At 66.7% G+C, this 41,343-nt stretch carries 37 protein-coding genes (1 of these 37 cut by a window edge); 16 read left to right on the top strand and 21 right to left on the bottom strand.

What is annotated here, in order from left to right; translation table 11 throughout:
• Window positions 1-161: 161 nt before the first annotated feature.
• Window positions 162-323, bottom strand: coding sequence for a hypothetical protein (locus tag EJO66_RS32600; RefSeq protein ID WP_164547865.1), 162 nt, complete (start codon window positions 321-323; stop codon window positions 162-164).
• Between the two features lie 281 nt (window positions 324-604).
• On the opposite strand from EJO66_RS32600, the gene EJO66_RS20220 reads away from it, so the two are divergent.
• Entirely contained in the window at window positions 605-1,831 is a 1,227-nt protein-coding gene (locus EJO66_RS20220; protein ID WP_125965901.1) for a glycosyl hydrolase family 28-related protein, read from the top strand.
• Between the two features lie 99 nt (window positions 1,832-1,930).
• Here the strand turns inward: EJO66_RS20220 and EJO66_RS20215 are convergent, their stop codons facing one another.
• Window positions 1,931-2,380, bottom strand: a complete 450-nt coding sequence (locus tag EJO66_RS20215; RefSeq protein WP_164547864.1) for a hypothetical protein — start codon at window positions 2,378-2,380, stop codon at window positions 1,931-1,933.
• A 148-nt stretch (window positions 2,381-2,528) separates the two neighbouring features.
• On the opposite strand from EJO66_RS20215, the gene EJO66_RS33375 reads away from it, so the two are divergent.
• The gene (locus EJO66_RS33375) at window positions 2,529-2,885 is read left to right on the top strand and encodes an SOS response-associated peptidase family protein (RefSeq protein ID WP_420856697.1); all 357 of its coding nucleotides are present in this window, start codon (window positions 2,529-2,531) and stop codon (window positions 2,883-2,885) included.
• Between the two features lie 329 nt (window positions 2,886-3,214).
• Here EJO66_RS33375 and EJO66_RS20200 read toward each other — a convergent pair whose 3' ends face one another.
• The 4 genes from EJO66_RS20200 to EJO66_RS20185 form a co-directional block, all read right to left on the bottom strand.
• On the bottom strand, window positions 3,215-3,517 hold the full coding sequence (locus EJO66_RS20200; RefSeq protein WP_206168866.1) for a hypothetical protein: 303 nt from the start codon (window positions 3,515-3,517) through the stop codon (window positions 3,215-3,217).
• Window positions 3,518-3,519: 2 nt separating this feature from the next.
• Window positions 3,520-3,699, bottom strand: coding sequence for a hypothetical protein (locus tag EJO66_RS20195; protein ID WP_125965898.1), 180 nt, complete (start codon window positions 3,697-3,699; stop codon window positions 3,520-3,522).
• A 111-nt stretch (window positions 3,700-3,810) separates the two neighbouring features.
• Complete coding sequence (locus EJO66_RS20190; protein WP_125965897.1) at window positions 3,811-4,980, bottom strand: hypothetical protein; 1,170 nt, start codon at window positions 4,978-4,980, stop codon at window positions 3,811-3,813.
• A gap of 284 nt (window positions 4,981-5,264) precedes the next feature.
• A complete protein-coding gene (locus EJO66_RS20185) occupies window positions 5,265-5,996 on the bottom strand; it encodes an HNH endonuclease signature motif containing protein (RefSeq protein ID WP_125965896.1) in 732 nt (243 codons plus the stop codon).
• 462 nt (window positions 5,997-6,458) lie between these two features.
• Between EJO66_RS20185 and EJO66_RS20180 the strand changes: the two genes are divergently transcribed.
• The gene (locus EJO66_RS20180) at window positions 6,459-7,745 is read left to right on the top strand and encodes a methyl-accepting chemotaxis protein (protein ID WP_125965895.1); all 1,287 of its coding nucleotides are present in this window, start codon (window positions 6,459-6,461) and stop codon (window positions 7,743-7,745) included.
• A gap of 36 nt (window positions 7,746-7,781) precedes the next feature.
• Here the strand turns inward: EJO66_RS20180 and EJO66_RS20175 are convergent, their stop codons facing one another.
• Entirely contained in the window at window positions 7,782-8,273 is a 492-nt protein-coding gene (locus EJO66_RS20175; protein ID WP_124959871.1) for an SRPBCC family protein, read from the bottom strand.
• Between the two features lie 224 nt (window positions 8,274-8,497).
• Between EJO66_RS20175 and EJO66_RS20170 the strand changes: the two genes are divergently transcribed.
• Both EJO66_RS20170 and EJO66_RS20165 read left to right on the top strand, forming a co-directional pair.
• Window positions 8,498-9,214: a dienelactone hydrolase family protein gene (locus EJO66_RS20170; protein WP_125965894.1), complete on the top strand. Its 717-nt coding sequence runs from the start codon at window positions 8,498-8,500 to the stop codon at window positions 9,212-9,214.
• A complete protein-coding gene (locus EJO66_RS20165; RefSeq protein ID WP_124959869.1) occupies window positions 9,211-9,594 on the top strand; it encodes a DUF427 domain-containing protein in 384 nt (127 codons plus the stop codon). The genes EJO66_RS20170 and EJO66_RS20165 overlap by 4 nt, the downstream gene beginning before the upstream one ends.
• Here EJO66_RS20165 and EJO66_RS33370 read toward each other — a convergent pair.
• A complete protein-coding gene (locus EJO66_RS33370; protein ID WP_399281419.1) occupies window positions 9,549-9,908 on the bottom strand; it encodes a hypothetical protein in 360 nt (119 codons plus the stop codon). The two genes, EJO66_RS20165 and EJO66_RS33370, sit on opposite strands and share 46 nt — an antisense overlap.
• A gap of 95 nt (window positions 9,909-10,003) precedes the next feature.
• On the opposite strand from EJO66_RS33370, the gene EJO66_RS33365 reads away from it, so the two are divergent.
• Window positions 10,004-10,537, top strand: a complete 534-nt coding sequence (locus EJO66_RS33365) for a mechanosensitive ion channel family protein (RefSeq protein WP_420856696.1) — start codon at window positions 10,004-10,006, stop codon at window positions 10,535-10,537.
• Here EJO66_RS33365 and EJO66_RS20155 read toward each other — a convergent pair.
• Entirely contained in the window at window positions 10,525-11,937 is a 1,413-nt protein-coding gene (locus EJO66_RS20155) for a hypothetical protein (protein WP_125965893.1), read from the bottom strand. The two genes, EJO66_RS33365 and EJO66_RS20155, sit on opposite strands and share 13 nt — an antisense overlap.
• A 271-nt stretch (window positions 11,938-12,208) precedes the next feature.
• Here EJO66_RS20155 and EJO66_RS20150 point away from each other — a divergent pair, with 271 nt between their 5' ends.
• A complete protein-coding gene (locus EJO66_RS20150) occupies window positions 12,209-14,344 on the top strand; it encodes a LamG-like jellyroll fold domain-containing protein (protein ID WP_125965892.1) in 2,136 nt (711 codons plus the stop codon).
• Window positions 14,345-14,377: 33 nt separating this feature from the next.
• Here EJO66_RS20150 and EJO66_RS20145 read toward each other — a convergent pair whose 3' ends face one another.
• The 3 genes from EJO66_RS20145 to EJO66_RS20135 all read right to left on the bottom strand — a co-directional run bounded on the left by EJO66_RS20145 (window position 14,378) and on the right by EJO66_RS20135 (window position 18,150).
• On the bottom strand, window positions 14,378-15,484 hold the full coding sequence (locus tag EJO66_RS20145) for an SMP-30/gluconolactonase/LRE family protein (protein WP_125965891.1): 1,107 nt from the start codon (window positions 15,482-15,484) through the stop codon (window positions 14,378-14,380).
• A gap of 176 nt (window positions 15,485-15,660) precedes the next feature.
• Complete coding sequence (locus tag EJO66_RS20140; RefSeq protein WP_223262317.1) at window positions 15,661-15,879, bottom strand: hypothetical protein; 219 nt, start codon at window positions 15,877-15,879, stop codon at window positions 15,661-15,663.
• Window positions 15,880-15,963: 84 nt separating this feature from the next.
• Window positions 15,964-18,150 carry a copper-transporting P-type ATPase gene (locus EJO66_RS20135; RefSeq protein ID WP_206168865.1) on the bottom strand — a complete coding sequence of 729 codons (2,187 nt, stop codon included), beginning with the start codon at window positions 18,148-18,150 and terminating at the stop codon, window positions 15,964-15,966.
• 191 nt (window positions 18,151-18,341) lie between these two features.
• Here EJO66_RS20135 and EJO66_RS20130 point away from each other — a divergent pair, with 191 nt between their 5' ends.
• Window positions 18,342-19,094: a carbonic anhydrase gene (locus tag EJO66_RS20130; RefSeq protein WP_164547863.1), complete on the top strand. Its 753-nt coding sequence runs from the start codon at window positions 18,342-18,344 to the stop codon at window positions 19,092-19,094.
• Between the two features lie 25 nt (window positions 19,095-19,119).
• On the opposite strand, the gene EJO66_RS20125 is transcribed toward EJO66_RS20130, so the two are convergent.
• Together EJO66_RS20125 and EJO66_RS20120 are read right to left on the bottom strand one after the other, a co-directional pair.
• Window positions 19,120-20,646, bottom strand: a complete 1,527-nt coding sequence (locus tag EJO66_RS20125) for an amidase (protein WP_125965890.1) — start codon at window positions 20,644-20,646, stop codon at window positions 19,120-19,122.
• Between the two features lie 15 nt (window positions 20,647-20,661).
• On the bottom strand, window positions 20,662-21,645 hold the full coding sequence (locus tag EJO66_RS20120; RefSeq protein ID WP_124959861.1) for a Bug family tripartite tricarboxylate transporter substrate binding protein: 984 nt from the start codon (window positions 21,643-21,645) through the stop codon (window positions 20,662-20,664).
• A 144-nt stretch (window positions 21,646-21,789) separates the two neighbouring features.
• Between EJO66_RS20120 and EJO66_RS20115 the strand changes: the two genes are divergently transcribed.
• Window positions 21,790-22,704 carry a LysR family transcriptional regulator gene (locus tag EJO66_RS20115; protein ID WP_124959860.1) on the top strand — a complete coding sequence of 305 codons (915 nt, stop codon included), beginning with the start codon at window positions 21,790-21,792 and terminating at the stop codon, window positions 22,702-22,704.
• A 103-nt stretch (window positions 22,705-22,807) separates the two neighbouring features.
• Entirely contained in the window at window positions 22,808-23,188 is a 381-nt protein-coding gene (locus EJO66_RS20110; RefSeq protein WP_125965889.1) for an HU family DNA-binding protein, read from the top strand.
• Between the two features lie 58 nt (window positions 23,189-23,246).
• Here the strand turns inward: EJO66_RS20110 and EJO66_RS20105 are convergent, their stop codons facing one another.
• The gene (locus EJO66_RS20105; RefSeq protein ID WP_124959859.1) at window positions 23,247-24,155 is read right to left on the bottom strand and encodes a LysR family transcriptional regulator; all 909 of its coding nucleotides are present in this window, start codon (window positions 24,153-24,155) and stop codon (window positions 23,247-23,249) included.
• Window positions 24,156-24,320: 165 nt separating this feature from the next.
• On the opposite strand from EJO66_RS20105, the gene EJO66_RS20100 reads away from it, so the two are divergent.
• From EJO66_RS20100 to EJO66_RS20085, 4 genes are all read left to right on the top strand, one after another.
• Window positions 24,321-25,409 (top strand): TRAP transporter substrate-binding protein, encoded by a 1,089-nt coding sequence (locus EJO66_RS20100; RefSeq protein WP_399281418.1) that lies wholly within the window; start codon window positions 24,321-24,323, stop codon window positions 25,407-25,409.
• Entirely contained in the window at window positions 25,406-28,375 is a 2,970-nt protein-coding gene (locus tag EJO66_RS20095; protein ID WP_124959857.1) for a bifunctional diguanylate cyclase/phosphodiesterase, read from the top strand. Before EJO66_RS20100 ends, EJO66_RS20095 begins: the two co-directional genes overlap by 4 nt.
• Window positions 28,376-28,403: 28 nt before the next feature.
• A complete protein-coding gene (locus tag EJO66_RS20090; RefSeq protein WP_125965888.1) occupies window positions 28,404-30,809 on the top strand; it encodes a diguanylate cyclase domain-containing protein in 2,406 nt (801 codons plus the stop codon).
• A gap of 148 nt (window positions 30,810-30,957) precedes the next feature.
• Window positions 30,958-32,883: a PAS domain-containing hybrid sensor histidine kinase/response regulator gene (locus EJO66_RS20085; RefSeq protein ID WP_125965887.1), complete on the top strand. Its 1,926-nt coding sequence runs from the start codon at window positions 30,958-30,960 to the stop codon at window positions 32,881-32,883.
• Window positions 32,884-32,918: 35 nt separating this feature from the next.
• Here EJO66_RS20085 and nadE read toward each other — a convergent pair whose 3' ends face one another.
• From nadE to EJO66_RS20065, 4 genes are read right to left on the bottom strand one after another with little or no spacing between them, the layout of a single operon-like run.
• On the bottom strand, window positions 32,919-33,767 hold the full coding sequence (nadE, locus tag EJO66_RS20080) for an ammonia-dependent NAD(+) synthetase (protein WP_125965886.1): 849 nt from the start codon (window positions 33,765-33,767) through the stop codon (window positions 32,919-32,921).
• A 17-nt stretch (window positions 33,768-33,784) separates the two neighbouring features.
• Window positions 33,785-34,963 carry a phospholipase A gene (locus EJO66_RS20075; protein ID WP_125965885.1) on the bottom strand — a complete coding sequence of 393 codons (1,179 nt, stop codon included), beginning with the start codon at window positions 34,961-34,963 and terminating at the stop codon, window positions 33,785-33,787.
• A complete protein-coding gene (locus EJO66_RS20070; RefSeq protein ID WP_125965884.1) occupies window positions 34,960-35,424 on the bottom strand; it encodes a hypothetical protein in 465 nt (154 codons plus the stop codon). Before EJO66_RS20070 ends, EJO66_RS20075 begins: the two co-directional genes overlap by 4 nt.
• A complete protein-coding gene (locus EJO66_RS20065; protein ID WP_125965883.1) occupies window positions 35,421-37,526 on the bottom strand; it encodes an ATP-dependent helicase in 2,106 nt (701 codons plus the stop codon). Before EJO66_RS20065 ends, EJO66_RS20070 begins: the two co-directional genes overlap by 4 nt.
• A 120-nt stretch (window positions 37,527-37,646) precedes the next feature.
• Here EJO66_RS20065 and EJO66_RS20060 point away from each other — a divergent pair, with 120 nt between their 5' ends.
• Window positions 37,647-38,660 carry an AEC family transporter gene (locus EJO66_RS20060; RefSeq protein WP_124959850.1) on the top strand — a complete coding sequence of 338 codons (1,014 nt, stop codon included), beginning with the start codon at window positions 37,647-37,649 and terminating at the stop codon, window positions 38,658-38,660.
• Between the two features lie 6 nt (window positions 38,661-38,666).
• On the opposite strand, the gene EJO66_RS20055 is transcribed toward EJO66_RS20060, so the two are convergent.
• Complete coding sequence (locus tag EJO66_RS20055) at window positions 38,667-39,335, bottom strand: hypothetical protein (RefSeq protein WP_240648618.1); 669 nt, start codon at window positions 39,333-39,335, stop codon at window positions 38,667-38,669.
• A 233-nt stretch (window positions 39,336-39,568) separates the two neighbouring features.
• On the opposite strand from EJO66_RS20055, the gene EJO66_RS20050 reads away from it, so the two are divergent.
• Window positions 39,569-39,778: a hypothetical protein gene (locus tag EJO66_RS20050; RefSeq protein WP_125965882.1), complete on the top strand. Its 210-nt coding sequence runs from the start codon at window positions 39,569-39,571 to the stop codon at window positions 39,776-39,778.
• A gap of 30 nt (window positions 39,779-39,808) precedes the next feature.
• Here the strand turns inward: EJO66_RS20050 and EJO66_RS20045 are convergent, their stop codons facing one another.
• Window positions 39,809-41,343 carry the 3' portion of a primosomal protein N' gene (locus tag EJO66_RS20045; RefSeq protein WP_125965907.1) on the bottom strand. Its footprint extends 568 nt past the window's final position, so the window shows 1,535 of its 2,103 coding nt (coding positions 569-2,103); its start codon lies beyond the right edge, outside the window; it ends in the stop codon at window positions 39,809-39,811.

Raw genomic sequence — 41,343 nt, 5'->3', positions numbered from 1 at the left:
CGTGTCCTGTCATTCAAGGGGCCAGCTCACCGGCACACTAAAGGCTGGTGCTACTTCGAGTGACTTGGCTAGTTGGACATCCGAATGGATTCGGGCCTATGGCTGCGAGAAATCGAAGCGCCAAGGCCTGATCGACGCCTGGCCTCGCTGATTGTGCAGCACTATGTGATGGCTCGGGTGAGGCCGAACATGCTGAAGATCTTCGCGTCCATTTGAATGCGTAGCCAGTCGGCATCGTGTTCCAGTTTGCCGACTCGGTCCAACTGCTTGCGGTTCGGAGGATTGCCGCAGCCATAGGCGCACTTCATCAGGGCGACGTTCACATCACCACGGGCTTTGAGCGCTCGCCCGTTCGCTTGGTGCCAGCGCGAATACAGCTGTTTCCAGGTCTCGAATGCTTGGGGATCGATTCCACCGCTTTCTCCATCGGCGAAGCGACGTGCTTCGTGATGGAACTCTCGCGCGAAAGACCGCGGGGCGCCACTATCTGAGTTGATAGGGGCACATCCAGCGGAGTGCGCAATGCAAAGTACGCGCCCGAAATCCCTATGCAAATTCCTTTTTCGACTCCTAGAATCGTTTGACTTTTACTAGGAGGAAATTGATGGAGAAATATCTAAGAACTTTTGGAGTACTGACTGCGGTACTGAGTGCTGGTTTTGCCTTTGCCCAGGGCAACACGATCGGCAACGCAATCAATGTGACTACTTTCGGTGTCCAGTGCAATGGCACCGCAGACGATACCGGAGCCATAAATACGGCGCTATCGACGGCTGGAGGCCGAACTCTCGTTTTTCCGGCAGGCGTTTGCCTCTATTCCGGCGGTGGAGTTCTTTCCAACGGAACGACTATTGTGGGAGCCGGAAGGAACGCGACGGTCATCAGAGCCACCACCTCGAACGCGACACTCTTCAATGTTGGTGGCTATGGGGCGGGTATCCGCTCCATCAAATTTAATGCCGCCGTTCCACAAACAGGCGGGAGCTATGTGGTCCTAAGCGGCCCCGAGTCGTTTATCGAGGATTTCTTCATGACCGGGGACTACAACGGTATTTTAATGACGGGCAACGTCGCGAGAATCCGGCATGGACGGTTCCAAGACGGCGCACCTGGTGCGATTCGCATTCGTGCAGAAGGCGGAGACAACAGCCAGTTGATCGATGACGTGTTGATGGGCGCCCAGCAACCGCAGGTGTCCTTTGCTGGCATCCGGGTCCGCAACTCCGCGGCGCTGATCATCAGCAACACCTCGGTCATTCAGCAGGGGACGGGCCTGTTGATCGATCCCTATTCCTCCACCCTCGGCGGAGCCACTGACGCAGGTATGGTGGCGAGCCTTTGGGTACATCACTGCTTTTTTGACAATTCAAGCGGCAGCGGAATCGCGATCAATGCCACAGGGTCGGGAAGCGTAGTGCGTTCGCGCTTCGATAGCGTTTGGGCGGGATCATCCGGATCTGATGGTGTGCGCATCGTCAATAATGGTTCCGGGACGGTTTCTGGCATCCATTTCACCTCTCCCCATTTTCTCTTGAATGCCGGCTCTGGAATCACAACCGGTGGGACAGTGAGTGACGTGTCTATTACCGGTGGCGAGATTGGAGCCAACAGCTTCGGCGCCTATTTCAATCCCGGGCTGACGAGTGTCAGAATTACGGACTCCCGCATCGGAAATGGTGCAGGCGTGGGTGGAAATTCTGGTGCAGGCGTCGTGATCAGCAGCGGCGTTGACTATGTGATCTTGTCCAACAATGATCTGCGCGGGAATGGTTCAGCGATTGCGAACCCGAGCCCAAGTCCCAACCAATTGATCACCAACAATTTCCAATAAGCAGCGGGGGTGTACCGTTGCCGTAGGCAGCCGCAAGGAGTGCAGGCCTCTGATGCATGAGTGCGCACTTACGAGGCGTTGACATTGCCGCGCTGACGACTACTCCACCCCAAGACGCCCAACCGGCACGCGGTGCCAGACCTGCCGGGGCTCCAATACCCTCAACTGGCCGTCGACGTGCTGAGCCTCAAGCTCGATGCCTGAAATCAGGAAGCCCGGCCCCTTGAACGGCACGATGACCGGGTCAACGATCCGCCCGCGGCTGGCCATCTGGGCGGCCCCATGGCTGACGTACAGGCTGACCTCCACTAGGTTGCGCGCTGAGTTGTTCTTGTCCCGGTCGGACTCCAGAATGGTGACGGTGTAGCGCCCGGGTGGATCCCGCTCCGCAGGTTTCAGGCGCAGGCCGTTTCGCATCAGGAAGGTGACTTCGGCGAAGAACATGCCTGTACAAATATACAGTATTTGTACTGCGATGAGCGCATGGAAAACGTGCCCGCAACCCTTTGGATTGCCGCCTGCGCGCACCGGTTGCAGCAGCAGTGGCATACCGTCGATCCACTTGAGTTGGAGGATGTCGCGCGCGATCTGTGGCGCGACGAGCGGCTGCGGACAATGCTTCCCGAGGCAGCTGCAGTCGAGTGGCTGAGGCCAATCACCGAGTGACATCGCGCGGCAGCGCCCCAAGAATGAGCCGATGTGTACTCGCTACATCAGCCCGGAGCAGCGCGAGATCGAGGCCTTCTGGCGAATCGACCGGCGATCCAACCAGCGCAAGGACTGGGAGAATCTGCTGACGGTGTTCCCGCTGTCACTGGCCAGCTTCATTCGGCGAGCCGACGATGTCGAGTACGCGCGCGAGCTCGTGGTGGGGCAGTGGGGAATGAATCCGCCCTGGTCGAAGACGCATGTGCCGATGACGGCGCGCGGCACGCGCCTGAGCACGGTGAACGCGCGCACCGAGGGTATGGAGAAATCGCCGACCTACAAAGATGCCTGGGCCCGCGGCAAGCGCTGCATCATCCCGGCCGCCAGCTTCGACGAGCCGAACTGAGAAACGGGCAAGAACGTCTGGTGGCGCTTCCGGCGCGCCGACGGTGCGCCATGGGGCCTGGCCGGGCTCTGGAACACCTGGATCGACAAAGAGACGGGCGAGGTCTGGGACAACTACACGATGCTGACGCTGAATGCCGACGGCCACCCGCTGATGGGCAGGATGCACAGCCAGATCCGAAACTGCCGGCGGACCAGCAGGACAAGCGAAGCCTGATTCCGCTCGAAGCCCATGACTTCGATCGCTGGCTCACCTGCACGGTCGAAGAGGCGAGGGAGATGCTGAAGGTGCCGCCAGTCGAATTGTTCGACGCCGGACCGCTACAGCCGTCAGTCGAGCTTGGGAAGCTCGAAACCGAATCCGAAACCTGAGGACTTCTCCTTCGGCTTGCGCGGCTCCGTGCGAGGGCCTCGATCGAGATCGGCTGTCAGTTCCTGGAGCGCGAGCAGGCCCTTGGCCATGGCGTCCTTGTATGAGGACTCCCACCGCTCGGCCCGCTTCAGTTCCGACCAGGTCGAGAGGTCGGATGCCGCTTCGATGAGCACCCATTGGAACCAGCCTGGCTCGGGTTCTTCGACGTAGACCGCGATGTGGCGGATTGAGGTCAAGGCTTTCGCGCGCTTCGTGGCCATGCTTATTCCTCGTCTGGCATCTCGAATGCCACAGCGATGCTCGCCAGCTCGGCGACCTTGCGTGGATCGACGGTCACGCCGATGGGCAGCAGGTGGGCGGCCAGCTCATAGATGAAGTCGTAGTCAGCGCAGCCTTCGCACATCTCGTAGTAGGCGCGGGCGAATTCGTTGGTCCAGACCACTTCGTGAGGGGCTTGTCAGGCCTCCACATGGTCGCATGCTATCTCGCAAATAACAAAGCCCCCAGGCTTTGGGCACTGCAGGCTTTGAGCGGTGGTTTCCCGTCCGACGCTTCAATTTCCCAGGTAGTTAAATAGATTTAGGCCGACTGCTTTGTAGCCGGAGTTATCGTCATGAACAACCCCGAAGTATGCTTCGCACGAGGGAAGCTGATTGGCGGGCAAGTTCATGAGGCGCCAGAATAAAATCATTTCCACTCTTGAATTTATCTCACTGTCGAACCCGACAGCAGCATAGTAGGAGTCCCGTTGAGCTATAGCCAAACTTCCTCCGGGGCTCTGCGCAGTGCAGTTAGGCGGAACACGGTCCGCCGCTCCTGTCTCTCCTATAACCAGCTTACCCTTTAGTGTTGATGGGAGGATTTGATCAATGGCAAGAACACGGGTTCTTAGTTTGTTTAGCAAATCCCCATATCCTTGAAACTCAAAATCGTTCCTCACATAAATGTGAGCATTGGGCAATCCGGTCCCGTAGAGCTGATAATAATCTGAGATGTACTGCGCTTGCGGATCGGCGACGCCCGACCCATATCCTGCATACACTCCTACAACCGACGGCATTAGTGTCTGCACGCTTGTGCCGTACAGATTCAAGTACCACTGGATTCCATTTTGCAAGTCAGCGGCTCGCGTAGGCGATGAGTTGGCTGTTGACCCAGAGGTATTTTGAAGTGAGTCAAATTCATTAAATCCTTCGACAAATAGGTGAGTTGTCATCCAAGTTCGGTTTACGCGTGGGCTATTCCACAGAGCTTGAACGAGGTTCCCCATTTCTAGGGCGAGTGAATTTTTTAGCGTAGCCCATTCTTGATCGGACGTCGGCATTGGGGTCCATGCGCTTCCGTTTGGCGACATCCAAGACGGGATGGGTAATCCAAATGTCAGTGTTAACTTTAGGTTGTAGTTCGAGTAAATTGAAATGATGTCAATGACGTCTTCATAGTGATTGGTGGTCGAATTCGGTCGCAGTGCGGCTAGAGGAATGATCTCTCTGAACGCGCCGACATGTCGTTGGCTGGCAAGGTCCAATATTCGACCGTTAATGAGTGCTGCATCTGCTTGGTAGGTGTTTGTAGGGCACTCTGTGCACCAATGCCCTTTGGATTTCATGTATCCAGAAATGAATGGCTCATTGAAGCCGATGCTCCACTTGTCCGCCGCAAGCGACAGAGAGGATATGAATAGGGTGCAGAACAGGAGCGCAAGTTTTAAATAATGGGTCACCGTTTTTCCTCAAGTTTGGCTGAGCGGCATGCTACTGCCATAGGATGGCGACCCGTCAGCGCCCGAGGCGATGCACGCGCCTCCAAGGGTGATCCGGCGACGGCCCGCTCTCCAGTGGGTTGACGACAGCCCCGGGACTGCGCGGTTGCTGGGGCTCGGGTGGAGGCTCCTCCATGAAGGGAAGCTCCAGGTCGCCCTTGATGATGCTTGCGTAGGCGACCTGTGTGCGGATGGCGTTCACCGCGACGGTTGCAACCTCGCAGTACACGCGCACCTTGGCCAGATCAGGTGTCGGGGACGTTCTCAATTCGCGCATCACTTCGAATAGTTCGCCGCGAAGATCGGCCATGTTTTTCACGGTCATATAGAGCTTTTTTAAGATCGCCCAGAAGGCGGATGGTTTCCTGCAGTGCAGGCGGATATGACCGGAGTTCGGTCATGCGGGTAGCGGCCTCGGCGTCAGTGATAAGTTCGAGGTTTCCAAAGGCACAGTTGCCCCGGTCGCCATCTTTGAAGAGCACGCGCGAACCCTTTGGCGGTAGCATGCCGGTGTGCTCTTTCCAAACTAGGTGGTGCTTGCGTATCCAGATCGCTTTGCCGGCGTCGTCGAGGATCTTCACCATCAGGTACGAGTTTTCTCCCTGCCGGCGGACTTCAGCGCCGACCGGAAGCGGTGTGCCGCGCCAGTGGTACTTGCCGCTCAGGCTCACGGCGATGGCCATGTGCTTGACGGCCTGGCGGCTCCGGCCGGTGCGCTGGACGATCTCATCAATCGCGCCGAGCGGATAGAGATCTCGGAGCAGGGTCACCTGTTCCTCGGTCCACCTGTGCTTCGTTGGCTTGCTCATGAAGGGCGAGTATTCCAACGACGAGAAGCCATACCCACGCAGAGATTTCCGGATTGGCGTGAGCCAAAGTGAGCGGCATTCGGGCGCGCCCATGCGCGTGCGCGCGCAGATTACTTCAGCAAAAGCCTCGATGCGCAGGCATTTACAAGAAGGTGACAAAAATGTCACTCGCCTCTCCGCGCTGTGACGCCCATGTCATCGCCATTAACAGTTGGCGTTGTAAAAGCGGGAAAGTTGTGGAGTGAACGTGGGAACAGGCGACTGCGGACCGCCTCCGGGGGACGGGTCATACTGCCTAAATATTCCCTTAACTATTCTCCGACCCGCACAGATGCTGGGTTGTGGGGCGGATTGAAAATCCGCGTGTCGGTGGTTCGATTCCGCCCCAGGCCACCACTCATTACTTCGCAGTCGTCCATAGACGTCCGCGAAAGTTAAAAAGCCCTAAGTAAATCAACTACTTAGGGCTTTTTTCATTCCAGAGCACCTCGCAGCATTCCGTGCCAAGCCGGGCATTCGTGGGCGAACCCCGGGTTTACGCCTGGATCCGCACCCTCAAGTTCCGCCGTGGCACTGCCGATATACCAGGCAACCTGGCCCCCGCGTCGGCGGCCGTCACGGGAAAAGCACATGCGCAATTGGAAGATCAGTGCCCAGCTGGGCGCGGCGTTCGGAATCGTGTTGCTGTTGATGGCGACGGGGCTTGCGATCGGCATCGCGGGCCTTCAGGACGTCGCCGGCAGCGGCGTCGCCCCGGAACTCGCACGGCATATCGCTTCGACGCGCAACCTCATGGCCGGCTTCGGGGTTGCGGCGCTGCTGGCGGGCGCGGGCTGCAGCGTCTGGCTCGCGCGCAGCATCATGCAGCCGCTCGGCGAGGCAATCTTCATCGCGGAGACCGTGGCCTCGGGCGACCTCAGCAAGGAATTCGAGACCGAGCGCGGCGGCGATTTCGGGCGGCTGCTGCGCGGCATGGGCGAGATGGAAGACACGCTGACGGACGTGGTGACGCGCATCAAGGCGTCGACCGATTCGATCGTGGTGGCGTCCGGGCAGATCGCCGCCGGCAACCAGGAGCTGTCCTCGCGCACAGAGGAGCAAGCGAGCTCGCTCGAGCAGACCGCGGCGTCGATGGAAGAGCTCACGAGCACCGTGAAGCAGAACGCCGACAACGCGCGGCAGGCCAACCAGCTCGCGCTCTCGGCCTCCGAAGTGGCGGTCAAGGGCGGCAGCGTGGTGGGGCAGGTGGTCGACACCATGGCGTCGATCAATGCTTCTTCCCGGAAGATCGTCGACATCATCGGCGTGATCGATGGCATCGCGTTCCAGACCAACATCCTGGCGCTCAACGCGGCAGTGGAAGCCGCGCGCGCGGGCGAGCAGGGCCGGGGCTTTGCCGTGGTGGCCTCCGAAGTAAGAAGCCTCGCGCAGCGCTCGGCCGCGGCGGCCAAGGAAATCAAGGGCCTGATCGACGATTCGGTGGGCAAGGTCGACGCGGGCAGCGCGCTCGTCGGCGAGGCCGGCAAGACGATGGAAGAGATCGTGAGCGGCGTCAAGCGCGTGACCGACATCATCGGCGAGATCACGGCGGCGAGCCACGAGCAGGCCCAGGGCATCGAGCAGGTCAACCAGGCGATCGCGCAGATGGACCAGGTGACGCAGCAAAACGCGGCGCTGGTCGAGGAGGCGGCCGCGGCGGCCCAGTCGCTGCAGGAGCAGGCCGGCAGCCTCTCGCAGGTGGTGGCAACCTTCAAGCTCGACGACGAGGAACTCGCCGCGGCACCGCCCAGGCCGGTGTCCGTTCAGGCGCGGCCTGCCGTGCAGCCGGCTCGGCGCGCCATTGCCGCACCGCAGCGCAAGCCGGCGGCGGCCATCGCGGGCACATCCGCTGCCAGCGGAGACTGGGAAACTTTCTAAGCCCGTCGCATCCCGCGCGCGGTCCGCAATGAACTGTCAGGCCTGCTGCCAGCCATCCTTGTGCGCATCCGGGTTCTTGTCCGCGACAAGATTCAATTTGATGCCATGCTCGAGGAACGCCTTGAGCCCCGCAAGCGTCCAGGTGAACCCCTGAGTCGACTCGGCAACGTAGCTGAAGAGTTCGTCTCCGTCACCTGTCCAGCCAGACTCCGTGATGGCGACATAGGTCGTCCCGTCCTCACGTGCGGAAAAATTCCATTCAACCGTCGTGCGGCCGCTGTACCCGTCCCACTCGATCACGATGCGCTTGTCGGGTTCAATGTCTTTCACGAGCACCGACGTGGATGCTCCATACATTTCCCAGTCCCATCTGACTTCATGACCGGTCTCGAGCCGGCCGCTGCTTTTGGTGAACCAGAAGTTGGTTGTCACACGGGGGTCGATGAACGCCCCGAACACCTCTGAGACGGGCCTGCGAATGAGCATCTCCGTCTTTGCGACAGGTGCTTTCGTGATCTCGACTTTCATGGTGACCTCCTTTGCAGGACGCGATGCGGCGCCTGCGAATGGATCTTGGCATTGAGCGCCTCGCACCATGAGGGCTCGGCGGCATTGACCCACCTGCAGCGCAGTTTTCTTTCAATATGCAACGCTCCACTGCACCTACGCGAATGTGAGCATCGCCCTACAGAAGAACCGCTGCAAAAAAATAAGGTGACCGATGGCGAGGCCGAGCACACACAAAGAGCGAAATGCCTCGCGCAAAAGGAAGCCAGGAATTGACCTTCCCATCCCGAACCGTCGAGCGCCGTGCGCTCCGAATTCCCCTGCGCTCTTCCGTGACGCTGGAGGCCGACCTGAGCCTGCCGGCGGCCTCCCGCGGCATCGTGCTGTTTGCGCATGGCAGCGGCAGCAGCCGCTTCAGCCCGCGCAACCGCCAGGTCGCGGAGAGCCTCAACGAGGCGAAGCTGGCCACGCTGCTCGTCGACCTCCTGACCTCCGACGAAGAGGCCATCGACGAGCGCACGCGCGAGCTGCGCTTCGACATCGACATGCTGGCCGACCGGCTCGTCGGCCTGACCGACTGGCTGTGCGACTGCGAGCCCGCCGCGGGCCTGAGGATCGGCTACTTCGGTGCGAGCACCGGCGCGGGTGCTGCGCTGGTGGCGGCGGCGCAGCGGCCCGACGCGGTGCACGCCGTGGTCTCGCGCGGCGGGCGGCCCGACCTGGCCGGGCAGGCGCTCGAGCGCGTGCGCGCGCCCACGCTGCTGATCGTCGGCGGCAACGACGGGCCGGTGATCGACATGAACTGGCAAGCCCTTGCGGCGCTGCGCGGCGAGAAGCGGCTTTCGCTCGTGCCCGGTGCGACGCATCTTTTCGAAGAGCCCGAAGCGCTGGGCACGGTGTCGAAATTGGCGCGCGACTGGTTTCGGGACCATCTCGATCCCTCCAGGAGCACGAAGAAATGAGCAAATCACCAGGACACCAGAAATGGCCCGACCACCAGGTGCGCGAAGAACCGCTTCGCCAGCCGATGGAGGTCGAGGTCGAAGGCGTGGTCGTCGCGAGTTCGGCGGAGGTGATCAAGGTGGTCGAGGACAAGTCGCCGGTGCGCTGCTACTTTCCGCGCACCGACGTCCGCACCGAGAAGCTGAAGCGTTCGCAGACCACGTCCGAATGCCCGTTCAAGGGCACCGCGAGCTATTACAGCCTGAACGTGGGCGAACGGCAGCTCGAGGACGCGGTCTGGTCGTATGAGGATCCGTACGGCGAGCACCAGGCGCTGAAGGGCCGCATGGCTTTCTACGACGACAGACTGCCGGAAATCCATGTCCGCCCGAAGAGCTGACGCGCCACAACGCATGAAGAAGAAGGTTGCCCGCGCATGAACGAAGCACTCGGCGCTCTGGCCGATGCAACGCTGCTGGGGCTGCCGGTGCCCGACCTGGCGGCATCGACGACACGGTGGTCGAAGTGCTGGCCGGCACCAACCGCGCATTCCTGGTGCTGGCCGCGCTGCTCGTCGGCGTGGGCATGCTCGAGCTGCCCGAGCGCTGGAACCAGCGCGTCGGGCAGCTGTGGTTCATTGCGCTCGCGCTGCAGGCGGGCCTGTGGTTCACGCGCGCAATAGGCTTCGGGCTGCGCCGCTACGAGCAGCGCCATTCCTCCGCGAGCATGACGCAGGTCAGCGCATCGGCCACGCTGATGTCGTGGTCGCTGCGCACCGTGCTGTGGGCGGCATTGCGATTGCCCTTGCGATGCAGAACATCCTGGGCGACCTGTTCGCCTCGCTGTCCATCGCCGTCGACAAGCCGTTCGAGGTGGGCGATGCAATCGGCATCGGCGATCTCTTGGGCACGGTGCAGCACATCGGCCTCAAGACCACGCGGCTGCGCAGCCTGAGCGGCGAGCAGATCGTGATCGGCAACACCGACCTGCTCAAGCAGACCGTGAAGAACTATCGCCGCATGGACGAGCGCCGCATCGCCTTCAAGTTTGGCGTGAGCTACCGCAGCACGCCCGAACAGCTGGAAGCCATACCGGGCATCGTGAAGCGGCTGATCGCGTCGCGGCCCTCGCTGCGGCTGGACCGCGTGCACTTCCAGGCCTTCGGCGAAAGCTCGCTCGACTTCGAGGTGGTGTACTTCGTGACCACGCCGGACTACGCGCTCTACATGGACGAGCAGCAGCGCCTGGACGTGGAGTTCGCGATTCCGGCGCGATCCCTGCATGTGCTGTCGCCCGAGGGCCGCCCCGCGGTGGCGAAGGAGCCGGCCACTCAGGAGGAGTAGGAACGCTGCAGGCAATGCGCCAACGACGCCAGCAGGTCGTCCGGATGCAGCATGGCCGCGCGTGCCTTCTGCGCGGTTTCGTACTGGTGCAATGCGGCCTGCAGCCGCGGTGCCGTGGCCAGCGCGTGCCAGACCGGGGCCAGTGCGGCATGCGATGGCGCTTCGCCGCGCGCGAGTTGCTGCGCGAAGGCGAGGCTCGCGGGCTCGGCGAGCAGCACGGCCTTGGTGGCGGCGCCCAGCGGCTGCGGCAAAGCTTCGGGCGGTGCCGAGCAGCAATAGATCACGTGGGGCGGCAACAGGCGGCGGATCGGGCGCATGCCTTGCAGCGATGCACCGGCGATGCGCTGCTCGCCGTCGGCCGACGCGAAGGCGTAGACCGCTTCGGCACGGGCCTGCGCAAGGCGCCGCAGGCCGCGCAGCAGGCGCGGAAAGTCGGACGTGGCCGCGGCGGGCGATGCCTTGGTTTCGGCGAGGAGAACGAGGTCGGCGCCGCCATCCGCTTCGCCGCATGCATCGCCGCGCACGATGGCGGCATCCCATTCTTCCTTGGCCTTGCGCGCTTCTCCCGGAAACCCGCGCGGCGTGCGAAGACCGCGGGCGACGCGGTAGGTGGTGGCTCCCTTGCGATGCCGGTTCAGCATGCCGGCGATCTTGCGGAATGCCTCGACCGCAGCGTGCTCGGCGATCCGGCCCTGCTGCGCCGATGCGCGCCCTTCGGCGGCCGCCGCATCGCTGCCCGCGAGCGGTCCGCGCCGTTCGCACAGCGCCTGGTAGCGCTGCACGCTCTCGAGCCGGAGCAGCTCGCTGCCGCGTGCCAGCCGCTGCAGCGCGGGGCTGGACTGGATCGCTTCCAACGGCGCGCGAAAGTTTCCGGCGCCGGGGAGTTCCTGCGCGAGCAGCCGCCCGATGGCCTGCGCAAGTTCCGTCCATGCGCCCGCTGCTGCAAGGCCGTGCAGCCGGCCCAGCGCGTCGCGCGCGGCGCCGGCTGCCTCGCGCCGCAGCTTGCCGGGGTGCGCGATGGCATCGACCGCCATTCTCAGGGTGCGCCGATCAGCCGCGCGCTGCCGGGACAGCTGCACATGCTCATGCACCTGCGCATCCTGCGCCTGCAGCATCGCGGCCTGGAACGCCGGGTCGCCGCGCTCGGGCGCGAGCGCCTCGCGGATCAACTGCGCCAGCGCGCGGGTGAAAAGCGCCTGGATGCCATCGTGGCCCGGTAGCGCCGCGGGCGATGCTTTCTCGATGCGCGCAGCTTCCATTGCAAAGGCGAGCGTGGCTTCGGTGCCGCCGGCCACGGCCGCCTCGGCATCGGCCGGCAGGGGCGGCAGGCGGTACCTGCGCGGGGCGGTGCGCAAGGCGGCCAGGAGAAGGGCGTCGAGGTGATGCGGCTGCAAATCCATTCGAACGTACTTCAATGCTGAAAGATCGTTGGTTGCCGGGGGGCGGACTTCGCTGGCCACTCTACGTCATCAAGGCGCATGTGGTCGTGGACGTGACATTTCTGAGCGCGTCGATGTTCAGGGTGACACCAATGTCATCCGAGGCGAGGCTTCTCGCGCATCCGCGGCGTTCCGTCGTCCGGGTTCGACCAGGCGGCGCATAGGAAAGGATTCATCCGCGGATCGGGCATGCATGTTGCGGTAACGAGATTTGACAAATCTTGACTTCGACATGCCTCAATCAAACAGCCAGAACAACAGCAACCCCCTGGACCGCCGCGCGTTCTGCGTGAGCGCCATGGGTCTCGCCGCCCTCGGCACCACCGCATGCGGCGGCGGCGGAGGTGGTGGCGGTGTGGCGGGCGGCTTCGGCGCGCTGGGCAATGCGCCGCAGGCGGATGCATCGGCCCCGGCGGCCGCCCCGCCAGCCGCGCCCGATGCGCCAGTCGCGCCCGGCGCGGCGCCTCCCGCACCGCAGGCGCGCAAGTTCGTGCACCCCGGCCTGCTGCACACCGAGGCCGACTTCGAGCGCATGCGCCAGAAGGTTGCGGCCAATGCGCAACCCTGGGTCGCCGGCTGGAACGCGCTCACGTCCAATGGCCGCTCGCAGCTCGGCGCCAAGCCGCGGCCGCTGGCCACGGTGATACGCGGCGGCGACGGGCAGAACTTCGCGCAGATGTACATCGACATCGCGCGCGCCTACCAGCTCGCGCTGCGCTGGAAGGTGTCAGAGGACACGCGCTACGCCGACCTCGCGGTCGTGTTCCTCAATGAGTGGTCGTCCACGCTGACATCGATCGAGGGCAATGCCGATCGCTTCCTGGCGGCGGGCATCTACGGCCAGCAGTTCGCGAACGCGGCCGAGATCATGCGGTCCTATCCGGGGTGGGCGGCCAGCGATTTCGCGCGCTTCCAGAACATGATGCTCACGGTGTTCTACCCGCTCAACCACGACTTCCTCACCAGGCACAACGGTGCGGTGATCACCAACTACTGGGCCAACTGGGACCAGTGCGCCATGGGCTCGATCCTGGCCATCGGCGTCCTGTGCGACCGGCTGGACCTCTACGACGAGGCGATCAGCTACTACAAGGCGGGCCAGGGCAACGGCGCGGGCCTGCAGGCGGTTTATCACGTGCATCCCGGCTACCTCGGCCAGTGGCAGGAGAGCGGCCGCGACCAGGGCCACTGCACGCTGGGCATCGGCCTGGCGGGCGCATTCTGCGAGATGGCCTGGAACCAGGGCGACGACATCTACGGCTACGAGAACAACCGCTTCCTTGCCGGCGCCGAGTACGTGGCCAAGTCCAACCTGCGCGACGGCACCGGCAACTTCTACACCGTGCCCTTTCTCACCAGCGCCAACCGGCAGGGAACGGCGACCGTGCTGTCGACCGGCGGCCTCGGCCACCGGCGCGGCATCTGGGAAAGCGTTCACAACCACTATGCCAACCGCCTGGGCATTGCCACGCCCTACACCGCGCTGCAGGCCGAGCAGATGCGGCCCGAGCTGGACGGCAACAACGGCGACCAGCTCGGCTTCGGAACGCTCACCTACACGCGAGATCCGATCGCGACGCCGGTGCGACCGAGCGGGCTCACCGCGCGCGTGCACGGACCGCAGGTCGAGCTGTCTTGGTGGGGCTGCACCGGCGCGCTGAGCTATTCGGTCAGGCGCGCCACCATGGCGGGCGGCCCGTACGCCACGGTGGCCACGGGCATCAGCGACACGCTGACCTTCACCGACAGCACCGTCGCGCCCGGTGTGGTGTACCACTACGCGGTGGTGGCACTGACCGCGGCCGGCGAAGGCAACCCCTCCGACGAGGCCCGCGCCGCCATCAAGCCCGAACTGCTGCTGCAGCGCGACTTCAGCGAGACGCAGGCGGCCGCCGACTACGCCGAGCTTCCCGTGGGCGTGGTGAAGAACGTGGCCGACTTCACCATCGCCTGCCGGGTGTTCCTGGACGAGATCTCGACCTGGTCGCGCGTCTTCGACTTCGGCTCCGGCGAGCGCCGCTACATGATGCTCACGCCGCGCAGCGACACCGGCAAGGTGCGCTACGCCATCTCGCCGGTCCACGGCTACAACATGCAGATGATCGAAGGCGCGTCGCCGCTGCCGACCGGCCGCTGGGTGCATGTGGCGGTGACCCTGTCCGGCACGCTCGGCACGCTGTACATCGACGGCGTGGCGGCCGGCAGCAATGCGCAGATGAGCTTTGCGCCCTGCGAACTCGGCGAGACGACGCGGAACCTGCTCGGGCGCTCACAGTATCCGAACGATCCGCCGCTGCGCGGGCGCCTTGGCGATTTCCGCATCTACCAGGGCGCGCTGGGTGCCGCGGAGATTGCGGCGCTGGTCTAGGCCCGAGCGCTAGACCGCTAGACCGCTAGACCGCTAGACCGCGCCGTGCGCTTCCACGTAGAGCGCATAGAGTGAATGGCTGCTCGCCATGTAGAGGCGGTTGCGCTTGGGCCCGCCGAACTCGAGATTGGCGCAGCGTTCCGGAAGACGGATGAAACCGATCGGCTTGCCGTCGCGGTTGAAGACCTTCACGCCGTCCATCTCTTCGGATTTTCCGAGCGGCAGGTGGGCCTTCAGGCCGCCGCCGACGTCGGTGGGCTCGGGTGCGAATGCGCCGTTGAAGCCCCATCCGCACCAGAGGTTGCCGTCGCGGTCGACGCGGAATCCGTCGAGCGCGCCGGGGCCGTCCGCGTCGATGAGCTTGGTCTTGTTCGACACGCTGGCGCCATCGGTTGCAACGTCGTAGCTCCAGATGCTGCGGTTGGGCGTGCCCTTCCACTCGACCACGTAGAGTTTCTTCTCGTCCGGCGAGAACGCGAGCCCGTTCGGGTTCACCAGATCGGTGATGACGGCGCTGAGCTTGCCGTCTTTCGCGATGCGGTAGACGTTGGTGGTGGCCTGCTCCGGCGTGGCCTTCGATCCTTCCCACTCGCCGTTGATGCCGAAGGTCGGGTCGGTGAACCACACGCTGTCGTCGGACTTCACGACCACGTCGTTGGGCGCATTGAGCTTCTTGCCCTCGTAGCTGTCGGCCAGCACGGTGATGCGGCCGTTCTTCTCGGTGCGCACCACGCGGCGCGTGACCGAATGCTCGCAGGTGACGAGGCGGCCCTGCCGATCGCGCGTGTTGCCGTTGGCATAGTTGGCGTTCTGCTTGTGCACCGTGAACTTGCCGGTCTTCTCGTCGTACTTCATGAGCCGGTTGTTCGGAATGTCGCTGCACAGCAGGTAGCCGCCTTCCGGAAAGTACACCGGCCCCTCGGCCCAGCGCATGCCGGTGCCCAGTTGCTCGACGGTGCTGCTGTAGATGCGGTACTTGGCAAAGCTCGGGTCCAGGATCAGCACCGAGGGATCGGGGTAGCGCTGGTTGGGCTTGAAGTCGAAGGACTGCGCGCTGGCCAGCCCGGCGAAGGCGGCCAGTCCGGAGCCCGCGGCGTTCTTCAGGAAGCGGCGGCGAGGCTCGAGGGCTTTGTTCTGCATCTGTAGATCTCCTTTTGTCATTGTGGAAAACCGGCAGACGCCAATCTTACGTACCCGCCTCGCGAAGCGAAGACGCGCGGCGCTCGCACGGTGGCGCCGGGCGGCACCATCGTGCAACTGGCCAAGGCCCTCGAGGCCAGCCGTGTGTGAGAGTCCGTGTTCGCTCGGACGCCGTCTCACGCGCCCTGGGCGTGGGGCTGGGCCGGCGCACGTCGGCGGATCTCGCTGTGGAGCGCGCGCTGTCCCGCGGCCAGCGCGGCTTCATAGGTGTCCGCCGGATCGAAGGCGTCGCGAAGCACCTTGGGGTTCGCTCCGTTCGCATCCGTTTCGAGCAGGCGCCAGACAAATGATCCGAGGGCTGGCTCCTCGATGATGAGTTCGATGGGCTGTGTCATCCGTCCAACTTGCATGAACCCGCGCCAAATGTATGTAGGCCGAATTCGAATGCTGCCGGGCCCCGCACCCGATGGGGCGGCGCGTCAGCCGGGCTTGCCGCCCGTGCCCTGCGCTCTCAGCCGCAATGCATTCGTGATGACCGACGCCGAGCTCAGGCTCATCGCCAGCGCCGCGATCATCGGCGACAGCAGCCAGCCCGTGAACGGAAACAGCACGCCCGCGGCCAGCGGCACGCCGAGCGCGTTGTAGACAAACGCGAAGCCCAGGTTCTGCTTCATGTTGGCGATGGTCTTCTCGGAGACGATGCGCGCCTGCGCGATGCCGCGCAGGTCGCCCTTGACCAGCGTGACCTGGGCGCTGTTCATCGCCACGTCGGTGCCGGTGCCCATGGCCACGCCGACGTCGGCCTTGGCGAGCGCGGGCGCATCGTTGATGCCGTCGCCGGCCATCGCGACGATGCGGCCTTCGCGCTGCAGCTTCTCGACCAGCGCCAGCTTGTCGGCCGGCTTGACTTCGCCGTGCACCTCGTCGATGCCCAGCCTGGCGGCCACGGCGCGCGCGGTGGTCAGGCCGTCGCCCGTGGCCATGATCACGCGCATGCCCGACGCCTTGAGCGCCGCGAGCGCTTCCGCGGTGGTGGCCTTGACCGGGTCGGACACGGCCAGCAGGCCGGCGGGCTGCCCGTCGACCGCCAGGAACATCACGCTGGCCCCTTCGGCGCGCAGCGCCTCGGCCTGCGGCCTGAGCGCCTCGACCGGCACGCCCAGCTGATCCATGAGCGCGGTGTTGCCGAGCGCCAGCCGCCGGCCGCCGGCGCTGCCGCTCACGCCGATGCCGCTGGCGGACTCGAACTCGTCGGCCGCGGCGAGCGCAAGCCCGCGCTCGCGCGCCGCATGCACGATGGCATGCGCCAGCGGATGCTCGCTGCCCTGGTCCAGGCTCGCCGCGAGGCGCAGCACCTCGTCCTCGCTGAAGCCGGGCAGGGCCACCGCGCGTTCGAAGCCGGGCTTGCCTTCGGTCAGCGTGCCGGTCTTGTCGACGATGAGCGCGTCGACCTTGCGGAAGTTCTCGATGGCGGCCGCATCGCGGAACAGCACGCCCTGCGTGGCCGCCTTGCCGGTGGCCACCATGATCGACATCGGCGTGGCCAGGCCGAGCGCGCAGGGGCAGGCGATGATGAGCACCGCCACCGCATTGATGAGCCCGTGGGTCCAGCTCGGCGCCGGCCCGAAGAAGCCCCACGCGAAGAAGGTCAGCACCGCGATGCCGATGACGGCCATCACGAAGTAGCCGGCCACGTGGTCGGCCATGCGCTGCATCGGCGCCCGGGAGCGCTGGGCCTGCACCACCATCTGCACGATGCTCGCGAGCACGGTCTGCGAGCCGACCTTTTCCGACTGCATCACCAGCGCGCCGCTCGTGTTGAGCGTGGCGCCGATGAGCTTGTCGCCGGCCCGCTTGGTCACGGGCAGCGGCTCGCCGGTGAGCATCGATTCGTCGACCGCGCTCGCGCCTTCGACCACCACGCCGTCCACCGGCACCTTCTCGCCGGGCCGCACGCGCAGTTTGTCGCCGACGTGCACGTGCGCGATCGGCACGTCTTCCTCGGCGCCATCGGCCCCGATGCGCCGCGCCGTCTTGGGCGCAAGGCCCAGCAGCGACTTGATGGCCGCCGAGGTCTGCGAGCGCGCCTTGAGTTCGAGGATCTGGCCCAGCAGCGTGAGCGAGATGATCACCGCGGCCGCCTCGAAGTACACCGCCACGCGGCCCATCGACATGAACGAATCGGGAAACACGCGCGGCGCCACCGTGGCCACCACGCTGTAGGCGAAGGCGGCGGCGGTGCCCAGGCCGATGAGCGTCCACATGTTGGGGCTGCGGTTGGCGGCCGATTGCACGGCGCGCCTGAAGAAGGGCCATCCCGCCCAGAGCACGATCGGCACCGAAAGAACCAGCTCGATCCAGCTCTGCGTGGCCATCTCGAACCACTGCAGCCGATGTCCCGCCATTGCGAGCACGGCGACCGCCAGCGTGAGCGGCAGCGTCCAGATGAAGCGCCGCTTGAAGTCGCGCAGTTCGGGGTCTTCGCCCTCGTCGAGCGTCGGCATCAGGGGTTCCAGCGTCATGCCGCACTTGGGACAGTTGCCTGGATGGTCCTGCCGGATCTCCGGGTGCATCGGGCAGGTGTAGATGGTGCCGGCGGCCTGGGCCGGCGCCTCGGCCATGGGCGCATGCCGGTGCGGCGCGTGGTGGGAGTGCGTGTGGTTCATTGCAGTCAGCTTCGGGTCAGGCCGGCCGCCGGAGAATGGCCGCGCCGCAGGTCGTCGACTGAATCTCGAGCTCTTGCATGGGGTCTCCTTCATTGAAAGCAGGCCCCAGTTTCAGGGTTGACATCGTGGCAAGGTCAAGAGGCGTGCGGCAGGCCCATCTCGTAACTTCTTTCTTGCCGGAATTCCTGCCCATGCCTCCCGTTTTTCGCCATCTTCTGGCCGTTGCGCTGCTCGCGACCTCCACGCTCCATGCCCAGACGCTCGACTACGAGCACCAGGACAGCTGGAAGGCGGTGCACGACAGCGCCCAATCGCCGATCGACATTCCCACGCACGAGGCCCGGCCCGGCGATGCGCTCGAGCCGCAGGACATCCGCCTGAACCACGCCCGCGCAAGGCTCGAAGTCGTCGACAACGGGCATGCGGTGGAGGTCGAGGCGAAGGGGCCCGAGGCCATGATCCGCGGGCGGCATTTCAAGCTGATGCAGTTTCACTTCCATGCCGAAAGCGAACACACGCTGAACGGAAAGCATTTCCCGCTGGAGGGGCACTTCGTGTTCCGCGCCGCGGATGGCCGCCTGGCAGTGGTCGGCGTCATGTACCGCGAGGGGCCGGCCAATCCGCTGGCGGCCAAGGTGCTGGGCGCGCTCGGCAAGGACGGCCGCGGCGAGTTGCCGGCGACCGACATCTCTGTGCTCCTGCCCAGGGACAAGGCCTACTTCCACTACCTGGGCTCGTTGACCACGCCGCCGCTGACGGAGAACGTCGAGTGGTACGTGCTGCAGGCGCCCGTGCCGCTGGCGCCCGCCCAGATTGCGCAGTTCCGTGCGCGCTATGCCCACAACAACCGGAGCCTGCAGGCCCTCAACGGGCGCCCGCTCATCCGCTATCCGGCGGTGTCCCTGACGGCGGCGGAGAGTCGCGCCGCATCTGCGGCTCGCTGAACGCCAGGCCCGGCCTTTCCTTTCTTCAAACGGCGGAGACGTCCGCGTCCGCAGGCGCGCCGCTTCGCGAGTCCGGCGGCGCCGTGACGATCGACGTGAGTGCAGGTTCGGCCGCGCGCAGCGATGCGATGTCGGGCCGCGGGCGCCGCAATTGCGCATCGGCCGCGAAGGCCTGTTCCATGGCATGCGCCGCGCCCAGCACCTGGTGGTCGGCCCTGAAGGCGCCCACGATCTGCAGCCCGAACGGCATGCCCGCATGGTCGAGCCCGCAGGGCAGCGACAGCGCCGGGTGCGTCGTCAGCGTGACCACATAGGTCAGCGCGAGCCAGCGGTAGTAGTTCGCCTGCTTCTCGCCATTGATGGTGTCCGCATAGAGCTGCGTCCACGGAAAGGGCGACACGGGCGTGGTGGGCGAGAGGATCAGGTCGTAGTCGGCGAAGGCGGCCTGGAAGCGCTTGATGAGCCGGGTCTGCTCGGCCTGGGCCCAGGCGCTGTCGAGCAGGCTCATCTGCGCGCCCATCTCGTAGTTGGCGCGGGAGTTGGGGCCCAGGCTGGCCGGGTCGCGCTGGTAGGCGGCATGCATGCCGGCCACGAAGGCCTCGGCGCGCAGCACGTCGAAGCAGCGGTGCGCTTCGCCGAGGTCGAGCTCGACCTTGTCGCAGCGCTTGAACAGGTGCCGCATCGCGCCGATCTTCTTGCGCATGGTGGCGCGGATGCCGTCGTCCACCGCGCAGGTGCCGAAGTCCTCGGTCCACGCCACGCGCAGTTGGCTCAGGTCGATGCCGGCCGGCTTCAGGAAGCTGAGCGGATCGAGCGGATAGCTCAGCGGATCGCCCGCGTGCATGCCGGCGGAGGCGGCCATCTGCAGGCAGGCGTCTTCCACCGTGCGGCCCATCGGGCCCACGACCGAGATCGGCGTCCAGCCCAGCAGCTTGCGCACGCTCGGCACGATGCCCGGCGAGGGCCGGAAGCCCACCACGCCGCACTTGGCGGCCGGAATGCGCAGCGAACCGCCGGTGTCGGAGCCGGTGCACATGGGCAGCATGTCGCAGGCCAGCGCGGCGGCCGAGCCGCCGGAGGATCCGCCGGCATTCAGGTTCGGGTTGAAGGGATTGCCGGTGGCGCCCCACACCTCGTTGCGCGAGTTGGCGCCGGCGCCCATTTCCGGAACGTTGGTCTTGCCCGCCACGATGGCGCCGGCCCTGCGAAGGCGGGCCACCAGCTCGATGTCCTCCTGCGGCACGTGGTCGCGGAAGATCGCGGAGCCCCAGGTGGTGAGCAGGCCTTCGGTGGGCTCCAGGTCCTTCACGCCGAGCGGCAGGCCGTGCAGCAGGCCCAGCGCATCGCCGCGCATCACGGCGCTTTCCGCCGCGCGGGCCTCGGCCCGCGCGCGCTCGAAGCAGGTGGCGGTGACGGCGTTGATGAAAGGGTTCACGCGCTCGATGCGCGCGATGCAGGCTTCGAGCAGCTCGGCCGGCGAGACCGCCTTGCTGCCGATGAGCCGGCGCAGTTCGACGGCGGATTGTTCGATCAATTCGGTGTGGCTGCTCATGTCGCTTCGGGGGCCCTAATCTGCTGTGATGTTGGCGCGCGCGGCAATGGCGCGCATCAGCGGCAATTCCTTGGCGATCAGTTCGCTCACGGCGGCCGAATTGCTGTAGCCCGGCTCCAGGCCCTGCGCACTGAGCTTGGCGCGCGTGTCGGGATCGGCGATGGTCGCGGCCAGCGCCTTTTCGAGCCTGGCCTTTACCTCGGGCGGCAGGCCCTTCGGTGCGGCCAGGGCCAGCCAGGTGTCGGTGCTGACCTCGGGGTAGCCGCTCTCGGCCATGGTGGGCACGTCGGGCAGCAGCGTCGAGCGCTTGGCCGTGGTCACCGCAATGGCCTTGATCTTGCCGCTCTTGAGCTGGGGAATGGTCGCGCTCACGGTGTCGACGCTGAACGGAACCTGCCCGCCCATCAGGTCGGTCATGGCCGGGGCGCTGCCCTTGTAGGGCACGTGCGTCATCTTGAGGCCCGCGGCATGCAGGATGGTTTCTCCGGCGAACTGCGAGGTGGTGCCGGTGCCGTAGGAGGCGTACGAATACTTTCCTGGCGAGGCCTTCACGTAGTCGACGAACTGCTTGACGGTCTGCACCGGCACTTCGCTGTTCGCAAGCAGGATGAGGCCCACGCGCCCGGCCAAGCCGATCGGCTCGAAGCCCTTGACCGGGTCGTAGGGCAGGTTGGGGCGGATGGCGGGGTTCACGGTGAAGGTGGTGCCCGAGCTGATCAGCAGCGTGTACCCGTCGGGCGCCGCCTTGGAGACATAGCTCGCGCCGATCACGGTGCCGGCGCCGCCGCGGTTCTCGATGACCACGGGCTGGCCGAGCTCCTTGCCCAGGCGCTGCGCGATCACGCGCCCGTTCACGTCGGTGGCGCCGCCGGGCGGAAAGGGAATCACGAGCGTGACCGGGCGCGACGGAAACCCGGCATCGGCGGCCAGGGCCGCGAAAGGCGCGAGGCCAAGGCAGGACAACAGCACCATGCGGGCCAGTGCGGGGAGGCGTTTCATGAAGGACTCCTGGAGGAACAGAGCGGGGATGCAGGTTCATCCTAGGAGTCGCAACGCGCTGCCACAAGCGCAATGTTTAGAATTGTGGATTGCCAATTCGGCAATCGACCAACACTCGTCGCCCTGCTGCGACAAGGAAGAAACATGTCGCTTCACACGCTGCAGGAGACCGCGGTCCGCTACTTCCTGGAGGTGGTCAGGACGGGTTCGGTGAAGGAGGCGGCGCTCAAGCTCAACGTGGCGCCTTCCGCCGTGAGCCGGCAGGTGGCGCGCCTGGAGCGCGAGCTCGACACGCTGCTGTTCGACCGGCACGCGCGCGGCATGGTGCCCAATGCGGCCGGCGAGCTGCTGGCCGCGCATGCCAAGCGGGTGCAGCAGGACATCGAGCGCGTGGCCGGCGAGATCCAGGGCCTGCGCGGGCTGCGCAGCGGACGGGTGCGCGTGGCGAGCACCGAGGGCTTCGCGTTCGACTTTCTTCCCACGCTGATCTCGCGCTTTCGCGCCAGGCATGAAGGCATCCGCTTTCATCTCGAGGTCTGCCCGCCCCACGAGATTCCCGGCCGCATACGCGACGGCGAAGCGGACGTGGGCATCACGCTGAGTTCGGTGCCCGAGCCCGGCATCCGGATCGAGCTGCGCCACCCGAGCCCGATCCTCGCCGTGATGGCGAGCGACCATCCGCTGGCGGCGCAGCGGCAGCTTTCGCTGCGCCAGGTGGCGGCCTATCCGCTGGGCCTGCCACCGCGGGACAGCTCGATCCGGCAGCTGCTCGACATCAGCTGCAGCCGGCAGGGGCTGCAGTACGTGCAGGCCATGTCGAGCAACCATGCGAATGCGCTGGTGAGCTTTGCGGCCGCGGGTGGCGGCACCATCGCCTTCTATGGCGAGCTGTCGATCCGCACGCAGCTGAAGTCGAAGGCCCTGGTGGCCATCCCGCTGAAGGACCGCGAAATGAACGAGCGCCACCTCGAAGTCGAGACGCTCGCAGGCCGCTCGCTGCCCGACGCAGGCAAGGCCTTCGTGCGGTTTTTGACGGATGCCATCAAGGCCTCGGCCTGAGGGCGGCCGCGCGTGCGCTACACTCCGCGCCGCTTGCAGCCGGCCTCAGCCGCTGCGCCGTCATTGGCAACATGACGAGAACAAACCAAAGGAAATTTTTCAAGTGAACCGTATCGAACTGGTCGAAAAGATCGCCACCGCCCACAACGTCAGCAAGGCCGAAGCCGCCCGCATCCTGGAAACCGTCACCGGCTCCATCGTCGCCGCAGTGAAGAAGGGCGACCCCGTGCAGCTCATCGGCTTCGGAACCTTCAAGCAAGTGGCGCGCGCCGCACGCACCGGCTTCAACCCCCAGGCCGGCGCCAAGATCAAGATCGCCGCGCAGAAGGTGCCGAAGTTCGTGCCCGGCGCAGCGTTCAAGGCCGCCATCGACCCCAAGGCTGCAAAGCGCAAGGCCGACATGGCCGCAGCAGCCAAGCCCGCAGCCAAGAAGGCAGCACCGGCCAAGAAGGCCGCACCCGCCAAGAAGGCTGCCAAGAAGTAAGCAAGTGGCTCGCGGCCGCACGGCTGCCTCCACGCAAAACGGCCTTCGGGCCGTTTTTTCATGCCGGCGCGCCCAGCCGCTCGAGGATCAGGTCGTGCAGCGTCTGTGCCGCCACCGAGAGGCTGCCCTCCCGGCGCTGCACCAGGTAGATGGTGCGCGTGAGGCCGGGCAGTGGCAGCGGCCGCGTCACCAGCGTCTCGCGCTGGAAGTGGAAGAGCGTGAGTTCCGGCACCACGCTGATGCCGATCCCGGCCTCGACCAGCCCCATCACCGTGGCCAGGTGCTCGACCTCGAACACCGCGTTGAGCCGCAGCGGGTGCAGCGCCGCGTCGAGCGACTGGCGCACGCTGCTGTTGCGCGCCATCTGGATGAAGGGCCATGGCGCGAGCTGCCGTGCCGTGAGCCTGGCGGCGCCGGCGAGCGGATGGTCCTTGCGGCAGACCAGGTGAAAGCGGTCGCCGCAGAGCTTGCGGCCGCGCAGGTCGCTGGCCGCGGCGGCGCCGGCACCTGTTGCCGCGAGCGCGAAATCCGCCTGGTGGCTGCGCAGCTGGGCAATGCAGGCGTCCGACAGCGCATCGTGCAGCTCGACCGTGATGCCGGGCCATGCCTGCATGAACTCCGCCAGGATCGCGGGCAGCCGGCCTGCCGCCAGGGAGGGCAGGGCCGCCACGCTCACGCGGCCCTTGCGCCGCTGGGCATGGTCGGCCAGGTCGCCGATGGCGCCCTGCATGTCGTCCAGCAGCCGCCGCGCCGAGGGTTCGAACAGCCGGCCCTCGGGCGTGAGCTGCACGCTGCGCGTGTCGCGGTCGAACAGCCGGGCGCCGAGCGTTTCCTCGAGCGTGCGGATCAGTGCGCTGAACGCGGGCTGCGACAGGTGGCAGGTCTGCGCCGCGCGGGTGAAGTTGCGCTGCTCGGCCAAGGCCGTGAACGCACGCAGTTGGCGGCTGGAAAGCTCGGGCGCTGGCATCGGTCTGGAATCTGGATGGATGGGGCCCGAAATTCGGGCTTGTGGATGGTATTCCTGTGCCCTGTACGCAACGTGCCTTGGCGATTCGGGCCGGCGGGCGCCAGAAACGGCCTTTTTGTAAAAAATTTGTGACTTAAGGCCCAATTCGGCATCATGATCCGGGCCATGAGGTCCGGCGAAGTTTCTTCCGCTTGGCGACGCGTGCTCTGGACGCATGTTGCCGTTCTTTTTCTTGCTTTCGCTGCAACGAACAGCAAGGCTCAGCAGCCGCCGTCTGCGCAGGGGCTGCGGATCGTGGGCGGGCTGGCGAGCGTGAGCCAGTACACGCTGCACGAGGAGCGCTTCTGGAGCCAGGACCTGCGCCGCCTGAGCGGCGGAAAGTACGGCGCGAGCATCGTCCCGTTCAACCAGGCCGGCGTTCCGGGGCAGGAAATGCTCAATCTCATGCGGCTGGGCGTCATTCCGTTCGGCACCGCGCTGCTCAGCCAGGTCAGCAACGAATACCCGGAACTGGGCACGCCCGACATCGCCGGGCTGAACCCCGACATGCCCACGATGCGGCGGGTGGTCGCAGCCTTTCGGCCCTACCTCGAGAAGACGCTGCGCGAACGCCATGGCGTCGAGCTTCTCGCGGTGTATGTCTACCCCGCCCAGGTGATCTTCTGCAAGCGGGCCGTGACGCGGCTTTCGGACCTGGCGGGGCGGCGTGTCCGCGTTTCGGGCAGCAGCCAGGCCGACTTCATCCGCGCGCTCAACGGCGTGCCCGTTTTCACCGAATTTGCGGAGCTCATGGCCAACATGAATTCGGAGAACACCGAATGCGCCATCACCGGCGCGATGTCCGGCAATACGCTGGGCCTGCACAAGGTGACGAATTCGCTCTACACCATGCCCATCAGCTGGGGCCTGGCCGTCTTCGGCGCCAACACGGATGCTTGGAACGCGCTCCCTGCAGACCTGAAGACCCTGTTGAAAACCGAGCTGCCGAAACTCGAGGCCGCGGTCTGGAACGAGTCGGAACGCGACACCGGCAACGGCATTGCATGCAACACGGGCGCTGCAAGCTGCATGAAGGGCACCAAGGGCGCGATGGTCGAGGCGCGCCCTTCTGCGGATGACGAACGGCGCAGGCGCGAGATTTTTGCCACCAGCGTGCTGACCCGGTGGGTGCAGCGGTGCGGGGCCGTGTGCGCAGAGGTCTGGGACCAGACCGTCGGTCCCATCGCCGGGATCAAGGCTCCCGTCGGGCAGTGACCAAGCCGTTGCCCAGCCGCATCACCGGCTTCGTCTATGGCGTTGCAGCGCTGTTTCTTGCGGCCGTGCTCGCGATTGCCGGCTTGATGGCATGGCAGATGCACCAAAAGGAGATTGCCGACAGCGAGGCCCAGGCCGTGCGGTTCATCGGCACCTCGGAGGCTGCGCTCAACCGCAGCCTGCTCGGGGCGAACACGCTGCTGGCTGGCCTGGGGCAGTTTCTGCGCAGATCCAGCAAAAGCAGCATCGCAGGCGACATTGCGCAAGCCGAGACCGTGCGACTGATCGAAACCAGCGTTCGCCAGAGCCTGCTGGCGCGGTACGTCGCCTTCCTGACCCCCGAGGGCCAGGTGATCGGGTCTTCCGACCGGCGGGGAGCGAAGCTGGCGGTACAGCTGCCCGACGGATTCCTGCAAGAGGTTCTGGGCCGTCCGGGATCCGTGATGTCGATCAGCACCCCCTCGGTCAGCCCGGTGACTTCCCAGCAGGTGCTGTACCTTGCGCACGTCCTCACGCTTGCGGACGGCAGCAAGCTGGTCGCGGTGGCCGAAGTGCAGGTCTCGATGCTCACCACGATCCTTGCGCAAGGGGCCAACATCCGGGGACTCGAAGTCACGCTGGAGCGCGAGGGCGGGCTGCTGCTGGCCAGCATGCCGCCGCGCGACGACCTTGCGGGGCGCACCATCAGCCCCGCCTTGACGGACCAAGCGGACGGGCGCCCCCGGCACATGCATTCCCGGCTCAGCGGCGCTGCGGCCATCGTCGTTGTCCGGCCCACGCTGCATCGAAGCCTGCTGATCGTCGCGAGCATTCCGCTCGAGTCCGCCCTCGCGGATTGGCGCAGGGACCGCAATGTCATTGCGGCCGCGGCCCTGGCCTTCACGCTGATGATTCTTGCGGTCACTTACTTCGCCCTCGCGCAGCTGCGGCGGCAGTGGCGCGCACGCGCGGAGCTGCTGCGCTCCAAGGCCACGCTGGACCAGGCGCTCGAATCCATGGTGGATGGCTTCGTGCTGCTCGATCCCAACGACCGCGTCGTCACCTGGAACCGCCGTTTCGTGGATTTCTTTCCCTGGGCAGGGCCCTTGCTGGCCCCGCTGGTGCCGTTCCAGCAGATCGTGGAGCAGAACGCGCGCCACCTGCTGACGCAGAACGAACAGGAGCTCACGCTCCTGAACGGCCAGGTGATCGTTGCGGTGAACAGTCCCACGCCGGACGGCGGCCTGGTGTGCGTCTACCGCGACGTGACCGAGAAGAAGCGCCACGTGGCGGACATCCTCGAAGGCAAGGCGCAGCTGCAGGCCACGCTGGATGCCCTGCCCGACGTGCTGATGGACGCCGGCATCGACGGGCGTTGCTACAGCTTCCATTCGCCGCGCCGCCCCAGGCCCGCGTTCAAGGTGCGCGAGCCGGTGGGCAAGCTGATGTCGGACCTGCTGCCGGCGAATGCCGCGGCCGAGGTGATGGTGGCGCTGCGCGATGCTTTCGAAACCGGCTTTTCCACCGGCCGGCAGTTCGAGATCAGGACGGCCAGGGGCGTCACGTGGTTCGAGATTTCCGTCTCCCGCAAGGTCATCGGCGAAGGCGCCGCCGCGCGCTTCATCGTCATCCTGCGCGACATCACCGAGAGCAAGCTGGCGGCCCGCGAGATCGAGCATCTGGCCTTCTACGACATCCTCACGGGCCTGCCCAACCGCCGGCTGCTGCTGCATCGGCTGCAGGCCACCATCGATTCGAACGTGCGCCGCTCGCGCCACGGCGCCTTGCTGTTCCTGGACCTGGACGCTTTCAAGACGCTCAACGACGCGCTCGGGAACGCCACGGGCGATGAGCTGCTCAAGCAGGTGGCCCTGCGGCTGCAGGACAACCTGAAGGAGGGCGGCACGGTCGCGCGGCTCGGAGGCGACGAATTCGTGGTGCTGCTGGACAACCTCAGCGACGACGCCGGCGTGGCCGCGATGCAGGCCAATGCCGCCGGCGAGGCCATCCTCGCGGCGCTGAACGGGTCTTTCCAGCTCGCGGACCACGAGTACCACAGCACCGGCAGCATCGGCGCCGTGGTGTTCAGCGCCACGCAGCAGTCGCTGGAGGATCTGCTGAAGCAGGCGGACATCGCCATGTACTACGCCAAGTCCGCGGGCGGCAACGCGCTGCGCTTCTTCGAGGCCTCGATGCAGACCGCCATCACGGCCCGCGCAACGCTGGAGAGCGAACTCCACGCGGCGCTGGCGGGCGGGCAGTTCGTGCTGCACTACCAATCGCAGGTGGCCTCGAACGGCCATGTGGTGGGCGCCGAGGTGCTGATCCGCTGGCAGCATCCGGTGCGGGGCCTGGTGCAGCCCGGTGGCTTCATCGAGCTGGCGGAGGAAACCGGGCTGATCGTGCCGATCGGCATGTGGGTGCTGGAGACGGCCTGCATCCAGCTCGAGCGCTGGAGCCACGATCCGAAGCGCCGGCACCTGCGGCTGGCGGTCAACGTCAGCGCGCGCCAGTTCCGCACCGACGATTTCGTGGACCGCGTGCGCGACGTGCTCCAGAGAACCGGCGCGGACCCGACGCGGCTGGAGCTCGAGCTCACGGAAAGCCTGCTGCAGGACAAGGTGAGCGAAACGATCTGCAAGATGCAGTCGCTCGCGACCCTGGGCGTGCGCTTTTCCATGGACGACTTCGGCACCGGCTTCTCGTCGCTTTCCTACATGACCCAGCTGCCGCTGAACCAGATCAAGGTCGACAAGTTCTTCGTGCAGAGCATCGGCATCGATCCGAAGGTCGAGCTGATCATCCAGGCCATCATCGGAATGGCCCGCAACCTCGACCTCGAGATCGTGGCGGAGGGGGTCGAGACGCAGCAGCAGTTCGAATTCCTCCAGGCGCACGGCGCAATGCTGTGCCAGGGCTACCTGTTCAGCAAGCCGGCGCCGCTCGACCAGTTCGACGCGCAGCTGGATGTCGAGATGGCGAACTGAACGCACGCCGCGCTCACCAGCCACTGCGATGCGCCTTCCATTCCCTGCCGTCCCCCGCCTGAGCCTGCGCGCCCGCCTGTCCGCCGGCGTGCTGGCGATCGTCTTCCTGACGACGATGGGGGTCACCGCCGCCGCGCTCCATGTGGTGAAGCGCAACATGCAGGCCGCCATTGCCAGCGAGGAGTTCGAGCGGATCTCGGCCATTGCCGATGCGATGGACCAGAAGTTCCTGAGCCGGCGCACCCTGCTCAAGACCTTCGGCGACGGCGTCGAGAGCCGCAACCTGGCCGGCCCCGAGGGACTGCAGGACCTGGTCATGCAGCACAAGTCGCTGAGGGAGGCGTTCGACAACGTGGCCTTCACCGGCATGGACGGCGAACTCGTGGCCAACCTCAACGGCACGCAGCCGATCGGCAAGGTCAACATCAAGGACCGCGAGTACTTCCAGCGCACGGTCGCCGCCCGGGTGGGCGTCGTCTCCAGGCCCTTCCGCAACCGCGTGAGCGGCCTGGCGCAGATCGCCATGACCGAACCCGTGCTCGATCGCGGCGGCAACGTCGCGTATGTCATTTCCGCCTTCGTCAATCTCAAGGAACAGAACTTCCTGGGCGAACTTGCCAGCGTGAAGTTCGGCAAGAGCGGGTACATGTTCATCACGGACACGGACGGCATCGTCATCGACCATCCCGACAAGTCGCGGCTGCTTCAGCGTGCGGACGCCGGCGGGGCCCGCAACTCCGCCACCGAGCGCGCCATCGGCGGCTTCGAGGGCACGATGGAAGCCGTCGATCCCGCGGGCGTCCATGGCCTCTACGCCTTCAAGCGCATCCGCCAGACCAACTGGGTGCTGGGCGCGATGTACCCGCGGGACGAGGCCTTTGCCCGGATCGACCGGATCGAGCGCTACGCCTGGGCCGGCGCACTGCTGCTGACGCTGCTGGCCGGGGGGCTGGCCTTCATGACCGCGCGGGCGCAGCTCGCACCCCTGTCGCGCCTGCGCGAGCACATGCAGGTCTCGCGCGCCGCCACCGCCTATGCGCCCATGCAGGAGGCGCCGCCGGACGACGAGGTCGGCGATCTCTCGCGAACCTTCGACCTGCTGATGATGGAGCGGCAAGCCGCGAACGAGAAGCTGGCCGCCAGCGAGAGATTCCTGCGCGACGTGACCGACAACCTGCCGGCCGTGGTTGCCTACTTCGACAGCGGCCAGCGCTGCCTTTTCGCGAACAAGGCCGGGCTCGGCATGCGCGGCAGGGCGGTGGCCGACATCGGGCGCATGACCATGCAGGAGTCGCTGCCCGACCACGTCTACCAGCAGCTCGTGCCGGGCATTGCCAAGGTGCTCGCGGGAACGCCGACGCGCACCGAAGGCACCTACGAGCGCAACGGCAAGCTGGGCTTCTTCGAATGCCACCTGGCGCCCGACATCCGCGACGACGGCGTATTGGCCGGCTACTACGTGATGACCTTCGACGTGAGCAAGCGCAAGCAGGCCGAGATGCACAGCGCCGGAAGCGAGCGGCGCCTGCGTGGGCTGACCGACAACGTGCCGGCGCTTCTTGCCGAGCTGGATCTCGAGGAACGCGTGGTCTTCTGCAATGGCAAATACCAGGCCTGGCTCGGGGTCTCGCCGGACGCGATGGCGAACCGCCCCATCCACGAGGCCATCGGCGAGGCGCACTACGAAATCCGCAAGCCGCTGCTGGCGCGGGCATTCGCGGGCGAGGTGGTGTCCTTCGAGCAGACCGCCAGGCTGCTGATCGGCGAGCGGACCTTGCAGACCACCTATCTGCCCCAGCGCAATGCGCAAGGCGCCGTCACCGGGCTGTACATCCTGTCGAACGACGTCACCGAGCTCAAGCAAAAGCAGATGAAGCTCGATGCCCTCGCGCGCGAGGACGCGCTTACCGGCCTGCCCAACCGCCGCTCGTTCGAGGAGCACGCGCGCGACGCCATGGCCAGGTCCCGGCGCGCCGGCCTGCCGGTCGGCCTGCTGTTCCTGGACATCGACTACTTCAAGACGATCAACGATTCGCTGGGCCATGCGGCGGGCGATGCGGTGCTGCGGGAATTCGGCCGCCGGCTCAAGGAGAGCGTGCGCGAAACCGACATGGCGGCGCGCTACGCGGGCGACGAGTTCGTGATCCTTCTCGAAGGCGCCAGCGGCGCCGCCGAGGCGCAGGTGGTGGCCGGCAAGGTGCTGGCCGCCATGCGGCCGGCTTTCCACCTGCCCGGCCGCACGCTGCAGGCCACCACCAGCATCGGCGTCGCGATCTCGGAGGACGACGAGGATTTTTCGTCCCTGTTCGTGCGCGCCGACACGGCGCTCTATGCGGCCAAGAAAGAGGGAAAGAACCGCTTCATGATGGCGGCGCCCAGGTCCGGCAGGCCCGGCGGCGCGTCCTGGCCGCGCGAAGGGCCTTCGAGCGCCTGAGGCCCGCAGGACCGCGCCTGCGGCACGCAATCTGGACCTTGTCCTACGCGAAAAGTAACCATTGCGGGCCTAAATTGGCGACCACCGTTTCACAGCGGGCACCGAACGCCGTGGCATCGATCGCGCGGCCACTGAAGGGAAAAGAGCAATGGCAGATCACGGCGCTGGGAGTGCACCCCTGAACCAACGCACTCTGACCGACGCCGATTTCAGGCTGATGGTCGATTCGGTCACCGACTACGCCATCATCGTCCTCGATCCTGGCGGCATCGTCATCAGCTGGAACGAGGGCGCCCGCCAGCTCGAAGGTTACGACGCCCCCGAAGTCCTGGGGCGGCACTTCTCGCTTTTCTATCCGACCGAGCTGCTCGAGCAGAACCGGCCGGAGCAGGCACTCGAAACGGCACGCCGCGATGGCCGCCTGGAGGAAGAAGGCTGGCGCCTGCGCAGCGACGGCACGCGCTTCTGGGCCAGCGTGGTCATCACGCGGATCACCGGCGCGGGCGGGGAAGTCCGCGGCTTCTCGCTGATCACCAGGGACCGCAGCGAGAACCGCCGCCAGGACGAGATGCTGCGCATGAGCGAGGAGCGCTTCCGGCTCTTGGTCGAGGGCGTGAAGGACTATGCGATCTTCATGCTCGACCCGGGCGGCCACATCGTGAGCTGGAATCTCGGCGCGCAGAAGAACAAGGGCTACGAGGCCTCGGAGATCATCGGGCAGCACTTCTCCAGGTTCTATCCGCCGGAGGTCGCCGCCAGCGGCTGGCCCGAGCAGGAACTGCGCAACGCGCTGCGGGACGGGCGTTTCGAGGACGAGGGCTGGCGCATCCGCAAGGACGGCAGCCGGTTCTGGGCCAGCGTGGTGATCACCGCGCTGCACGACGCCACCGGCAGGCACCGCGGCTTTGCCAAGGTCACGCGCGACCTCACGGAGCGCCGCCGCGTGACCGCGCTGGAGGACGAAGGGCGCCGCGTGACGAACTTCCTTGCGATGCTCGGGCACGAACTGCGCAATCCGCTGGCGCCGATCTCCAACGCGCTCGAGCTCCTCAAGCGGGAGAAGACGGAGTCGGCCGCGGTCGTGCACACCCGCGACATCATCGGCCGGCAGCTGCGCCAGATGACCCGGCTGGTGGACGACCTGCTCGACGTGGGCCGCATCACGAGCGGCAAGATCCAGCTCGAGAACAAGCCGGTCCGCCTGCGCGACGCCATCGCCGAGGCCATCGAGGCGGTGCGCCCGCTGATCGAGGGCAAGTCGCAGACCCTGCACCTGCAGGCGCAGGACGCGGACCCCTGGATCGCCGGAGACAGCGCGCGCGTCATCCAGATCGTCAGCAACCTGGTCCACAACGCCGCGAAGTTCACCGGCAACGGCGGCAACATCCATGTGTCGCTCTCGCGAACCGCAGCGGATGCGGACATCAGCGTGCGCGACGACGGGCCCGGCATACCGCCGCAGGACCTGCAGCGGATCTTCGACCTGTTCGTGCAGGGCGAGCAGAACCTGGCCAGGACGCAGGGCGGCCTCGGCCTGGGGCTGAGCCTGGTGCAGCAGCTCACCACGCTGCACGGCGGGCGCGTCAGCGCGTTCAGCACGGGCCGGCCAGGCGAGGGCAGCGAATTCGTGGTGCAGTTCCCGACCACCGAGGCGCCGGTCGCCATGCTCGAGGCGCAGCCGCGGCCGGTGGGCGAGCAGCGCGTGCTGGTGGTGGACGACAACGTGGATGCGGCCGAGACCATGGCGATGCTGCTGGAGGCGCTGGGCTACAAATCCAGCGTCGTGCATGGCGGGCTGGCCGCCATCGAGGCCGTGAAGGCGCAGGACCCGGATGTGGTGCTGCTGGACATCGGCCTGCCCGACCTGAGCGGCCATGAAGTCGCGCGGCGCGTGCGCGCGGAGATGGTCAATCCGCCGCCGCTGATTGCCGTCACCGGCTACGGGCAGGCCAGCGACAGGGACACCAGCCTGGAGGCCGGCTTCCGGGCCCATCTGACGAAGCCGGTCGATGTCGACAAGCTCTCGGCGCTGCTCGAACGCCTGCTGGAGCCGCCTCGCTTCAAGGCCGCGTAGAGCTGCGTAAGGCCGCGTAGGGCCGGGCTGGAAAGCTAGGCCGGGTGCGGCGGCTCCACCGGCAGCGCGCGCTTGTGGGCGCTCTTGCGATGCGTGGCAAGGATGATCTCGCGTGCCGCGGCGGCCACCGGCTTGCCTTCGAGGAAGTCGTCGATCTGCTCGTAGCTCACGCCGAAGGCGTCCTCGTCGGGCTTGCCCGGCACCAGCGATTCGAGGTCCGCCGTCGGCACCTTGAACACCAGCTCGTCGGGCGCGCCGAGCCGCTGCGCGAGGGCGCGCACGCGGCGCTTGTTGAGGCCGGTGAGCGGCGTCACGTCGGCCGCGCCGTCGCCGAACTTGGTGAAGAAGCCCATCAGCGCCTCGGCCGCATGGTCGGTGCCGATGACGATGCCGTCATGCGCACCGGCTACCGCGAACTGCGCGATCATGCGCTGGCGCGCCTTAATGTTGCCGAGCACGAAGTCCTCGTGCGCCGCGTCGCGGAAGGCCAGGTCGCCGCGCTTGAGCGCCGCGAGCATGGCGTCGGCCGCCGGGCGGATGTCGACGGTCAGAACGTGGTCGGGCTTGATCACCGCGAGCGAGGCCTGCGCCTCGGCCTCGTCCTTCTGCACGCCGTAGGGCAGGCGCATCGCGATGAAGGTGGCGCCATAGCCTTGCGCGCGCAGCTTTTCGACGGCGCGCTGCGCCAGGCCGCCGGCCGTCAGCGAATCGACGCCGCCGCTGATGCCGAGCACCAGCGCCTTGAGGCCGGTGCCCCGCAGGTAGTCCGCGAGAAACGCGGTGCGCCGCTCGATTTCCGCTGCGGCATCGAAGACGGGCGCGACATGCAGCGCCGCGATGATCTCGCGCTGCGTGGCGTCGACGGGAAACAGGTCGTGGGTCATGGTGGGGTTCGGCAAAGTCAGAAGTCCACCAGGCTCAGGCCGATGCTGAGCACGGTGCGCTTGCGGTTGTAGTCCACCAGCGTGTCGCCGTAGCCATGGAACAGCTGCGTGTGGAAGCGCAGGTTGCTCTTGGTCGAATCGCCGATGGCCTTGAGCCATTCGAGCCGCACCGAACCGCGGCCGCTCTCGCGCAGGTTGTTGCGCACCGTCATGCCCAGGGTGTTGTCCCGGTTGAAGTTCCAGCGGCCCGTGATTTCGGCGCGGCCGATGTAGTTGGAGATGTCGGGGTTGTCGTCCTTCGCGGCCTCCTCCGACATGCGCTGCCAGATGCGTCCGGTGATGGTGAAGCGGTCGCCCAGTTCGGCGCCGCCCATCAGGTAGACGCGGTTCCAGCTGCGCGACAGCGGCAGGCTCTGGCCGTTCGACTGGTGCACCACGCCCACGCCCGCGTAGCGCCAGCGCCAGCCGCCGGGCAGGTTGAAGTCCAGCGGATAGACATACATCAGCTCGGGCTCGTGGTCGGTGGTGCGGAACGGCCGCGAGATCGAGCCGTTGAACAGCTGCCAGGTCGACTGCTGCGAGTACGCGAACCACAGCGAGTCCTTCTTGGCCGGCTCGTTCTGCGTGAGCAGGCCCTGCGCGATCTTGGTGCGCACCGACAGGCCGATGCGCATCTCGTTGGCCTGGTAGGCCACCGGGGTGCCGGTGTGGCCTTCGGACGGCGAGGTGGGCGTGTCGGGCTTGCTGGTGGCGGCCGAGGCCGACACGTTCAGCGGCCGGTAGCCGCGGAAGCCGAAGGTGCCGCAATCGGTGCCGTTCTCCAGTTCCCAGAAGCGCGACAGCGCCGAGTACTGGCGGTCGCGGCAGCCTTCGTTGGTGTCGACCGAAATCACGCGCGTGGCCGGTATCGAGGCGTCCACCGGCGGCGCCGGCTGCGTGTTGGCCAGCACCGGCGGCGCCACGGGCACCGAGACCGAAGGCAGCGTCTGCTGCTGTGCCCAGCGGTCGAAGCAGGCCAGGCGCGCTTCGTTGCTGTTGCCGAGCGCGGCGCATTGCTGCCAGGTCAGCTGCGCGTCGGCCAGCGGGCTGCGCGGCTGGTCGACCGCCTGCGCATGCGCGGCAGCGGCGCCGCCAAGGCAGGCCGCGAGGGCCGCCAGCCCGGAGACGGAGAAGATGGCGTGTGTTCGTTGGGTCATTGGTTTCCTTGCATCCCCCCCTTTTTGTTCAGCACGAACGGATGCGTGCTTTCGTCCGCGGCGTTGCGCCACGTGCCCCTGAATTCCCGGCCGCAGGAGCCGGGTTGCAGGGTGCCGGCCCAGACGCCGCTGATCGCGCGGCCGTCCAGCGATTCGTCGATGGAGAGGGCGCCGTCGTCGTCGACGTCGCCCGCGAGTTGCGCCACCTCGGGCCGGGCGCTGCCGTCCGCGGCGGGGCGCGTGATGGTGCCGCGCACGCCGGCGTATTCAGGGTGCCTGCCGAGCTGCACGATGGCCACGGCGGGGGCGCCGTCGAAGCGCGCCTCCCAGCGGCCGTAGAGCGACTGCAGCGGCAGTTCGCGCGCATCGGCGGGGCAGCCGGCATCGCCGCCCTGCGTTGCCGTGGCACAGCCCGTGGCGGCAAGAAGAACGGCAAGGAAGGCGGGCAGCAGCCTTTTCATGGCGCCGCCGCAGCCGCGGCCTTGGCGGCCGCGCTGTCCTGCGCCTTGCGCGCGAACTCGGCGCGCAGCGCCTTGAGCTTCTCGCGCGGGTCTTCGCGGGTGGTGGTCTTGTCCAGCCCCATCTCGGCGATGAAGCGGCTCGGCACGCAGGGCACCATCTCGCGGCCCTGCTTGCGCTTCTTGGTCCAGCTCACCGCCAGGCTGCGCTGCGCGCGCGTGATGCCCACGTACATGAGGCGGCGCTCTTCCTGCAGCCGCTGCAGCGTGTCGTCGCTCACCTGGAGCTGGCGGCCGTTGTCGTCTTCGAGCTTGAACGGCAGCAGGCCTTCGGTCACGCCGATCAGCATCACGTGCGGCCATTCGAGGCCCTTGGAGGCATGCAGCGTCGACAGCGTGACCACGTTCTGGTCCTGCTCGCGCTCGCTGATGGTCGACAGCAGCGAGATGGTCTGCGCCACTTCGAGCAGGCTCTTGCGCTCGGTCTCGATGTTGCTGTCGGCGCCCGAGGCATCGTCGATGGTGCCGCCGGCGCGCAGCGACATCCAGTCGACGAACTCCATCACGTTGGTCCAGCGCGCGGCCGCGGCCTGTTCGCTGTCCTCGCCGTCGTAGAGATGCTTCTCGTAGTCGATCTCCTTGAGCCAGTCGAGCATGAAGGTGCGCGAGTCTTCCGCGCCCATGGTGCGGCGCGCCCGGTATTCGAGGTCGTTGATGTAGCGGCCGAACTCGTGGATGCCTTCGAGCGTGCGCTTGGGCATCACGCTCGGGAGCGACGGGCTGAACAGCGCCTCGAACAGGCTCAGCCTGTACTGGCTCGCAAAGGTGCCCAGGCTCGCGAGCGTGGTGTGGCCGATGCCGCGCTTGGGCGTGGTGATGGCGCGCAGGAACGCCGGGTCGTCGTCGTTGTTGACCCAGAGGCGGAACCAGCCGCACAGGTCCTTGATCTCGGCGCGGTCGAAGAAGCTCTGGCCGCCCGACACCTTGTAGGGAATCTGCGCCTTGCGCAGCGCCTGCTCGAACACGCGCGCCTGGTGGTTGGCGCGGTAGAGGATGGCGAAGTCGCGGAACTCCTTGTACTGCTTGCCCTGCACGGCGGTGTCGCCCGCGCGCAGGCTGATGATGCGCGCCACCGCGCGCTCGGCCTCGTGCGCTTCGGAGTCGGCATCGACCACGCGCACCGGCTCGCCTTCGCCGAGCTCGGAGAACAGCGTCTTCGGAAACAGCTTGGGGTTGGGGCCGATCACGTTGTTGGCCGCGCGCAGGATCGCGCTGGTGGAGCGGTAGTTCTGCTCGAGCTTGATGACCTTCAGGGCCGGGTAATCGACCGGCAGCTTGCGCAGGTTGTCCAGCGTGGCGCCGCGCCAGCCGTAGATCGACTGGTCGTCGTCGCCCACCGCGGTGAAGCGCCCGCGCTCGCCGGCCAGCGCCTTCAGCACTTCGTACTGCGTGGCGTTGGTGTCCTGGTATTCGTCCACCAGGATGTGGCCCAGCGCGGCCTGCCACTTGGCGCGCACCTCGTCGAAATCGCGCAGCAGCTTGAGCGGCATGCCGATGAGGTCGTCGAAGTCGACGCTCTGGTAGGCCGTGAGCCGCTCTTCGTAGCGCGCCATGATGCGCGCGGTGATGCGCTCGTTGTCGTCCGCCGCGGCCGCCTCGGCCTGCGCGGCGTTCAGGCCCATGTTCTTCCACTTGCTGATGGTCCACTGCCAGATGCGCGCGGTGGCGGTGTCGGTGGTGCCGCCCGCGTCCTTCAGGATCTTGGTGACATCGTCGCTGTCGAGGATGCTGAAGGCCGGCTTCAGGCCGAGCACGGCGCCGTCTTCGCGCATCATGCGCACGCCCAGCGCGTGGAAGGTGCAGATCACCACGTGCTTCGCCTCGCGCCCGATCAGCCCCTTGGCGCGTTCGCGCATTTCGCTCGCGGCCTTGTTGGTGAAGGTGATGGCCGCGATGCGCTTGGGCTCCAGCCCGGCCTGGATCAGCCGGCCGATCTTGTGCGTGATGACGCGCGTCTTGCCCGAGCCCGCGCCCGCCAGCACCAGGCAGGGGCCGTGCAGGTAGTTGACAGCTTCTTGTTGCGCGAGATTGAGACCGGAGGACATGGGGAGTGGGAACGGAAGGCCGCGAAGGAACGGCAGGCGCAAAGCGCGCAATGATACGGGGCGCATGTTTCCGGAAAGGCCGCCAGAGTTCACGATGCGGGACGCAGCGACAATCGGCGCGTGCTGCCTGTATTTCTCGTAACTTTTCCTTTCTTCGCGCTGATCGCGGCCGGCTACGGCGCCGCGCGCGCCCGGGTCCTGCCGCTGGATGCGATTCCGGGCCTCAACACCTTCGTGCTGTACTTCGCGCTGCCGTGCATGCTGCTGCGCTTCGGCGCCGGCACGCCGATCGGGCAGCTGCTCGATGGCAGCGTGGCGCTGGTCTGGGGCCTGAGCGCGCTGGCGGTGGTGGCGGGCGTGGTGGTCTTTACCCGCAATGCGCGCATCGGCTGGAACGACGGGGCCTTCGGCGCGCTGGTCGCGGCCTTTCCGAACACCGGCTTCATGGGCGTGCCGCTGCTGGTGGCGCTGCTGGGCGCGCAGGCCGCGGGGCCGATGATCATCACCATCGCGTTCGACCTGGTCGTGACTTCTTCGCTGTGCATTGCGCTGTCGCGCCTGGACGGCGCCGGCGGGCAGCATGGCCCGCGGCTGGCCGCGCGCCAGGCGCTGCGCGGCGTGCTGGTCAATCCGATGCCGTGGTCGATCCTGCTGGGCGTGCTGCTGTCGGCGGCGCGCTGGCGCCTGCCGGCCCCGGTGGAGCGCACCATCGCCATGCTGGCCGATGCGGCGTCGCCGGTGGCGCTCTTCACCATCGGCGCGGTGCTGGCGCGCTCGGCGCTGCTCGCGCGCGAGCACGGCGCCAGCGCGGCGGTGGCGGCCGCCATGGGCACGAAGTCGGCGCTGCCTCCCAAGGCGCCGCTGGCCGACGTGCTGCCGGTGGTGGCCGTCAAGCTGCTGGTGCATCCGGTGCTGGTGTGGGCGGTGGGGCAGGGGGCCATGGCCCTGGGCCTGCCGCTGTCTTCCTCGGCGCTGATGGTGATCGTGCTGGTGGCGGCGCTGCCGAGCGCCAGCAACGTGTCGATGCTGGCCGAGCGCTTCGGTGCCGACAACGGCCGCATCGCACGCATCATCCTGTGGACGACGGTGGCGACCTTCTTCAGCTTTCCGTTCGCGGTCGGCGTGCTGCGCTGAACGGCCTCAGGGCGTCAGCACGCCCAGCTTGAAAGGATCGGCATCGGGCAGGCGCTCGCACTTGGAGAAGTCGCGGCCCTGGGTGCCGTCGCAATAGAAGGCGTTGTAGATGCGGCCGAAGAGCGTCGGGCTGGCCGTGAAGAGCACGCCGTGCTCGGGCTGCCAGTTGTCCCTGGCGCTGTCCCTGGGTGTGCCGGCGGCGCGGGTTTCCGTGGCCTGGATGGGCGCGGCCGCCGCAATGGGCGTGAATTCCGCCAGCGTCTTGTGGGCTTCCTCGCCGCGCCAGCGCACCGCCAGTTCGGCCGCCGTGGGCCTTGCCGCCACCGGCAGCAGCACGCCGTTCACCTGCAGGCCGTAGCCGAAGCGATGCGCCTTGCCGGCCAGGAAGGCGTAGGCGCAGGCGGCCATGCACTGGCCGCGGATCTCGGTGTCCACGCCGCTCGCGCGGATGGCGTCGGCGTAGGCGCCCGCCGCCTCGGCGGTGCCGCCGAACGAATCCTCGAACACCACGGTGCGCACGGTGCCCTTGCCCAGGTGCTCGGTGAAGGTCTTGATGGCGCTGCCGTCGAGCATGCCCGACACCACAAGCCGGCTGCCCTGCAGGTCGAGTTCGGCCGCCGAGCATGCAAGGCATGCGAACAGGAGAACCGCAACCAGAGATGAAGGCAGCTTCACGACAGACGACCCCGCGGACCAGCGTGCTTGCTGGAGGTGCGCAGCCGGAACGGGCTTCGCACAGCGACAGCTTGCGCAGCGCGCGGGGGTGCAGTCAACGGTTTTTTCAGAATATTTCCGCTGCCGCGTAACGGCCGTAAGGCATAGCTACTGCTACTACTTCAGATGAATACTTGAGTTTGCACTATGCCTGATAGAGTGTTTGCGAATCAAAGTATGAATGGGGCAGCACGATGGCAATACTTATTCGTATCCTGCTGTGGCTCGCCTGGGTTGCCGGCGTGAGCTGGTCCTGGCAGGCCGGCATGCTCGGCACCGGCACCTCGCTCGCGCTGGGCGCCCTGAGCCTGGTGGTGTTCGCATGGCCCGCCAGCAGCGCGCGGCGCCGCAGCACCGAGTTGCGCTACGTCGACGTCGGCAAGGAGCCCGCGGGCCTGCACTGACCGCCGCCCCCGAGGCCTGCAAGGCCGCTCCTAGATGCTGTGCGGATCGACGTCGACCAGCCAGCGGATCACGCCCTTGCCTTCGGGCGTGCGCCTGAGGGCGTGCAGCAGCGGCTGCCACTGCGCCAGCAGGCGCTGCAAGGCGGCGCGCGAGGGGCTTTCGATCAGCATCTGCGCCCGTTCCACGTTGGCCACGCGCTGGATCGCAAGCGGCACCGCGGGATAGCGCACCACCCGGTCGGCGCCTTCCAGCGCATCGGCGGCGGCGCTGGCCGCGTTCAGGAAAGCCTGCGCGGCCTCCTGGGTGCGTGCATCGGCGCGCAGCAGCGCCTGGAAGGCAAAGGGCGGCATGCCGGCGGCGGCGCGTTCCTCCAGCTGCTGCCGCGCGAAGGCCGTGTAGTCGTGCCTTCGGAGCGCCGAAAAAAGCGGATGCTGCGCATGGTGTGTCTGGATCCACATCTCGGCCGTGGCGCCCTGCGCCGCCAGGTAGGCCGCGTCGCGGCCCGCGCGGCCGGCCGACTGCATCAGCAGGCCGAACAGGCGCTCGGGTGCGCGGAAGTCGCTGGAGAACAGCGCGCCGTCGGGGTTCACCGCTGCCACCAGCGTGATGCGGCGGAAGTCGTGCCCCTTGGCGATCATCTGAGTGCCCACCAGCACGTCGACCTCGCCCGAATGCACGGCCGCGAGCTGCGATTCGAGCGCGCCCTGTTTCTTCGTGCTGTCGGCGTCGATGCGTGCAATGCGTACCGCGCTGCCGTCGGGCCGCGTCACCGCGGCGAACAGTTCCGCGAGGTGTTCTTCGAGCCGCTCGGTGCCGCGGCCCACGGGCGCGATGTCGGGGTTGCCGCAGGAAGGGCAGGCGCGCGGCACGCGTTCGGTGAAGCCGCAGTGGTGGCAGCGCAGCGTGCGGTCGATCTTGTGGAACACGCGGTAGGCGCTGCAGTGCGGGCATTCGCTTTTCCAGCCGCAGTCGGCGCAGGCCAGCACCGGCGCATAGCCGCGGCGGTTCAGGAACACCATGCTCTGCTCGCCGCGCGCGATGCGCTGGCCGATGGCGTCGAGCAGCGCGCCCGAGATCACGGTCTTGGGCGGCTGCAGGTTCATGTCGACCAGCCGCACCGTGGGCAGCTCGCCGGCGCCGATGCGCGACGGCATGGCCAGCCGCACATAGCGCCCGCCCGGGTCCTCGCCCTCGGCGGGGCGGCTCTGGTGCCAGCTTTCGAGCGAGGGCGTGGCCGAGCCGAGGATGACCTTCGCGCCCTCGCGCTGGCCGCGCCAGACGGCGAGGTCGCGCGCCGAATACCGCGCGCCTTCCTGCTGCTTGTAGCTGGGGTCGTGCTCCTCGTCGACCACCACGAGCTTCAGGCCCGGCATCGACGCGAACACCGCCATGCGCGTGCCCAGCACGATGCGCGCGGCGCCGCTGTGCGCCGCGAGCCAGCTCGCGAGCCGCTGCGGGTTGGTCATGCCGCTGTGCAGCGACACCACCGCGTCGTCGCCGAAGCGTGCCTTGAAGCGCGCTTCGAGCTGCGGCGTCAGGTTGATCTCGGGCACCATCACCAGCG

It is taken from the genome of Variovorax beijingensis (assembly GCF_003951285.1).
Lineage (GTDB): Bacteria > Pseudomonadota > Gammaproteobacteria > Burkholderiales > Burkholderiaceae_C > Variovorax > Variovorax beijingensis.
Note: the sequence above shows the minus strand (reverse complement) of the source record. Positions and strands in the feature narration are given on the sequence as shown.

Coding starts and splice junctions, on each gene's coding strand:
- EJO66_RS20180 (WP_125965895.1), top strand. CDS start 6,459: ATGCGCAATTGGAAGATCAGTGCCCAGCTGGGCGCGGCGTTCGGAATC.
- EJO66_RS20125 (WP_125965890.1), bottom strand. CDS start 20,646: ATGAGCAGCCACACCGAATTGATCGAACAATCCGCCGTCGAACTGCGC.
- EJO66_RS20170 (WP_125965894.1), top strand. CDS start 8,498: ATGCCTCGCGCAAAAGGAAGCCAGGAATTGACCTTCCCATCCCGAACC.
- EJO66_RS33370 (WP_399281419.1), bottom strand. CDS start 9,908: ATGGCGCTGCTCGTAGCGGCGCAGCCCGAAGCCTATTGCGCGCGTGAA.
- EJO66_RS33375 (WP_420856697.1), top strand. CDS start 2,529: ATGTGTACTCGCTACATCAGCCCGGAGCAGCGCGAGATCGAGGCCTTC.
- EJO66_RS20135 (WP_206168865.1), bottom strand. CDS start 18,150: ATGAACCACACGCACTCCCACCACGCGCCGCACCGGCATGCGCCCATG.
- EJO66_RS20200 (WP_206168866.1), bottom strand. CDS start 3,517: ATGGCCACGAAGCGCGCGAAAGCCTTGACCTCAATCCGCCACATCGCG.
- EJO66_RS20100 (WP_399281418.1), top strand. CDS start 24,321: ATGAGGTCCGGCGAAGTTTCTTCCGCTTGGCGACGCGTGCTCTGGACG.
- EJO66_RS20065 (WP_125965883.1), bottom strand. CDS start 37,526: ATGTCCTCCGGTCTCAATCTCGCGCAACAAGAAGCTGTCAACTACCTG.
- EJO66_RS20145 (WP_125965891.1), bottom strand. CDS start 15,484: ATGCAGAACAAAGCCCTCGAGCCTCGCCGCCGCTTCCTGAAGAACGCC.
- EJO66_RS20150 (WP_125965892.1), top strand. CDS start 12,209: ATGCCTCAATCAAACAGCCAGAACAACAGCAACCCCCTGGACCGCCGC.
- EJO66_RS20050 (WP_125965882.1), top strand. CDS start 39,569: ATGGCAATACTTATTCGTATCCTGCTGTGGCTCGCCTGGGTTGCCGGC.
- EJO66_RS20090 (WP_125965888.1), top strand. CDS start 28,404: ATGCGCCTTCCATTCCCTGCCGTCCCCCGCCTGAGCCTGCGCGCCCGC.
- EJO66_RS20175 (WP_124959871.1), bottom strand. CDS start 8,273: ATGAAAGTCGAGATCACGAAAGCACCTGTCGCAAAGACGGAGATGCTC.
- nadE (WP_125965886.1), bottom strand. CDS start 33,767: ATGACCCACGACCTGTTTCCCGTCGACGCCACGCAGCGCGAGATCATC.
- EJO66_RS20085 (WP_125965887.1), top strand. CDS start 30,958: ATGGCAGATCACGGCGCTGGGAGTGCACCCCTGAACCAACGCACTCTG.
- EJO66_RS20105 (WP_124959859.1), bottom strand. CDS start 24,155: ATGCCAGCGCCCGAGCTTTCCAGCCGCCAACTGCGTGCGTTCACGGCC.
- EJO66_RS33365 (WP_420856696.1), top strand. CDS start 10,004: ATGCAGAACATCCTGGGCGACCTGTTCGCCTCGCTGTCCATCGCCGTC.
- EJO66_RS20165 (WP_124959869.1), top strand. CDS start 9,211: ATGAGCAAATCACCAGGACACCAGAAATGGCCCGACCACCAGGTGCGC.
- EJO66_RS20070 (WP_125965884.1), bottom strand. CDS start 35,424: ATGAAAAGGCTGCTGCCCGCCTTCCTTGCCGTTCTTCTTGCCGCCACG.
- EJO66_RS20140 (WP_223262317.1), bottom strand. CDS start 15,879: ATGACACAGCCCATCGAACTCATCATCGAGGAGCCAGCCCTCGGATCA.
- EJO66_RS20075 (WP_125965885.1), bottom strand. CDS start 34,963: ATGACCCAACGAACACACGCCATCTTCTCCGTCTCCGGGCTGGCGGCC.
- EJO66_RS20220 (WP_125965901.1), top strand. CDS start 605: ATGGAGAAATATCTAAGAACTTTTGGAGTACTGACTGCGGTACTGAGT.
- EJO66_RS20155 (WP_125965893.1), bottom strand. CDS start 11,937: ATGGATTTGCAGCCGCATCACCTCGACGCCCTTCTCCTGGCCGCCTTG.
- EJO66_RS20130 (WP_164547863.1), top strand. CDS start 18,342: ATGCCTCCCGTTTTTCGCCATCTTCTGGCCGTTGCGCTGCTCGCGACC.
- EJO66_RS20120 (WP_124959861.1), bottom strand. CDS start 21,645: ATGAAACGCCTCCCCGCACTGGCCCGCATGGTGCTGTTGTCCTGCCTT.
- EJO66_RS20215 (WP_164547864.1), bottom strand. CDS start 2,380: ATGCCACTGCTGCTGCAACCGGTGCGCGCAGGCGGCAATCCAAAGGGT.
- EJO66_RS20115 (WP_124959860.1), top strand. CDS start 21,790: ATGTCGCTTCACACGCTGCAGGAGACCGCGGTCCGCTACTTCCTGGAG.